General features: G+C 58.2%; 48 protein-coding genes and 1 other RNA gene (1 of these 49 running past the window's edge). 24 read left to right on the top strand and 25 right to left on the bottom strand.

The features are described from left to right. From greA to grpE, 7 genes are all read right to left on the bottom strand, one after another. Positions 1-197, bottom strand: partial view of a transcription elongation factor GreA gene (greA, locus tag M5B97_RS25370; protein ID WP_033898259.1) — the start only. Its footprint begins 280 nt before the window's first position; only the first 197 of its 477 coding nucleotides appear in the window; its start codon is at positions 195-197; its stop codon lies off the left edge, out of view. Continuing rightward, positions 194-3,415: a carbamoyl-phosphate synthase large subunit gene (gene carB, locus M5B97_RS25365; protein ID WP_123715847.1), complete on the bottom strand. Its 3,222-nt coding sequence runs from the start codon at positions 3,413-3,415 to the stop codon at positions 194-196. Before carB ends, greA begins: the two co-directional genes overlap by 4 nt. A 105-nt stretch (positions 3,416-3,520) precedes the next feature. Next, positions 3,521-4,657: a glutamine-hydrolyzing carbamoyl-phosphate synthase small subunit gene (carA, locus tag M5B97_RS25360; RefSeq protein ID WP_123715846.1), complete on the bottom strand. Its 1,137-nt coding sequence runs from the start codon at positions 4,655-4,657 to the stop codon at positions 3,521-3,523. A gap of 259 nt (positions 4,658-4,916) precedes the next feature. Beyond that, positions 4,917-5,723 carry a 4-hydroxy-tetrahydrodipicolinate reductase gene (dapB, locus tag M5B97_RS25355; protein ID WP_090365776.1) on the bottom strand — a complete coding sequence of 269 codons (807 nt, stop codon included), beginning with the start codon at positions 5,721-5,723 and terminating at the stop codon, positions 4,917-4,919. A gap of 10 nt (positions 5,724-5,733) precedes the next feature. Then, positions 5,734-6,858 (bottom strand): molecular chaperone DnaJ, encoded by a 1,125-nt coding sequence (gene dnaJ, locus M5B97_RS25350; RefSeq protein WP_123715844.1) that lies wholly within the window; start codon positions 6,856-6,858, stop codon positions 5,734-5,736. 318 nt (positions 6,859-7,176) lie between these two features. Then, on the bottom strand, positions 7,177-9,093 hold the full coding sequence (gene dnaK / locus M5B97_RS25345; RefSeq protein WP_123715843.1) for a molecular chaperone DnaK: 1,917 nt from the start codon (positions 9,091-9,093) through the stop codon (positions 7,177-7,179). A gap of 102 nt (positions 9,094-9,195) precedes the next feature. Next, positions 9,196-9,756, bottom strand: coding sequence for a nucleotide exchange factor GrpE (gene grpE / locus M5B97_RS25340; protein ID WP_123715842.1), 561 nt, complete (start codon positions 9,754-9,756; stop codon positions 9,196-9,198). Between the two features lie 254 nt (positions 9,757-10,010). Between grpE and recN the strand changes: the two genes are divergently transcribed. Then, the gene (gene recN / locus M5B97_RS25335; RefSeq protein WP_123715841.1) at positions 10,011-11,684 is read left to right on the top strand and encodes a DNA repair protein RecN; all 1,674 of its coding nucleotides are present in this window, start codon (positions 10,011-10,013) and stop codon (positions 11,682-11,684) included. An 81-nt stretch (positions 11,685-11,765) separates the two neighbouring features. Here the strand turns inward: recN and fur are convergent, their stop codons facing one another. Beyond that, positions 11,766-12,170 (bottom strand): ferric iron uptake transcriptional regulator, encoded by a 405-nt coding sequence (gene fur / locus M5B97_RS25330; RefSeq protein ID WP_123715840.1) that lies wholly within the window; start codon positions 12,168-12,170, stop codon positions 11,766-11,768. Between the two features lie 99 nt (positions 12,171-12,269). Here fur and M5B97_RS25325 point away from each other — a divergent pair, with 99 nt between their 5' ends. Next, positions 12,270-12,797 (top strand): outer membrane protein assembly factor BamE, encoded by a 528-nt coding sequence (locus M5B97_RS25325; protein ID WP_123715839.1) that lies wholly within the window; start codon positions 12,270-12,272, stop codon positions 12,795-12,797. 55 nt (positions 12,798-12,852) lie between these two features. On the opposite strand, the gene M5B97_RS25320 is transcribed toward M5B97_RS25325, so the two are convergent. Together M5B97_RS25320 and M5B97_RS25315 are read right to left on the bottom strand one after the other, a co-directional pair. After that, a complete protein-coding gene (locus M5B97_RS25320; protein ID WP_248733024.1) occupies positions 12,853-13,155 on the bottom strand; it encodes an RnfH family protein in 303 nt (100 codons plus the stop codon). Beyond that, positions 13,148-13,582: a type II toxin-antitoxin system RatA family toxin gene (locus M5B97_RS25315; protein WP_123715837.1), complete on the bottom strand. Its 435-nt coding sequence runs from the start codon at positions 13,580-13,582 to the stop codon at positions 13,148-13,150. The genes M5B97_RS25320 and M5B97_RS25315 overlap by 8 nt, the downstream gene beginning before the upstream one ends. Positions 13,583-13,749: 167 nt before the next feature. Here M5B97_RS25315 and smpB point away from each other — a divergent pair, with 167 nt between their 5' ends. Further along, the gene (smpB, locus tag M5B97_RS25310; protein ID WP_060752280.1) at positions 13,750-14,232 is read left to right on the top strand and encodes an SsrA-binding protein SmpB; all 483 of its coding nucleotides are present in this window, start codon (positions 13,750-13,752) and stop codon (positions 14,230-14,232) included. Between the two features lie 37 nt (positions 14,233-14,269). On the opposite strand, the gene M5B97_RS25305 is transcribed toward smpB, so the two are convergent. Beyond that, positions 14,270-15,037, bottom strand: coding sequence for a GntR family transcriptional regulator (locus M5B97_RS25305; protein ID WP_123715836.1), 768 nt, complete (start codon positions 15,035-15,037; stop codon positions 14,270-14,272). Between the two features lie 262 nt (positions 15,038-15,299). Here M5B97_RS25305 and M5B97_RS25300 point away from each other — a divergent pair, with 262 nt between their 5' ends. From M5B97_RS25300 to ssrA, 4 genes are all read left to right on the top strand, one after another. Then, positions 15,300-16,994 carry a lactate permease LctP family transporter gene (locus M5B97_RS25300; protein WP_123715835.1) on the top strand — a complete coding sequence of 565 codons (1,695 nt, stop codon included), beginning with the start codon at positions 15,300-15,302 and terminating at the stop codon, positions 16,992-16,994. Positions 16,995-17,065: 71 nt separating this feature from the next. Further along, complete coding sequence (locus tag M5B97_RS25295; RefSeq protein ID WP_248733023.1) at positions 17,066-19,876, top strand: FAD-binding and (Fe-S)-binding domain-containing protein; 2,811 nt, start codon at positions 17,066-17,068, stop codon at positions 19,874-19,876. A 136-nt stretch (positions 19,877-20,012) separates the two neighbouring features. Further along, entirely contained in the window at positions 20,013-20,294 is a 282-nt protein-coding gene (locus M5B97_RS25290; RefSeq protein WP_060752284.1) for a hypothetical protein, read from the top strand. 103 nt (positions 20,295-20,397) lie between these two features. Further along, positions 20,398-20,787: a transfer-messenger RNA gene (gene ssrA, locus M5B97_RS25285) on the top strand. A 180-nt stretch (positions 20,788-20,967) separates the two neighbouring features. Here ssrA and M5B97_RS25280 read toward each other — a convergent pair. From M5B97_RS25280 to M5B97_RS25255, 6 genes are all read right to left on the bottom strand, one after another. Further along, the gene (locus M5B97_RS25280) at positions 20,968-24,066 is read right to left on the bottom strand and encodes a type I restriction endonuclease subunit R (RefSeq protein WP_248733022.1); all 3,099 of its coding nucleotides are present in this window, start codon (positions 24,064-24,066) and stop codon (positions 20,968-20,970) included. A gap of 403 nt (positions 24,067-24,469) precedes the next feature. Next, positions 24,470-25,618: an anticodon nuclease gene (locus tag M5B97_RS25275; protein ID WP_248733021.1), complete on the bottom strand. Its 1,149-nt coding sequence runs from the start codon at positions 25,616-25,618 to the stop codon at positions 24,470-24,472. Position 25,619: 1 nt separating this feature from the next. Continuing rightward, positions 25,620-26,849, bottom strand: coding sequence for a restriction endonuclease subunit S (locus M5B97_RS25270; RefSeq protein ID WP_248733020.1), 1,230 nt, complete (start codon positions 26,847-26,849; stop codon positions 25,620-25,622). Beyond that, positions 26,846-28,219, bottom strand: a complete 1,374-nt coding sequence (locus tag M5B97_RS25265; RefSeq protein WP_248733019.1) for a type I restriction-modification system subunit M — start codon at positions 28,217-28,219, stop codon at positions 26,846-26,848. The genes M5B97_RS25270 and M5B97_RS25265 overlap by 4 nt, the downstream gene beginning before the upstream one ends. 36 nt (positions 28,220-28,255) lie before the next feature. Continuing rightward, positions 28,256-28,405: a type I restriction-modification system subunit M N-terminal domain-containing protein gene (locus M5B97_RS25260; protein WP_248733018.1), complete on the bottom strand. Its 150-nt coding sequence runs from the start codon at positions 28,403-28,405 to the stop codon at positions 28,256-28,258. A gap of 976 nt (positions 28,406-29,381) precedes the next feature. Continuing rightward, a complete protein-coding gene (locus M5B97_RS25255) occupies positions 29,382-30,299 on the bottom strand; it encodes a LysR substrate-binding domain-containing protein (RefSeq protein WP_248733047.1) in 918 nt (305 codons plus the stop codon). Between the two features lie 186 nt (positions 30,300-30,485). Between M5B97_RS25255 and M5B97_RS25250 the strand changes: the two genes are divergently transcribed. The 7 genes from M5B97_RS25250 (at position 30,486) to M5B97_RS25220 (ending at position 38,547) form a co-directional block, all read left to right on the top strand. Further along, positions 30,486-32,006 (top strand): ABC transporter substrate-binding protein, encoded by a 1,521-nt coding sequence (locus tag M5B97_RS25250; RefSeq protein ID WP_123715828.1) that lies wholly within the window; start codon positions 30,486-30,488, stop codon positions 32,004-32,006. A 105-nt stretch (positions 32,007-32,111) separates the two neighbouring features. Beyond that, positions 32,112-33,029 carry an ABC transporter permease gene (locus M5B97_RS25245; RefSeq protein ID WP_248733017.1) on the top strand — a complete coding sequence of 306 codons (918 nt, stop codon included), beginning with the start codon at positions 32,112-32,114 and terminating at the stop codon, positions 33,027-33,029. Positions 33,030-33,038: 9 nt separating this feature from the next. Continuing rightward, entirely contained in the window at positions 33,039-33,941 is a 903-nt protein-coding gene (locus tag M5B97_RS25240) for an ABC transporter permease (protein ID WP_248733016.1), read from the top strand. Between the two features lie 31 nt (positions 33,942-33,972). Next, complete coding sequence (locus M5B97_RS25235) at positions 33,973-34,989, top strand: ABC transporter ATP-binding protein (RefSeq protein ID WP_248733015.1); 1,017 nt, start codon at positions 33,973-33,975, stop codon at positions 34,987-34,989. Beyond that, positions 34,986-35,975, top strand: a complete 990-nt coding sequence (locus tag M5B97_RS25230; RefSeq protein WP_123715824.1) for an oligopeptide/dipeptide ABC transporter ATP-binding protein — start codon at positions 34,986-34,988, stop codon at positions 35,973-35,975. The genes M5B97_RS25235 and M5B97_RS25230 overlap by 4 nt, the downstream gene beginning before the upstream one ends. Further along, positions 35,972-37,396, top strand: coding sequence for a M20 family metallopeptidase (locus M5B97_RS25225; RefSeq protein WP_248733014.1), 1,425 nt, complete (start codon positions 35,972-35,974; stop codon positions 37,394-37,396). The genes M5B97_RS25230 and M5B97_RS25225 overlap by 4 nt, the downstream gene beginning before the upstream one ends. After that, the gene (locus tag M5B97_RS25220; protein ID WP_248733013.1) at positions 37,393-38,547 is read left to right on the top strand and encodes a M20 family metallopeptidase; all 1,155 of its coding nucleotides are present in this window, start codon (positions 37,393-37,395) and stop codon (positions 38,545-38,547) included. The genes M5B97_RS25225 and M5B97_RS25220 overlap by 4 nt, the downstream gene beginning before the upstream one ends. 28 nt (positions 38,548-38,575) lie before the next feature. Here M5B97_RS25220 and M5B97_RS25215 read toward each other — a convergent pair whose 3' ends face one another. From M5B97_RS25215 to M5B97_RS25205, 3 genes are all read right to left on the bottom strand, one after another. Further along, positions 38,576-38,998, bottom strand: a complete 423-nt coding sequence (locus M5B97_RS25215; RefSeq protein WP_248733012.1) for a hypothetical protein — start codon at positions 38,996-38,998, stop codon at positions 38,576-38,578. A gap of 42 nt (positions 38,999-39,040) precedes the next feature. After that, positions 39,041-39,505, bottom strand: a complete 465-nt coding sequence (locus M5B97_RS25210) for a transketolase (RefSeq protein ID WP_248733011.1) — start codon at positions 39,503-39,505, stop codon at positions 39,041-39,043. A 135-nt stretch (positions 39,506-39,640) separates the two neighbouring features. Then, on the bottom strand, positions 39,641-40,657 hold the full coding sequence (locus M5B97_RS25205; protein WP_123715819.1) for a 1-aminocyclopropane-1-carboxylate deaminase: 1,017 nt from the start codon (positions 40,655-40,657) through the stop codon (positions 39,641-39,643). Positions 40,658-40,858: 201 nt separating this feature from the next. Here M5B97_RS25205 and M5B97_RS25200 point away from each other — a divergent pair, with 201 nt between their 5' ends. The 5 genes from M5B97_RS25200 (at position 40,859) to M5B97_RS25180 (ending at position 46,065) form a co-directional block, all read left to right on the top strand. Continuing rightward, positions 40,859-41,368 (top strand): Lrp/AsnC family transcriptional regulator, encoded by a 510-nt coding sequence (locus M5B97_RS25200; RefSeq protein WP_134660592.1) that lies wholly within the window; start codon positions 40,859-40,861, stop codon positions 41,366-41,368. A 284-nt stretch (positions 41,369-41,652) separates the two neighbouring features. Beyond that, entirely contained in the window at positions 41,653-42,549 is an 897-nt protein-coding gene (locus M5B97_RS25195; RefSeq protein ID WP_123715817.1) for a LysR family transcriptional regulator, read from the top strand. 18 nt (positions 42,550-42,567) lie between these two features. Beyond that, positions 42,568-43,395 (top strand): formate dehydrogenase accessory sulfurtransferase FdhD, encoded by an 828-nt coding sequence (gene fdhD / locus M5B97_RS25190; RefSeq protein ID WP_248733010.1) that lies wholly within the window; start codon positions 42,568-42,570, stop codon positions 43,393-43,395. A 74-nt stretch (positions 43,396-43,469) separates the two neighbouring features. Continuing rightward, a complete protein-coding gene (locus M5B97_RS25185; protein WP_248733009.1) occupies positions 43,470-44,495 on the top strand; it encodes a hypothetical protein in 1,026 nt (341 codons plus the stop codon). A gap of 130 nt (positions 44,496-44,625) precedes the next feature. Beyond that, positions 44,626-46,065, top strand: a complete 1,440-nt coding sequence (locus tag M5B97_RS25180) for a phospholipid carrier-dependent glycosyltransferase (RefSeq protein WP_248733008.1) — start codon at positions 44,626-44,628, stop codon at positions 46,063-46,065. A gap of 15 nt (positions 46,066-46,080) precedes the next feature. Here M5B97_RS25180 and M5B97_RS25175 read toward each other — a convergent pair whose 3' ends face one another. After that, positions 46,081-46,569 (bottom strand): TIGR00645 family protein, encoded by a 489-nt coding sequence (locus M5B97_RS25175; RefSeq protein WP_017253710.1) that lies wholly within the window; start codon positions 46,567-46,569, stop codon positions 46,081-46,083. A gap of 162 nt (positions 46,570-46,731) precedes the next feature. Between M5B97_RS25175 and M5B97_RS25170 the strand changes: the two genes are divergently transcribed. Next, complete coding sequence (locus M5B97_RS25170; protein ID WP_248733007.1) at positions 46,732-48,555, top strand: hypothetical protein; 1,824 nt, start codon at positions 46,732-46,734, stop codon at positions 48,553-48,555. A gap of 5 nt (positions 48,556-48,560) precedes the next feature. Here M5B97_RS25170 and M5B97_RS25165 read toward each other — a convergent pair whose 3' ends face one another. Together M5B97_RS25165 and M5B97_RS25160 are read right to left on the bottom strand one after the other, a co-directional pair. Beyond that, positions 48,561-48,878: a hypothetical protein gene (locus M5B97_RS25165; protein ID WP_123715811.1), complete on the bottom strand. Its 318-nt coding sequence runs from the start codon at positions 48,876-48,878 to the stop codon at positions 48,561-48,563. Positions 48,879-49,155: 277 nt separating this feature from the next. After that, a complete protein-coding gene (locus tag M5B97_RS25160; RefSeq protein ID WP_123715810.1) occupies positions 49,156-51,594 on the bottom strand; it encodes an ATP-binding protein in 2,439 nt (812 codons plus the stop codon). 268 nt (positions 51,595-51,862) lie between these two features. Here M5B97_RS25160 and M5B97_RS25155 point away from each other — a divergent pair, with 268 nt between their 5' ends. Next, positions 51,863-52,351 (top strand): DUF3015 domain-containing protein, encoded by a 489-nt coding sequence (locus M5B97_RS25155; protein WP_060752297.1) that lies wholly within the window; start codon positions 51,863-51,865, stop codon positions 52,349-52,351. A gap of 98 nt (positions 52,352-52,449) precedes the next feature. Next, entirely contained in the window at positions 52,450-54,303 is a 1,854-nt protein-coding gene (locus tag M5B97_RS25150; protein WP_248733006.1) for a DUF4105 domain-containing protein, read from the top strand. A 101-nt stretch (positions 54,304-54,404) separates the two neighbouring features. Here M5B97_RS25150 and M5B97_RS25145 read toward each other — a convergent pair whose 3' ends face one another. Next, positions 54,405-54,695 (bottom strand): DUF3077 domain-containing protein, encoded by a 291-nt coding sequence (locus M5B97_RS25145; protein WP_248733005.1) that lies wholly within the window; start codon positions 54,693-54,695, stop codon positions 54,405-54,407. A 428-nt stretch (positions 54,696-55,123) separates the two neighbouring features. Between M5B97_RS25145 and M5B97_RS25140 the strand changes: the two genes are divergently transcribed. Both M5B97_RS25140 and M5B97_RS25135 read left to right on the top strand, forming a co-directional pair. Then, positions 55,124-55,480 (top strand): hypothetical protein, encoded by a 357-nt coding sequence (locus M5B97_RS25140; RefSeq protein ID WP_123715808.1) that lies wholly within the window; start codon positions 55,124-55,126, stop codon positions 55,478-55,480. Positions 55,481-55,550: 70 nt separating this feature from the next. Beyond that, positions 55,551-56,048 (top strand): GreA/GreB family elongation factor, encoded by a 498-nt coding sequence (locus M5B97_RS25135; protein ID WP_123715807.1) that lies wholly within the window; start codon positions 55,551-55,553, stop codon positions 56,046-56,048. Here M5B97_RS25135 and gdhA read toward each other — a convergent pair. Further along, positions 56,045-57,382 carry an NADP-specific glutamate dehydrogenase gene (gene gdhA / locus M5B97_RS25130; RefSeq protein ID WP_248733004.1) on the bottom strand — a complete coding sequence of 446 codons (1,338 nt, stop codon included), beginning with the start codon at positions 57,380-57,382 and terminating at the stop codon, positions 56,045-56,047. The genes M5B97_RS25135 and gdhA overlap by 4 nt on opposite strands. Positions 57,383-57,671 lie beyond the last annotated feature (289 nt).

The following is a 57,671-nucleotide window of genomic DNA, read 5'->3' as shown; positions in this document are numbered from 1 at the left end:
TCGATGTCGCGAATACGCGCCTCGACCATGCCCTGCTGCTCGCGAGCAGCGTGGTATTCGGCGTTCTCCTTCAAATCACCCAGCTCACGGGCCGTACCGATGTCCTGGCTGAGCTTCGGACGGACGACCTTGGTCAGGTGGGCGTGCTCCTCTTCCAGGGCCTTGAAACCCTGGACAGTCATGGGGTATTTGGTCATGCCTTCAATCCTGCGTGTAGATCCTGCAAGCGACGCACGGTCTTTTCCGGACCGAACTTGAGCGCTTCGCAGATAGCTTCGCCAGCAGCAATAGTGGTGGTGCAGTAGATCTTGTGCTGCAAGGCGTTACGACGAATGGAGTAAGAATCCGCGATCGACTGGCGACCCTCGGTGGTGTTGATGATCAGAGTGACTTCGTCATTCTTGATCATGTCGACCACGTGCGGACGACCTTCCGTCACCTTGTTCACGCGACGCACTTTCAGGCCGGCAGCCTCGATCAGCTTGGCGGTCCCGGCAGTGGCCACGACTTCGAAACCCAAGTTGATCAGATCACGGGCCACGCCTGCAACCAGTGGCTTGTCATCATCACGCACGCTGATAAACGCAGTACCGCCGGTCGGCAGCACTTCGCTGGCGCCCATCTGAGCTTTGGCGAATGCTTCACCGAAGGTGTCGCCCACGCCCATCACTTCACCGGTGGACTTCATCTCTGGGCCCAGGATCGGGTCCACACCAGGGAATTTGGCGAATGGGAACACCGCCTCTTTCACGCTGTAGAAGTTCGGAATGATTTCCTTGGTGAAGCCGATTTCCTTCAGGGTCTTACCGGCCATCACGCGGGCAGCGATCATTGCCAGAGACACACCGATGCACTTGGATACAAACGGTACGGTACGCGAAGCACGCGGGTTGACTTCAATAACGTAGATGTCCTCACCTTGCAGCGCCAACTGTACGTTCATCAGGCCGACCACACCCAATTCCAGGGCCATTTTCTTGACCTGTTCGCGCATCTCGTCCTGGATGTGTGCCGGCAGCGAGTACGGCGGCAGCGAACACGCGGAGTCACCGGAGTGAACGCCCGCCTGCTCGATGTGCTGCATGATCGCGCCAATCACTACGTCGGTACCGTCACACACAGCGTCCACGTCCATTTCGATGGCGCAGTTGAGGAAGTGGTCCAGCAGCACCGGGCTGTCGTTGGACACTTTCACCGCATCACGCAGGTAACGCTTGAGTTCTTCTTCTTCGTAGACGATTTCCATCGCACGACCGCCCAATACGTAGGACGGGCGCACCACCAGCGGGTAACCGATCTTGCTGGCCGCACGGATAGCTTCGTCTTCACTGCGCACGGTCGCGTTTGGTGGCTGACGCAGGTTCAGGCGCTCAACCATTTGCTGGAAGCGCTCACGGTCTTCGGCACGGTCGATGGCGTCAGGGCTGGTACCGATGATCGGCACGCCGGCAGCTTCCAGGGCACGCGCCAGCTTCAGCGGGGTTTGGCCGCCGTACTGAACGATCACGCCTTTTGGCTTCTCGACGCGGACGATTTCCAGCACGTCTTCCAGGGTCACTGGCTCGAAGTACAGGCGATCGGAGGTGTCGTAGTCGGTGGAAACGGTTTCCGGGTTGCAGTTGACCATGATGGTCTCGTACCCGTCTTCGCGCAGCGCGAGGGCGGCGTGCACGCAGCAGTAGTCGAACTCGATACCCTGGCCGATACGGTTCGGGCCACCACCCAGAATCATAATCTTGTCACGGCCCGACGGCGCGGCTTCGCACTCTTCCTCATAGGTGGAGTACAGGTAGGCGGTGTCGGTGGAGAATTCGGCAGCACACGTATCAACGCGCTTGTAGACCGGGAAGATCTCCAGTTTGTGGCGATGGGTACGCAGGTTTTTCTCGGTCACGCCCAGCAGCTTGGCCAGACGCTGGTCGGAGAAGCCTTTACGCTTGAGACGGAACATCATGTCGCGGTCGATGCTGGCCAGACCCAACGTCTTGACCCGCTCTTCTTCCTTGATCAGATCTTCAATCTGGACCAGGAACCAAGGGTCAATCATGTTCATGCCGAAGATGTCTTCAACGGTCATGCCGGCGCGGAAAGCGTCAGCCACGTACCAGATACGCTCGGCGCCCGGCACGGTCAGTTCGCGCTTGAGCACGCTCATGCTTTCGGGGTTGCTCAGGTCGAGCTTCTCATCCAGGCCGCAAACACCCACTTCCAGACCGCGCAGCGCTTTCTGCAGGGATTCCTGGAAAGTACGGCCAATGGCCATAACTTCACCCACCGACTTCATCTGAGTGGTCAGGCGTGCATCGGCCTTGGCAAATTTCTCGAAGGCGAAACGCGGCAGCTTGGTCACGACGTAGTCGATGGACGGCTCGAAGGACGCCGGGGTCTTGCCGCCGGTGATGTCATTCGACAGTTCATCCAGGGTGTAACCCACAGCCAGCTTGGCCGCGACCTTGGCGATCGGGAAGCCGGTAGCTTTCGAAGCCAGGGCCGACGAGCGGGATACGCGCGGGTTCATTTCGATCACGACCATGCGGCCGGTGTTCGGGCAGATGCCGAACTGAACGTTGGAACCGCCGGTTTCAACACCAATCTCGCGCAGTACTGCCAGGGAGGCATTACGCAGGATCTGGTATTCCTTGTCAGTTAGGGTCTGTGCCGGAGCCACGGTGATCGAGTCACCAGTGTGCACGCCCATCGGGTCGAAGTTTTCGATGGAGCAGACGATGATGCAGTTGTCCTTCTTATCGCGGACAACCTCCATCTCATACTCTTTCCAGCCGATCAGGGATTCGTCGATCAGCAGCTCTTTGGTCGGCGACAGGTCCAGGCCACGGGCGCAGATTTCTTCGAACTCTTCACGGTTGTAGGCGATACCGCCACCGGTGCCGCCCATGGTGAAGGACGGACGGATGATGCACGGGAAGCCCAGGGTCTCGAGGACCGCGTTGGCTTCTTCCATGCTGTGAGCGATACCGGAACGCGGACAGGCCAGGCCGATGGACTTCATGGCCTTGTCGAAACGCGAACGGTCTTCAGCCTTGTCGATGGTGTCGGCATTGGCGCCGATCATCTCTACGCCGAATTTTTCCAGGACGCCTTCGCGCTCCAGGTCCAGGGCGCAGTTCAGCGCGGTCTGGCCGCCCATGGTCGGCAGCAGCGCGTCCGGACGCTCTTTCTCGATGATCTTGGCAACGGTCTGCCACTTGATCGGTTCGATGTAGGTAGCGTCGGCCATGGCCGGGTCGGTCATGATGGTGGCCGGGTTGGAGTTCACCAGGATGACGCGGTAGCCCTCTTCGCGCAGTGCCTTACAGGCCTGGGCGCCGGAGTAGTCGAACTCGCAGGCCTGGCCGATCACGATCGGGCCAGCGCCGAGAATCAGGATGCTTTTTATGTCTGTACGTTTTGGCATGGGTTTGTCACTCAAATCCGCAGGTCAGTCGGCAAGCCGTCTTGAACAATCTTTGGAGAGCCTGCGGGGGCCACCAGGGTTTGGGGCCGCCCGCGGGTCGCTCAGTCAGCGTCGCTTGGCCATCTCATTGATGAAACGGTCGAACAGCGGCGCTACGTCGTTCGGGCCCGGGCTCGCTTCAGGGTGGCCCTGGAAGCTGAACGCACTCTTGTCGGTGCGCTCGATACCCTGCAGGGAACCGTCGAACAGCGACTTGTGAATAGCGCGGACGTTGCTCGGCAAGGTTGCTTCATCTACCGCAAAACCGTGGTTCTGGCTGGTAATCATGACAACGCCAGTATCTAGGTCTTGCACAGGGTGGTTGGCGCCGTGATGGCCGTGACCCATTTTCAGAGTCTTGGCGCCAGAGGCCAGGGCCAGCAACTGGTGACCGAGGCAGATACCGAATACCGGAATTTCGGTCTCCAGCACTTCCTTGATCGCCTGGATGGCGTAGTCGCAAGGCTCAGGATCGCCCGGGCCGTTGGACAGGAACACGCCGTCCGGTTGCAGAGCCAGCACATCGCTGGCCGGGGTTTGTGCCGGGACCACGGTCACACGGCAGCCGCGCTCAACCAGCATGCGCAAGATGTTGTACTTGACGCCGTAGTCGTAGGCCACAACGTGATACGGCAGATCAGCAGCTTCGATCGTTTCGTGGCTGTCGGTCTTCAAGTCCCAGACAGTGGAGCGCCACTCGTACTTCTCTTTGACGCTGACGACTTTCGCCAGGTCCATGCCTTTCAGGCCAGGGAAGCCTTGGGCTGCGGCAATCGCCGCCTCTTCGGAAATATTGTCACCGACCATGATGCAGCCGTTCTGCGAGCCTTTTTCACGCAGGATGCGCGTCAGGCGACGCGTATCGATCCCGGCGATCGCCACAACGTTGTTGGCTTTCAGGTAATCGGACAGCGACATCGTGTTACGCCAGTTGCTCGCAACCAGCGGCAGGTCACGAATCACCAGGCCGGCCGACCAGACACGATCCGACTCGACGTCTTGCGGCGTAGTACCCGTGTTGCCGATGTGAGGATAGGTCAGGGTAACGATCTGCTGGGCGTAGGAAGGATCGGTAAGGATTTCCTGATAGCCGGTCATGGCGGTGTTGAACACCACCTCTCCAACGGTCTGACCGTCGGCTCCAATGGCTTCGCCGCGAAAAATGCTGCCATCAGCAAGGGCGAGTATGGCTGGCTTAGTCAAGAAGACCTCCCGTAAATAAAGCCTGAAAGGGCGATCGCAGGTTGTAAAAAAGCGGAGTGACGTATGGACACGTCACCCCGCTTCTTCACTGAATTATTCTGCGCGCTTTTAGTGGACACACTAAAGCTGTAGCTTACAGAAAAAGGCTTTTTTGGTCCACCGCTAATGAGCCTTAAAGGCAGGGGAATGCGACAGGACGTCGCCTAACGGGTAAAAACGGAGCCAAAGCATAAGCGTGAGGCCCCGTTTTAGCTACTGATTAGTGCAGATCCAGCACGTCACGCATGTCGTAAAGGCCAGGCTCGCGACCTTCCAGCCAAAGCGCAGCACGCACTGCACCCTTGGCAAAAGTCATGCGACTGGATGCCTTGTGAGTGATTTCCAGGCGCTCGCCTTCAGCAGCGAACAACACGGTGTGATCCCCCACCACATCACCACCCCGAACGGTGGCAAAGCCAATGGTGTCATGCGCGCGCGCACCGGTATGGCCTTCGCGGCCGTACACAGCGACTTTCGACAGGTCACGCCCCAGGGCATCGGCAATCGCCTCCCCCATACGCAACGCAGTACCGGACGGCGCATCGATCTTGTGGCGATGATGAGTCTCGATAATCTCGATATCAGCCTCATCACCCAGAACGCGAGCCGCCAGATCCAGCAACTTGAGCGACAGGTTCACCCCCACACTGAAGTTGGCAGCAAAAACGATAGGAATATCCTTGCCCGCCTCCACCAACAACTGCTTCTGCTCGGCACTCAAGCCGGTGGTACCGATCACCATGGCCTTGCCGGCCTTGCGGCAGAACGCCAGGTTCTTCAGCATCACGTCCGGCAGCGTGAAATCGATCAATACGTCGAACTCATCAGCCACCTGCTCCAGATTACCGGACAGCGAAACGCCAATTCGCCCCAACGAGGCCAGCTCACCCGCATCCGCACCGATCAGCGTGCTGCCGGGACGGACGATTGCCGCGGTCAACCCGGAAGCCGGCGAGCGTTGCTGCACCGCCTCGACCAGCGTCTTGCCCATGCGCCCTGCAGCGCCCATTACGGCTATACGTCGCATACTCACTTCCTTACAGGTCGCCGAAGAAGCGCTTCACGCCATCGAAAAAGCCAGTGGTCTTCGGAGAATGGGAGTCGTCCCCTTCCAGCGAGCTGCGGAACTCTTCCAGCAATTCACGCTGACGACGATTGAGATTGACCGGCGTTTCCACCGCCACACGGCACATCAGGTCACCAGCACCGCCGCCGCGCACCGGCGCAACGCCTTTGCCACGGATACGGAACTGCTTGCCGGTCTGCGTACCTTCAGGAATCTTGAGCTTCACACGCCCATCAAGCGTAGGAATCTCGAGCTCGCCACCCAAAGCCGCGTCGACAAAACTGATCGGCACCTCGCAGAACAAGTGCTTGCCATCGCGCTGGAAGATCGAGTGCTCGCGCACATTGATCACCACGTACAAGTCACCCGTAGGGCCACCCTGAGTACCCGCCTCGCCTTCGCCCGACAGACGAATACGATCACCGGTATCCACACCCGCCGGTACTTTCACCGAAAGGGTTTTGTACTCTTCGACACGACCTTCGCCGTGGCAGGAGTCGCATGGGTCGGAAATGATCTTGCCCTGGCCATGGCAGCGCGGGCAGGTCTGCTGCACCGAGAAGAAACCTTGCTGCATGCGGACCTGGCCAATACCACCACAGGTCGGGCAAGTGATCGGCGAGGAGCCCTTCTTGGCACCGGAGCCATCGCACGGCTTGCAATTGACCAGCGTCGGCACACGGATATTGACGCTGGTGCCGCGCACGGCTTCTTCCAGGTTCAGTTCCAGGGTGTAGCGCAGGTCGCTGCCGCGCTGGGCGCCACCACGCTGACCACCACGGCCGCCGCCAAAGAAGTCACTGAAGACATCGCCGAAGATATCGGAGAAGTTCTGACCACCAAAACCGCCACCACCACCGCCCATGCTCGGGTCGACACCGGCATGGCCATACTGGTCGTAGGCCGCACGCTTGTTAGGGTCAGATAGACATTCGTAGGCTTCGTTAGCCTCTTTGAACAGTTCTTCGGATTCTTTGCTATCCGGATTACGGTCAGGGTGATGCTTCATCGCCAGACGACGGTAAGCCTTCTTCAGGTCCGCCTCGCTGGAGCCGCGCTCCACACCCAATACTTCGTAATAGTCACGCTTTGCCATAAGTCTTTGCACTCTTAAGGACGTTCAGCCGGACCCTCCTGAGCCTTGCCAAACTCGTTGAGCCCCAATACAGGCCCGGACCCAACTCACGTCAATTCAACGATCCTGGTCATTACTGCTTTTTAGCCGGAGTCCCGGCCAAAAGCGCGGTATTTACTGCTCGGAAAGCAGGAGCATTCCCGATCACACCGCCAGTATCCGAACGCTGTCGCATACTGTAAAAATTCGCATACCCCAGACACACCAACGCGGGAGCAAGCTCCCGCGCGGCGACATCCTACCAGTCACCGCTTGATAGCGGTCAACCGGGCGACCAACTTACTTCTGGTCTTTGACTTCTTCGAACTCGGCATCGACAACATCGTCGTGCTTGGCTTCAGGCTCTGCATGCTGCGCAGCGCCGTCTGCCGGCTGGCCTTGCTCAGCGTACATTTTCTGAGCAACCGGCGCGGAGACTTTCGACAGCTCCTCAACCTTGGCTTCGATGGCAGCCTTGTCGTCGCCTTTGACAGCGGCTTCCAGAGCAACCACGGCAGCTTCGATCGCGGCCTTCTCTTCGGCAGTCACCTTGTCGCCAGCATCAGCGACCATTTTGCGCGTCGAGTGAACCAAGGCATCACCTTGGTTACGGGCACCGGCCAATTCGGCAAACTTGGCATCCGCGTCAGCGTTGGCTTCGGCATCACGAATCATCTGTTGAATTTCTTCATCAGACAGGCCGGAGTTGGCCTTGATGGTGATCTTCTGCTCTTTGCCGGTCGCCTTGTCTTTCGCGCCTACGTGCAGGATGCCGTTGGCGTCGATGTCGAAGGTCACTTCGATTTGCGGCACGCCACGTGGTGCTGGTGGAATCTCGGACAGGTCGAACTTGCCCAGGGATTTGTTCTGCGCAGCCTGCTTACGTTCACCTTGCAGCACGTGAATAGTCACGGCGCCCTGGTTGTCGTCGGCAGTCGAGAACACCTGCGATTTCTTGGTAGGAATCGTGGTGTTTTTCTCGATCAGCGCAGTCATCACGCCGCCCATGGTTTCAATACCCAGGGTCAGCGGGCTGACGTCCAGCAACAGTACGTCTTTCACGTCACCGGCCAGGACCGCGCCCTGGATGGCAGCACCCATGGCAACCGCTTCGTCCGGGTTCACGTCTTTACGTGCTTCCTTGCCGAAGAACTCGGTTACTTTCTGCTGAACTAGTGGCATACGGGTCTGACCGCCAACCAGGATCACGTCGTTGATGGAACCAACGTCGATACCTGCGTCTTTCAGTGCGATGCGGCAAGGCTCGATGGTGCGTTGAACCAGGTCTTCAACCAGCGCTTCCAATTTGGCGCGCGAGATTTTCACGTTCAAGTGCTTAGGACCGGTGGCATCTGCAGTGATGTACGGCAGGTTCACGTCGGTCGACATGCTCGAGGACAGCTCGATCTTGGCCTTTTCAGCAGCTTCTTTCAGGCGCTGCATGGCCAGCGGGTCGCCCTTGAGGTTCATGCCGCTTTCTTTCTTGAATTCGTCAACGAGGTAGTCGATCAGACGAATGTCAAAGTCTTCACCACCCAGGAAGGTGTCACCGTTGGTGGCCAACACTTCGAACTGGTGCTCGCCGTCAACTTCAGCGATCTCGATCACGGAAACGTCGAAGGTACCGCCACCCAGGTCATAAACGATCACAGTGTGGTCGCCCTTGGCCTTGTCCATACCGTAAGCCAGAGCGGCTGCAGTTGGTTCGTTGATGATACGTTTTACGTCCAGGCCCGCGATGCGGCCTGCGTCTTTGGTTGCCTGGCGCTGGCTGTCGTTGAAGTAGGCCGGAACGGTGATCACCGCTTCGGTGACGGTTTCGCCCAGGTAGTCTTCGGCGGTTTTCTTCATCTTTTTCAAGACTTCAGCCGAAATCTGCGGTGCAGACATCTTGTTGCCATTTACTTCAACCCAGGCGTCACCGTTGTCGGCCTTGGCGATTTTGTAAGGCACCATCTTGATGTCTTTCTGCACGACTTCTTCGTCGAACTTACGACCGATCAGACGCTTTACCGCATACAGCGTGTTATGCGGGTTAGTTACAGCCTGACGCTTGGCCGACTGACCAACAAGGATTTCACCGTCGTTGGCGTAAGCAATGATCGACGGCGTGGTACGCGCGCCTTCGGCGTTTTCAATAACTTTTGCAACGCCGTTTTCCAGCACGGAGACGCAGGAGTTGGTGGTCCCCAGGTCGATACCGATAATTTTGCCCATGATTTACTCTCCAGAAACTTGAATTTGGATGCCGCAGCAGTGGTGGCTAACTGCGGTAGCACTTAAACGCTTGACTTATAGATGGGGCCGTTACGACTGATTTCAAGCCTGCTCATCAATAGAAGGTGAAACCGGTGCGGGAGCCTTGCTCACCACCACCATTGCCGGGCGAAGCAAGCGACCGTTGAGCAGGTAACCCTTCTGGAATACTTTCAACACACTGTTAGGCTCAAGGTCATGGCTCTCCTGCATGGCCATGGCCTGGTGATGCTCAGCGTTGAACGGCTCGCCGCCCTGCGGATCCACAGCTTCCAACTGATAACGCTTCAGGGTGTCCTGGAACATTTTCAGGGTCAGCTCGATCCCTTCGCGCATCGGACGGATGTTTTCGTCGTCAGGGTTGGACAACTCGAGACCACGCTCCAGGCTGTCGATAATCGGCAGCAAGTCACTCGCGAATTTTTCCAGTGCGAATTTGTGGGCCTTTTCTACATCCTGCTCGGCACGGCGGCGGACGTTCTGCAGATCGGCGGCAACACGCAAAGACTGATCCTGCGCAGCGGCCAATTGCTCTTCAAGCACTTGTACACGAGTTGCCAGCTCATCGCCGACAGCCGAATTGGCGTCTGGAGTTTGCGTATCCTGCGTCTGTTCGTCAGCCATAGATTTCTCCTTTCAAAATCATGCGCGAACTCAACTCGCGCTTCTGTTCCGGTATATGGGGCCACAATTTTCAGGTTCAAGGGCGCAGGCGTTACCAAAAGTCTTTCAAAAGACTCGGATCATTTCCGTCACCCTCATTCCGCATTGCGCTAAAAAACAACAATTCCCAAGCAAATCGAGCTAAGCGCCAGGATTGTCAGGCCCGAACAAAACACTGTATAAATAACCAGACCTAAAGCTTGGGAGCGGCCGTCATGCTGGTGCACCTGTCCGTACATAACTACGCCATTGTTGAACACCTTGATCTTGAACTGGATCGCGGGATGAGCGTAATCACAGGCGAAACCGGCGCCGGCAAGTCCATCATGCTCGACGCCCTGGGCCTGACCCTGGGCGACCGTGCCGACAGTGGCGTAGTCCGTCCCGGTGCGGAAAAGGCCGATATCCTGGCCACCTTTGATCTGGCGGACATCCCCGAAGCCGAAGCCTGGCTGACTGAGCGCGACCTCAATAATGAAGGCCCGTGCATCCTGCGCCGAGTCATCACTGCCGAAGGGCGCTCACGCGGCTATATCAATGGCACACCCTGCCCCCTTGGTGACTTGAAAGCCCTGGGCGAACTGCTGATCGATATCCACAGCCAGCACGAACATCAATCCCTGCTGAAAACCGACACCCACCGTCGCTTGCTGGATGAATACGCCGGCGCTACCGACCTGGCCCGCCAAGTGCAACTGGCCGCCCAACGTTGGCGCCAGACCCGCCAGGAGCTGGAGAGCCTGTCCAACTCAGGCGACGAACAGCGTGCTCGCCACCAGTTGCTCAGCTATCAACTTGAAGAACTGGAAAGCCTGGGCCTGGGCGAGACAGAGCTGGAACAACTGGAACAGGAACACAAGAACCTCACCAATGCAGAAACCCTGCTGGGTATCTGCCGCCAGGTAGTGGAGCAATGCAGCGAGAGTGATTCCGGCAATGTGCTCAATGCACTCACGGCCAGCCTCAATCGCCTGTCCAGCGTAAACAGCGCATCCGGCTCATTGAGCGAAGCCACCACGCTACTGACCAGCGCACAAATCCAGGTCGAGGAAGCTGTGGGTGAACTGAACCGCTTCCTGGATCACTTTGATGCCGACCCTGCTCGTCTCCAGGAAATAGAAGAACGCCTGGACACCATTTATACGCTGGCACGCAAACACCGAATCCAACCCACTGAAGTCGCGGCAATGCAGCAGAAATTGCTGGATGAGATCGAAACCCTGAACGCAAACGACGAGTCCATCGAACGCCTCGGTGAAGAACTCGCTTCATTTGCCCGTCATTACCATGAGAAAGCGCGAGAACTGAGTGACCTGCGCCATCAAGCTGCCACTGGGCTGGCCAGCGCGGTAGAGCAGGAAATCCAGCGCCTGGGCATGCCTGGCGGCCGCTTTACCATCGAATTGCACACGAACACCAGCCATGAACTGCAACCCCATGGCCTGGAGCAGGTGGAGCTGCTGGTCAGCGCCAACCCGGGACAACCGCTCAAGGCCCTGGCCAAGGTCGCTTCCGGCGGCGAGCTGTCGCGTATCAGCCTTGCCATACAGGTGATAACGGCCCAGACCTCACGCGTACCCACCTTGGTGTTCGACGAAGTGGATGTGGGGATCGGCGGGCCGACTGCAGAGATTGTTGGCCAATTATTGCGACGTTTGGGAGATCGCGGCCAGGTGCTTACGGTGACGCACTTGCCGCAAGTGGCCGCTCAAGGGCACCAGCACCTATTCGTGCACAAAGTGCGCGGCAGTGATGCAACGCATACGGCGGTGTCCAAGCTGAACAAATCGGAACGCGTGGAGGAAGTGGCACGCATGCTGGGGGGCATAGATTTGACCAAAGAGTCTTTGGCCCACGCAAAGAAAATGGTGGTAGCCGCAAAGGCTTAACCAAGTCTTTCTCTTTATAAAACGCGAAGGCGACCCTGAGGTCGCCTTCGGTCGTTACGCAGAGTGAATCTGCGTCGCTTTTTACTTTTTCTTGCGGATGTACAAAACCAGATTGTGGTCAACCAAATCGAATCCATGCTCTTCAGCGACCTTATGCTGCAAAGCTTCGATCTCGGGGCTGGTGAACTCGATAACCTCATTGGTATCCAGGTCAACCATGTGGTCATGATGGCCACCGTCGGCCAATTCAAACACCGCATGACCGCCGTCGAAATTATGACGAACCACCAGCCCCGCGGCTTCAAACTGGGTCAGCACACGATAAACCGTGGCCAGGCCAACGTCCTCGTTGGACTCCATCAGCGCCTTGTAGACATCTTCGGCACTCATGTGACGCTGCTCAGCAGAATCGAGCATTTGTAGAATTTTGACTCGTGGCAGAGTCACTTTGAGACCGACTTTGCGTAGTTCGCTATTTTCAACCATGGTTAGCTTTCTCGCGGATGCTGCTTCGCAGCTTCTCTTAATACGGGTATGATCGGCGTTTAACGTTGTCCCAGCCAAGATAGTGGAAGTCGCCCACCGATGCAAAACACCAAGCTCTTGCTAACCAGTTTCACCTTTGTGGGACTGCTCGCACTCGCCGGTTGTTCATTCCCCGGGGTTTACAAAATCGACATCCAACAGGGCAATGTCGTCACGCAGGACATGATAGACCAGTTACGCCCGGGAATGACCCGACGGCAAGTACGGTTTATCATGGGCAATCCCCTGCTGACTGACACTTTCCATGCCGATCGCTGGGATTATCTCTACAGCATCCAGCCCGGTGGCGGTGAACGCCAGCAGGAGCGCGTCAGCGTCATTTTTAATGGCAACGACCAGCTTGTCAGCCTGTCGGGTGACTTCAAGCCCGGCGTAAGCCGTGATGATGCCCTGCTCGGCAAGGACAACGGTACGAATGTAACCGCACCTGCACAAGAAGCCGAGAAGCCGAAATCCGAGGTGCCGGCCAAGCCAGGCTCCTTGCTGGACCAGATCCAGAAGGACGTCGACGGCGTGAAGACCGTCCCGGTCCCGACCCCAGAACCACTGGACGCCAGCCCGCAGTAACTTTACGCCACACAACAAAAAGCCCGGCATGCCGGGCTTTTTGTTGTGTGTAAATTTATGAGCCCTGCTGCCTGGCCATCGCAGCCTTGGCCGCGCGCAGTCTACGCACCTCTTTAGGGTCTGCCAGCAAAGGTCGGTAGATCTCGATGCGATCCCCCGCACTCACGGTGCGTTCATCCGGCTTTTCGACCACCTTGCCGAAAATCCCCAGAGGACGCTCAGCCAACTCCACCTCCGGAAATTGCGCCGTAATTCCCGATGCCTGCACCGCAGCCCTTAAGCTCGTGCCCTCCGGCACTGTAACCGCCAATAAAACCTGGCGATCCATGGCGGCATACACCACTTCAATCTCAACCATGCAGTTGTTTGGCTCGCTGGCAAAATGCATCCACTAATGTATTGGCGGCCTGATTGAATAGAGGGCCCAAGGTCGCCCGCACAACCGGGCCTGCGTAATCAAAGGACAGGTCCAGGCTGATTTTGCAGGCTTTGTCGGTCAGTGCCTTGAATACCCACACCCCGTGCAATTGCGTGAACGGGCCTTCCTGCAGGTTCATTTCGATGGACTTCCCGGGTACCAGCACATTGCGCGTCACAAAGTGCTGGCTGAGCCCCCCCTTGGCCACGCCAACACTGGCAACCATATGCTCGTCAGTGCTCTCCAGCACCTCAGCAGTAGAACACCACGGCAGGAATTCCGGGTAACGCGCCACGTCGTTGACCAGGTCATAGAGCGCCTGCGCCGGATAGGGCAGCAGGGCCGAACGTTGAATATGCGTCGTCATGTGAGCGTTATTTCCACTGCTGAGGCAAACATCGCGAAAAGAACAGCCCGATCCGCGAGAGAAAAAAATCAAAGAACTGCCCGTATTGTCCGGGATTCGTCGAACACGCTCAAGCACGCAGGTTGACCGTAGCCGACAGCCTCGCAACTCCCTATAATGCCGCCCCTATGGCTAAACAAAAGAAACACCCCACAGGGACCATCGCGCAAAATAAAAAGGCGCGACACGATTACTTCATCGAACATCGGTTCGAGGCTGGTCTGGTCCTGGCCGGCTGGGAAGTAAAAAGTCTGCGAGCCAGCAAGCTGCAACTGGTCGACAGCTACGTATTGCTCAAGGATGGCGAGGCATGGCTGCTCGGCAGTCATATCACCCCGCTGACCACCGCGAGCACCCACGTGATTGCCGACCCGGTACGCACGCGCAAGCTGCTGCTCAATGCCCGCGAGATCGATAAACTTGCAGCCGCCGTACAGCAGAAAGGCTACGCCTGTGTCTGCTTGTCCTGGTATTGGAGCAAGCACCTGGTCAAGTGCGAGATCGCGCTGGGCAAGGGCAAGAAGGAATACGACAAGCGTGATACCGAGCGCGAACGCGACTCCAACCGTGAGTTGCATCGCGCCGTACGCAACAAGGGCAAGGAAGAGTAACCCTTGCGACGATGTAGCCTGGGTGACTCACCCCAGGCTACATGCCTTTACGCCGCTCCGCCCGCGCTACGCGCTGAACCTCCTGACGCACTTCCTCCAACACTTCCTGCACATACAGCAGGTGACGTGTTGAGACTTCGCGCGCCTGCTCGGCCCGCCCCTCGATAATTGCCAGATACAAGTCCCGATGCTGGCTGATCAGCATGTCGCGCGTTTCCGTGCGTTGCTGGTACATGCCACCAATGTTGGTCACCACGTTGCGCTTGAGCAGGTCGAACAGCCCACGAATGGTGTGCAACAACACAGCATTATGGCTGGCCTCGGCAATCGCCAAATGAAACCGCGCATCGGCCGCCCCCTCCTCCAACCGGCTCACCTCGTCCGCCCGGGTATAGCAATCCTGCAAAGCGTCAAATGCCGCCGTCAGCCGCTCACGGTCGACCTCGGTGGCGCGCAGCGCCGCGTAATAGGCGCAGGACGCTTCGAGCGTCTGGCGAAACTCCAGCAGATCACGCTGCGCCTCAGGGTTGTTTTCCAGCAGATGCAGCAAAGGATCACTGAAGGTCGACCCCAGAGACTCCGCCACATAGTTACCCCCGCCCTGGCGACTGACCAATAACCCCTTGGCCGCCAGCTTCTGGATCGCCTCACGCAACGATGGGCGCGACACACCGAACTGTTCCGCCAGAGCGCGCTCGGCCGGCAAGCGCTCGCCTGACTTCAGCGTGCCCTCAAGGATCATGCCCTCGAGCTGCTCGACAATATCGTCGGACAAACGGCGCTGACGCACCTGATCAAACCCCATAACTCACTCCCCACAATCCCGACCACTCGCCGGGGCCTCTATTCTGGCCTATCGCCGCGCTTGCAGCACCTATCAGAAGCCCCTTGATTGACCCAACCAGAACCCCTCGCCTAGCGCGCTACGACCAAAGTTTCGCGAGCGGCAAATTGACACACCCATATCCAGGCTTTTACTCTAGCCAACAGCGCTTGTAAATTGGTCTTACCAATTATCCAAGCTGCTCGAATAGTGCCTGACCAACAACAATTAGGGGCCACCCCATATGCAAACCTGGCAACAGCTCTACAGCCCTCTCGGCAGCCTCGGCCTTTCCGCATTGGCGGCCGTTATCCCCATCGTATTCTTCTTCCTGGCCCTGGCCGTTTTTCGCCTCAAAGGTCACGTCGCCGGGAGCATTACTCTGGCACTGTCGATACTGGTCGCAATCTTCGCGTTTCAGATGCCGGTAGACATGGCGTTCGCCGCCGCAGGTTACGGTTTCGCCTATGGCCTGTGGCCTATCGCGTGGATCATCGTTGCCGCCGTGTTCCTCTACAAACTGACGGTCAAAAGCGGCCAATTCGAAATTATCCGCAGCTCGGTCCTGTCGATTACCGACGACCAGCGCCTGCAGGTATTGCTGATCGGTTTCTGCTTCGGCGCCTTCCTGGAAGGGGCTGCCGGTTTCGGTGCGCCTGTAGCGATCACCGCCGCGCTGCTGGTCGGCCTGGGCTTCAACCCGCTGTACGCTGCCGGCCTGTGCCTGATCGCCAACACCGCGCCTGTCGCATTCGGTGCACTGGGCATTCCGATCATCGTCGCTGGCCAGGTAACCGGTATCGATGCGTTCAAGATCGGCGCCATGACCGGCCGCCAACTGCCCCTGTTATCGCTGTTCGTGCCGTTCTGGCTGGTGTTCATGATGGACGGCCTGCGCGGCGTTCGCGAAACCTGGCCGGCGGCGTTGGTGGCGGGCGCAAGCTTTGCCGTCACCCAGTATTTCACCTCCAACTTCATTGGCCCGGAGCTGCCGGACATCACCTCGGCCCTGGCCAGCCTGATCGCCCTGACCCTGTTCCTGAAGGTCTGGCAACCCAAACGCACCGCCGGCGCACAGATTGCCGGTGTCACGTCCAACACAGCGATCACCGCCAGCGCCGGTGGTTTCGGCCAGCCACGCAGCACAGTCGCCTCGCCTTATAGCCTGGGACAGATTTTCAAAGCGTGGTCGCCGTTTCTGATCCTGACCGTATTGGTCACCATCTGGACCCTCAAGCCCTTCAAGGCAATGTTCGCCGCAGGCGGCTCGATGTACAGCTGGGTCTTCAACTTCGCGATTCCCCATCTGGATCAAATGGTGATCAAAGTCGCTCCGATCGTCACCAACCCGACCGCGATTCCAGCCGTATTCAAACTGGACCCTATCTCAGCCACCGGCACCGCGATTTTCTTCTCTGCCCTGATCTCGATGCTGGTGCTGAAAATCGACATCAAAACTGGTCTGACCACTTTAAAAGAAACCTTTTATGAACTGCGCTGGCCGATTCTATCCATCGGCATGGTGCTGGCATTCGCCTTCGTCACCAACTACTCCGGTATGTCGTCGACCATGGCGCTGGTATTGGCGGCAACGGGCGCTGCTTTCCCGTTTTTCTCACCTTTCCTCGGCTGGCTGGGCGTTTTCCTGACGGGCTCCGACACGTCGTCCAATGCCCTGTTCAGCTCGCTGCAAGCCACCACCGCCCACCAGATCGGCGTCAACGACACCCTGCTGGTGGCAGCCAACACCAGTGGCGGCGTGACCGGCAAGATGATTTCGCCGCAATCAATCGCCGTGGCCTGCGCTGCTACAGGCCTGGTGGGCAAGGAATCCGACCTGTTCCGCTTCACCCTCAAGCACAGCCTGTTTTTCGCCACGATCGTCGGGTTGATCACCCTGGCGCAGGCTTACTGGTTCACCGGTATGCTGGTGCACTAGAGACCTGCACGTAATAGGGTAAGCATCGACGCCGGACCACGGTTGCGGCGTCAACTATTTCTGGAGGACCGATGAGCCTGCCTGCTGCTTTTCTGCGCGACGTCGCACAGCTGATTCCGAAAGATCGACGCTTCGACGACCCGCTTTCCACCCTGGCCTTCGGCACCGACGCCAGCTTTTACCGACTGATCCCACAACTGGTGATCCGTGTAGAGTCGGAAGACGAAGTGGTGGCACTGCTCCAACTGGCCCAACGCGACCACGTGCACGTGACCTTCCGCGCAGCAGGCACCAGTTTGTCCGGCCAAGCCATCACTGACTCTGTGCTGATTGTGCTGGGCGACAATTGGAACGGCCGCGAGATTCGCGGGCAAGGCACGCAGATCCGCCTGCAACCTGGGGTGATCGGCGCCCAGGCCAACGCTTGGCTCGCGCCGTTCGGGCGCAAGATCGGTCCCGACCCGGCGTCGATCAACGCCTGCAAAATCGGCGGCATCGTTGCCAACAACGCCAGCGGCATGTGCTGCGGTACGGCACAAAACACTTATCACACCTTGGCGGGCATCCGCCTGGTGCTGGCTGACGGCAGCCGCCTGGACACCGAGGACGCCGCCAGCGTCACCGCCTTTCGGCAACAGCATGGCGCGCTGCTTGAGCGCTTGGCGACATTGGGCCGCGAGACGCGCGCAAACACCCAACTGGCAGCAAAGATCCGCCACAAATACCGTCTGAAAAATACCACCGGCCTGTCACTCAATGCCCTGGTAGATTTTGACGAGCCCCTGGATATTCTCAGCCACCTGCTGGTGGGTTCCGAGGGCACGTTGGGCTTTATCAGCGCGGTGACGTACGACACGGTGATTGATCACCCGAACAAGGCGTCGGCGCTGATCGTCTTCCCGGACGTCGAAACTTGCTGCAACGCAGTGACGGTACTGAAAACCCAACCGGTTTCGGCGGTCGAGTTGCTCGACCGGCGCAGCCTGCGCTCGGTACAGAACAAACCGGGCATGCCGGCCTTCGTACAGCACCTGTCTGAAAACGCCTGCGCGCTGCTGATTGAATCCCGCGCGGCGTCGCCGTCACTGCTGCACGAACAGCTCACGCTGATCATGGCCTCCCTGGCGCCTTACCTTGTGGAAAAACAGGTCGATTTCACCGAAGACCCAGTGGAAAACGCCCGTTTATGGGCCATCCGCAAAGACACCTTCCCTGCCGTTGGCGCCGTGCGTAAAACCGGCACCACGGTGATCATTGAAGACGTGACCTTCCCGGTCGAACAACTGGCCATCGGCGTCAACCGCCTGATCGAACTGTTCGACAAACATCACTACGACGAAGCGATCCTTTTCGGACACGCCCTGGAAGGCAATCTGCACTTTGTGTTCACCCAAGGCTTCAACAGCAGCGAAGAAGTCACACGCTACCAAGCGTTCATGGACGACGTAGCGCAACTGGTGGCGGTGGAATTCGGCGGCTCGCTGAAAGCCGAACACGGCACCGGCCGCAATATGGCGCCCTTCGTCGAGCTGGAATGGGGCAGCGACGCCTATCAACTGATGTGGCAGCTTAAACGCCTGCTCGACCCTAACGGCATTCTCAACCCGGACGTGGTGCTCAGCGAAGATCCGCAAGTCCACCTCAAACACCTCAAGCCCTTGCCCGCAGCCGATGAGCTTGTGGATAAGTGCATCGAGTGCGGTTTCTGCGAGCCGGTCTGCCCCTCGAAGGGACTGACCCTGAGCCCGCGCCAACGTATCGTGATCTGGCGCGACATCCAGGCCAAACGGCGCGCGGGCATCGACACCACTGAACTGGAAGCCGCGTACCACTATCAAGGCATCGATACCTGCGCCGCTACCGGGTTATGCGCCCAACGCTGCCCTGTCGGCATCAATACCGGTGACTTGGTGAAAAAGCTGCGTGCTCGCGACGCCGACCGTACGAAAACGGCCGAGTGGTTGGCCAGCCATTTCGCTACAGCCCTGCAAGGTGCGCGCTTCACACTGCACGTCGCCAATGGCGCGCGCATGCTGCTGGGCGCACCGCGCCTTGCAAAACTCTCGGCGAACATCACCCGGCTGTCCAAAGGGCAGATCCCGCAATGGACCAACGCCATGCCGCAGCCGGAAAAAGCCATACGCTTCAGCCCGCCCGTCACTGACGAGCGACCGCGCGTGGTTTACCTGGCGGCTTGCGTCTCACGCGCCATGGGCCCCGCAGCCGGTGATAAAGAGCAGATGTCGCTGTACGACAAGACCCGCGGCCTGCTGGAAAAAGCCGGCTATCAAGTCGTATTCCCCGACAACCAGGACAACCTGTGCTGCGGCCAGCCGTTCGCTTCCAAGGGCTACGCCGAACAGGCCGAACACAAACGCCAGGAGATGATCGGCGCCCTGCTCCACGCCAGTCGTGGCGGCCTCGACCCGATCTACTGCGACACCAGCCCGTGCACACTGCGACTGATGCAGGACCTCGGGGAAACACGCCTGGATCTCTACGACCCGGTGCGCTTCATCCGCACCCATCTGATGGACCGACTCGACTTCACCCCACAGGAAGCGCCCATCGCCGTGCACGTCACGTGCAGTACCCAACACCTGGGCGAAAGCCAGGCGTTGATCGATCTGGCACGACGCTGCTCCAAAACCGTGGTGATCCCGGAAGGCATCCACTGCTGCGGCTTCGCCGGCGACAAAGGCTTCACCACGCCGGAGCTCAACGCCCACTCACTGCGAACGCTCAAGGATGCGGTGCAACATTGCAGCGAAGGGATTTCCACCAGCCGCACCTGCGAAATCGGCCTGAGCCAGCATGGCGGTATCGATTACCACGGGCTGGTGTACCTCGTGGACCGTGTCACCCAGGCCCGCGCAGATTAAATCTGCAAAAAAACAGAACCCCGGCGCGCCGGCGCAGTCATCTGCATAGGTCTTCGCGATGGAGGCCATCAACGACTTCGCTGGCTGCCCCGACCTCGGAGCAGCATCGAGCCTTATGTGTACAAGGAGATTACCGATGAAGCGCACTGCTCTTGCTGGCCTGTTCATCACTGCGGCGATGCTGGCCTCCCCTGTTTTCGCGGCCGGTGAACCTGACCTGTGCAAAATCAACCTCGACAAAATCAACAACGGTAAAGCCCTGCTGGCCACCGACACCTCCGGTAAAAGCGGCGAAATCGACACCGCCGTCTCCCAGGCCAAGGCAGCCCATGCAGCCGGTGATGACAAGAAGTGCATCGAGATCACCTCCAAAGCCCTGCAAGACCTGCAGAACAGCGACAAAGGTGGCAACCAATAAGCACGCTGCCGCTCAAGGTCAACCTTCGGGTTGGCCTTCTGTGACCGTTTGGCGTACACTGCACGAGCTTGTCACTCACTATGAAACAACGAGTTACAAGCACGGGGCCGTTTAGGATTCGACGCCGGTTGCGAAACTTTAGGTGCATGCCGAGTTGGTAACAGAACTCGTAAATCCACTGTTGCAACTTCTTATAGTTGCCAATGACGACCAATACGGTGCTGCTCTCGCTGCTTAATTGCAGCTGACATGCACTCCTGATGCCTTCGGGCTCAGCAATCATCAGGGGATGTCTGTAAACCCAAAATGATTGTCATATAGAACAGAATCGCCGTGCAGTACGTTGTGGACGAAGCGGCTAAAACTTACACAACTCGCCCAAAGCACCCTGCCCGTCGGGTCGCTGAGGGTTAACTTAATAGACACGGCTACGCATGTAGTACCGACAGCGGAGTACTGGCGGACGGGGGTTCAAATCCCCCCGGCTCCACCAAATGATCAAAAAAAGACGTCCACGGACGTCTTTTTTTGTGCCTAAAACCCAGAAAATACGCGGCTTCCAGCGCTTTTGCGATCTTTTGAGAGTTTTTGAGTTCCAGCCATTCGGGTATTCCAGACGGTATTCCACAAACCCGCGTCCAAGGATTATGTCCTCACGCTTATAGGCCGCCCTTTAAATTTGCCCTCCAACACCCTTGAACTTATCTACAAACATAGCAACTTTGTGAAAGACACTTTGTTTTTTTGCCAAATAAGCCGGATTAAGTGGACTCATCTTAGGCAAAACGTAACTGAGCTCAGTTCCATTATCGCTAGCAAACTCCCGTTTTAGTGAAGTGGCGATGTAGCGTTTAGCCGCCACTTCATTCAGTTCCTCATCGCTGATCAGCTCTTGGGCCTCGCGCCGCTGTTCTGATTGGGCGAAAGTGAAAAAAGCATCAATCACGCTAGCCTTGTTATCAATCCGATCCAGATCGGTCTGGTTGATGAAGTCCACCACCAGGCTTTCTTTGGCGCGATTGCCCAGGCTGGCGCGAATCACCCGGCGCATCTCCTCGACCAGTGCCGCCTTGTCCTTGACCTTCTTGTGCTTCTCGAAGATCAGCTCGAGGATGTAATCCAGGTTGATTTCCTGGGACTTGAGCAGGTCCACCTCGAACACCACATCGTCCCAGTCGATAGTGGACTCGCTTACTTCGTTACCCGCTTTCTCACGCCTCAGCCAATCGCGGATGTCATTGTAGGTGGAGCGATAGTCCTGGACCTTGCGCTCGGCAAGCACGCGGATGGACTGCAGCTCGGCTAGCTTCTCGTCATCCAGGTGGTGTTCTAGCTTGAATGCTTCCACGGCCGGCGGGTCGCTGATATCGACCGTTTGCAGCTCCTTCAACGCGGTAAACTCGTCGTAGTTCTGCAGCACATTTTCCACACGTAGGTACTCGCCGAACAACTTGGCGAAGTCTTTCTTCTCCGATTCCTTGATGATGTTGGCCGGGTCGGGAAAACGTTGCTCCAGCTCACTAACCACATCTATGAAGCCACGCCGCGCCTCACCGGTCAGCGTGTCGGTGAAGCCCTCCATATACTCCTTGTAACTTTTTTCCAGGACCACGTTGCGCGTGTTCTTGTCGCCGAACAGTGTGATGGCGTCGACCGTAGCCTGCTCCAGATCGCGAAAGGTGACGATATTGCCGAAAGTCTTAGTGGCATCGAAAATGCGGTTGGTGCGTGAATAGGCCTGGATCAGGCCGTGATAGCGCAGGTTTTTGTCGATGAACAGCGTGTTCAACGTAGGCGCATCGAAGCCGGTCAGGAACATGCCGACCACAATCAGCAGGTCGATGTCCTGATCCTTCACGCGCTTGGCCAGGTCGCGGTAGTAGTTCTGGAAGCCCTTGTTGTCCACGCCGAAATTGCTTTTGAACAGCGCGTTGTAATCAGCAATCGACGCGCTCAGGAACTCTTTAGCGGTGCTATCCATCGCCGACACTTCGAAGCTCTCATCGACGATGTCGCCAATGGCGTCCTGTTCTTCATTGGGGGCGAAGGAGAAGATGGTAGCGATGCGCAGAGGCTTGTCGCTGACTTCCTGCAGCTTCTGCAGCGTCTCGTAGTAAGACTTGGCGGCATCGACGCTGCTCACCGCGAACATGGCATTGAAGCCCTTGTTTGCTCCCTTTAAACGATGGGTCTTCTGGCGAAAATGCGTGAGCAGGTACTGCGAAATTTCTCGGATGCGCGTTGGGTGGAGCAAAGCCTGGCGGTTCTCCGCGGCGCTGAGCTTCTTCTCGTCCTGTTCGGTTTCCAGAGCCTTGAACTGTGGACGGACATCGTTGTAGTCCACCTTGAACTTGAGCACTTTCTCGTCACGGATGGCATCGGTGATTACATAGGAATGCAGCTCGCGGCCGAACACGCTGGCGGTTGTATCGGCGCCCAGCGCATTTTTTGGGAAGATCGGCGTGCCGGTGAAACCGAACTGATAGAAGCGCTTGAACTTCTTCTTCAGATTCTTCTGCGCCTCGCCAAACTGGCTGCGATGGCACTCGTCGAAGATGAACACCACCTGCTGGTGGAACACCGGCAGGTCGCCTTCGGTCTTCATCAGATTGTTGAGCTTCTGGATGGTGGTGACGATAATCTTGTTGTCGTCCTTATCCAGATTGCGCTTGAGGCCAGCGGTGCTCTCCGAGCCGTTGACGCTGTCGGGTGAAAAACGCTGGTACTCCTTCATGGTCTGGTAATCCAGATCCTTGCGATCCACCACGAAGAACACTTTATCGATAAACTCCAGCTCGGTGACCAGGCGCGCAGCCTTGAAGCTGGTCAGCGTCTTGCCCGAGCCGGTAGTGTGCCAAATATAACCGCCACCCTCGGTGCTGTTCCAACGCTTGGCCTGCCAGGCACTGCGGATCTTCCATAGGATGCGCTCGGTGGCGGCAATCTGGTAGGGGCGCATCACCAGAAGGGTGTTGCTGACGTCGAACACCGAATAGGTGAGCAGTACATCGAGCAGGGTGCGCTTCTGGAAGAAGGTCGCGGTGAAGTCTTTCAGATCCTTGATCGGACTGTTGTCGGCCTGCGCCCAATTCATGGTGAAGTCGAAACTATGCTTGTTGCGCTGCGTGGTGTTGGCGAAGTAGCGCGTATCGGTGCCATTGGATATCACGAACAGCTGCAGATACCTGAACAGCGAATGCTCGGTGTTGAAGCTCTCCTTGCTGTAGCGGTGCACCTGATTGAAAGCTTCGCGGATCGCCACGCCACGCTTCTTCAGCTCTACCTGCACCAGTGGCAGGCCGTTAACCAGAATCGTCACGTCGTAGCGGTTGGCATGACTGCCCGCCTGCTCGAACTGCTTGATGACCTGCACCTTATTGCGGGCCAGGTTCTGCTTGTCCATCAAATAGATATTCTGGATGCGCCCGTCATCGAACACGAAGTCGTGCACATGATCGTCGTGAACCTTACGGGTCTTGTCGACGATGCTGTCGCTAGGCTTGTCCAGCCAGCTTTCCACGAAGCGCACCCACTCACCGTCGGAAAAATCGACGCTGTTCAACGCCTGCAACTGCGTGCGCACATTGGCCAGCAGCGCCGGCATCGTCTTCAGCCCGGTGGGGTGCTCATAGCCCTGATTGACCAGATCCTGGACGAACTCGCGTTCCAGATCGCCTTCACTCTGGTAGCTTTCGGCAACTTTCCACTCGGTGGCGTACCTGTCGAGCACGATAAAGGTGCTGGACTCGGCGATGGTCTTGTAGTCATTCATTGCTTGGGGGCTCCCCATTTCCCTGTGCGAGTTCGCGTCCAATTTCCTCCACCGTCGGCAATTGCGACTGCACGGCCAGTGGAATGTCCTTGGTGATAAATGAGCTGACGCCCATGGGTTTGTGGATATGACGCAACACGTACTTCACATCCAGTTTGTCCTAGTCTTTGCACAGGATCAGGCCAATGGTCGGCTGGTCGTCTGCGGCACGCAACTGGTCGCCTGCCGCGGACAGGTAGAAATTGAGCTTGCCAATGTACTTCGGCTTGAACCCACCAGCCTACTGCGAGCGTTGAATGTGCTGCTTGATTGTAGCCAGAGCCTGTCGGTAATCGCTGGTGCGGGTGATTTCGCTCATGCACTGTTCCTCTCCAACGTCACGACAACAGATCTCTGCATGCGATCAGGCGCCCGGCGCCTCTTCCTGTTGCCAATACCCGTATTTGGCCACCAGATGGTCCAGCAGCAACTTGACCGTCTGCTTCTCCTGCGGTGTTGGCTCAGTGACGCTCTCATTGGACAGCGTGCTGTGGCTGGTGAATTGCATAATGCGGTTCAGGTAAGCCTGCTTGTCGTCAGGCAAAAGCGCCGACCATTGCGGATAACCCAGAAAACTGGCGGTTTTTTCGTAGAGGTTGCGCAGCAGGGTGAAGTGATAGCGCTGTACCTGGCCAGCGGTAATCGCCTGCTCAAGGGTCTGCCGCAAGTGGAGATGGTAAGAAAAACTCTTGTTGGAGTCGCCGTACTTGACGCACAGATCAAAGCTGCCGTCATCGAGACGGCCCAATAAATAGCAACCCTCTTTCTTGCCACCCTTGTTGAGGCCAAGCTCATTATGTAGCACGTTGTAGAAAAGCGGGCTGTGGGTGGTGATGACGAACTTTAGGTCGGCAGGACTGGCCTTGATCAGCCCTGCCAAATTGACCGCCAATTCAATGAGATGGTTCTCATCCAGCGAGCTCACCGGGTCATCAATGAATACATACTCCAACTGATCAAACTCCCGCGTTTCGCGGTCTTCCGGCTCTGGCACATTGCGTGTGCTAATGACCTGATCAAGTAGCGTGTAAAAGATGCTCCAGATGAAATTGCTCTCTTCGCCCTTGGATATCTTGAGGTTTCCGGAGCTTTCGTCATCCCCCCGTTCAAGCGAAAAAGTGACCTCCGAATAGTCCTCGCTGAAATGCGGGGTCAGCTTGTCACTAGTGTAGTGCTGGAAATATCGGACGATATTGCCGTCCTGTCCTAGGTCCCGGAGTATCGCGAGCAGCCAGTCCGTGAAAGAGTTGGGCTGGATCCGCAGTCTGGGCTGCGCATCCAGCGCCAAGTCGTTATCCCAATAGAACAAGTCTTCGGTAAAGGCGTTGAAGTATAGGATTTTGCTGCGCGACAACGCTGGTGGATCAGCCGCCTCCTCGCCCTTGGGTGTGACCAACTGCTTGAACTCGCGCGACAGACGCGTCTTGCCCGTGCCGTTGAAGGCGTAGATCAGTTGCACCTTTTTGTTGGCGTTCTTCAACAGCTCAGCGATCTCGGTCAGCGTCTTGCTCATTTCAGGCCACCGCCCCTTCCGGCTTGGGGAAGCTCAGCAGTCGGTCTCGGTAGTGCTCGTATTGCTTCTGACGCAGCGCGATCTCGCGAGGCAGACCTTCGCTGATGGAGTTGGTGAGGACGTCGAATTTGTCGAGTATAGCGACGATGCGGGCCTGTTCTGCCTGTGACCTTTCGGGGTCTCCGGGGAATGGCACCGGGATTTCGATCTTTGAAAATCCATTGATCAGCAGAGTATTGACCTTGGTTCTGGCCACATGCTTTGCTTTTTTGGCTATGAAAGACTGCGTCTGCATATAGTAAGAAACAAACTTTGGATTCATTGAATGCCGAAAAGCATAACAGTGATCGTGAATCGCAACTCTCTCATCCCCAAGCCATGCGACTGCTTTGCCAACCTCTTCAACAGTTTCACCAACATCGGTTAGCACCACATCACCCGGCTCGGCATAACGCAACGAACCTGCCATCTCGGCACGTACTTTTGAAAACGCATGATCCGCCCATACCCCATAGCGGGTATAGATTTCGCCGTAATGGATAACGCTGACGCCTTCTTCAACGTAGTCGGCTTTGGTGAAGCGCTTGCCGCGAATGAACTCGCCAATATCTCCCAGCGCCTTCCATTCCACCTCCCCGCCTTCAAAACTCAACAATTGGTCGCGGTAGTAGTTGTATTGTTTTTTGCGGGCTTTAAGCTCAGCGGTAAGCTCGGCGGTAAGTTCGGCGAAAGTGTCCAGCATGCGAACGATTTCCGCCTGGATTTCCAGCGATTTTTGGGGGTTGTCTGGGCAGGGGATGGGGACTTTTTTGTTTGTATAGGTCCCGATCCAATGACGTTTATGGTCGCCATCAACCAGTTCGCTTGGCAATGTTTTTAACCAATAGTAAATGTACTTAAGTAGCACCTTACCTTCGTCACTTGATGTGACCATCTTCATGGCCGAAGATTTAGCTTTGAAATCAAAACTCACCCATTTACTAGCTGTCGTGAAATCATCAAAAATGACTACGGGAGTCTCTGATGCTTTGTAGATGCCTTCAGCCTCGTCTGTGTAGCCTAGAACAAACGTCTTTCCAGCTGTGAGTACGGGAGTTTTGAATTTGTCGCTGTAGCTTGTTGCCGTCACCAAGTATTTGGTTGGCTGTTCATAGTTCGTAAGCTGCCCGAGCGGCAACCACGCAATTGCAACCCCGTCTAACAGTCTTTCCAAAAAGCCAATCAGTCTCATACCCCCAACTCCTCGCCTTCGATCTCCGCAACAATGGCATCGATCTCAGTCCGCAGCTGGGCAACTCGGGAAACAGTGGTTTTCAACTCGGCATTGAGCTGGGCGATGTTCACGACCTCGCGGGTGTCCCTGGCCTCGACGTAACTGCTGACCGACAGGTTGTAGTCGTTGCTGACCACCTTATCCAGCGGCACCGATTGCGCGAAGTGCTCGACGTTCGCCTTGCTGTCAAACACCTGCATGATCTGCTCGATATGCACGTCTTCCAGCAGGTTGTTATTGGCGCCCTTCCTGAACAGTGCGCTGGCGTCGATGAACTGGGTGGTCGTGTCCAGCTTGTGCTTGGACAGCACCAGAATGTTCACGGCGATGGAGGTGCCGAAGAACAGGTTGGGCGCCAACGAGATCACCGTTTCCACATAGTTGTTGTCCACCAGGTATTGGCGAATCTTCTGCTCAGCGCCACCACGGTAGAAGATGCCAGGAAAGCAGACGATGGCTGCGCGGCCCTTGGCCGAGAGGTAGCTCAGCGCATGCAGCACGAAGGCGAAGTCCGCCTTGGACTTCGGCGCTAGCACGCCGGCCGGGGCAAAGCGGTCGTCATTGATCAGCGTCGGGTCGTCGCTGCCGATCCACTTCACCGAGTACGGCGGGTTGGATACGATGGCATCGAAGGGCTTGTCGTCACCAAAGTGCGGGGCACGCAGCGTGTCGCCGAGCTGGATGTTGAATTTGTCATAGTTGATGTTGTGCAGAAACATGTTCATCCGCGCCAGGTTATAGGTGGTGTGGTTCACCTCCTGGCCGAAGAACCCATCCTCGATGACATGGGCGTCGAAATGTTTTTTCGCCTGCAGCAGCAGCGAGCCGGAGCCGCACGCCGGGTCGTAGATCTTGTTGACGCTGGTCTGCTTGTGCATCGCCAACTGGGCGATCAACTTGGACACACGCTGCGGGGTAAAGAATTCGCCACCGGATTTGCCGGCATTGGCCGCGTAGTTGGAGATGAGGAACTCGTAGGCGTCGCCGAACAGGTCGATATGACTGGCATCGAAGCTGCCAAACTCCAGCTTACTTACTCCCTTGAGCACGTCCGCCAAGCGCTTGTTCTTGTCGGCGACGGTATGACCCAGGCGGTTGCTAGTGGTGTCGAAGTCAGCGAACAGGCCTTTGATGTCCTGCTCGGAGGCGTAACCATTGGCGGAACTCTCGATGGCGGCAAAGATACGTGCCAAATCGGTGTTCAGACTATCGTTGGTGCTGGCCTTGGCGGCGACGTTACTAAACAACTGGCTGGGCGCGATGAAATAGCCCTTGGTCTTGATTGCGTCGTCCTTGGCGGCGGCAATCAACGGGTTGTCATCCTCCATGGCAGCATAATCGACCGAGCCATCACCACCGGTGATTTAGTCAACGAAGTTCTCGCTGATAAAGCGGTAGAACAGGGTGCCAAGCACGTACTGCTTGAAGTCCCAGCCATCGACGGCGCCACGCACGTCATTGGCGATGGCCCAGATCTGACGTTGCAGGGCGGAACGTTGTTGGGCACTGGTCATACTGCTTATCCTGTTTCAATGCGGTTTACATGGTCATTCCGTAGCATCCGGACCTGACCTGAATCGTGTTATGTGCGTGTCGAGTCGACGTTGGCACAAGGATGCTCATTCTATGTGCTCCCTTCAATTAGATATACTGTCGTGGGCTTTCTTTGCACCCTACAATCAATAACATACCCACAAAAGCACGTTGACTTTTGCGGCTTGATGACACAGTGAAACCGCCTGCCGTGTGGATGAATGCCGATACCGCGTCTCTTGCTCTTTCCCCTGCCAGCGTAAGGATCTGCCCTCTGAGGGTGGGCGGAGGGTAGCTCGAGATTTCGTACGCAGCCCCACGTTTGTGCACGTCGTAAACCTGGGCGAGTTTATCCAGATGAGACGGTCTCAACAGATCATTTTCGGTGCCGATCTTCGTTTTGACGATATCTCCTGAGACATCACCGACACCACACAGCTGAAGGCACTTGGGAATAAGCGGCTCCCCGTCTGTGTTGCCGCTGACCGAAAGCTGACCCGGTAAAAGTGCCTGCTGGTCGAGCGTGGGGGCTGATCGCAAAGGTGGACGTACGTATCGCAACAATGAATGTACCTGCGAGTGGAGACATCGTACGCGCAGGGGCAAAAATCAACAGCGCGACCATTTGCTTGATAGATTCGATCCCGATTCGTTTTTGGGGGCGGAGCTCAAAACGCACCGTCCATCGGAATCCAGACCGCGCAGCGTTCCAACTGGTATTCCAAGCAAGTTGACCAATAAATTATTTACCATTAAAAACAAATAGATACCGACTTGTTTCAAATTACCCCGGCCCAAATGATCAACTAAAGACGTCCACGGACGTCTTTTTTTGTGCCTGAATCCAGCGAGATCAACAACTACCCAAAGCCAATCTTGAAACTACCCAACAGTATCACGGAGTACTCCTAGCGTTTGTTTAGCCCCTAGAGCGCCCTCCCAAACAACCTCCCCTTCTCAACCAGCCCCCTCATTCTCCAACTCAGCAATCAAAAAATCCCTAAACGCAGAAACCGCAGCCGGTAAATTGCGTCCGGCCATGCTTTGCAGTTCGATTCGCCGTGCCTGCATGCCTTCATCCAGGATCGGCAAGCATTGAAGTACCTTGTCTGCCACTTGCTTGTGCAAGGTCATTTCGCTGGCCAGGCTGATTACGCCCTCTTCGCGGACGAAGCTATAAAGCGCGGCAACGTAGTTAGTCGTCAACACCGGGTCGAACAACAACCCCTGGACGCCGCAGCAGATGTCGAAGAGCTGGCGTATCGTCGTGTCGGCTTTCGGTAATGCGATGGGCCAGGGTTGCAACTCGGCGAGGCTGACCGCTTCACGCCCGGCCAAGGGGTGAGAGTTGGCGACCACGGCAAAAATCGCCCCGCTGAGGACGTGTTCGACCTTGATTTCCTTTTGCGGCATCAGGCTGAAGGTCATCGCCAGATCGGCTTCGCCGGAGCGAACCTTCTCAGTCGCTTGCGCGGGCGCACAGACCTCCAGTGTGAAATGAATGCCCTGATACTCACGCCTGAACGCGCTGATGCACCTGGGCATGTATTCCAGTGCAAATCCTTCCGAGCAGGCAACGTGTACATGACCCCGTTGCAAGCCATGCAGCTCGGTGATTTCCAGCACCACCTGCTCGGCTTCAAGCTGCGACTTACGCGCGTAAGCCGCCAGTCGTGCCCCCGCCTCGCTCAGCACCATGCCCCGGGCACGGCGCTCAAACAAGCTGGCCCCCAGGGCCAACTCAAGCTTGGAAATTTGTCGGCTCACTGCTGACGCCGCGACATTCAAGCGCACCGAGGCTTCGCTGACCGATCCGCATCGCGCTACTTCCAGAAAATAGCGCAGTGCCGTGGACTGCACACCATACAACTGCATCGGCGCCCCCATGGATTGCCTTTTAGGCAACGTAAGCATCGAAATATTATTCTTGTGGCATTGATAGCCTTTCCTTACATTCGTGTCCAGATCAAAAAAACACCTGCCTGACCTTCTTATCCTCCTTTACGCATTTGCGATTCGCTGCCCTTTGATTCAACCACTCTCGCCAACGGAGACGACGGCATGGGCATCAAAGGTTTCGCCTGCTGTATTGCGCTGATGGGCTTCATCAGCAGTTTTCCGGCTTACGCCGGTAAAGCCAACGACACCCTGGTTTACGCTTCCGACAGCGAGCCTGAAAACATCAGCCCCTATCACAACGATTTGCGCGAAGGCGTGATTCTCGGCCGGCTGATCTGGGACAACCTGATCTACCGCGATCCCAACAGCGGCGAATACAAACCCATGCTGGCCACCAGTTGGAAACAGGTCGACGACACCACAATCGATTTTGAGCTGCGCAAGGGCGTCAAATTTCACAACGGCGACGCCTTCACGGCCGACGACGTAGTGTTCACCCTCAACTACGTGGTATCGCCCGAGGCGAAAGTCGTTACCGTGCAAAACGTAGACTGGATCAAGAGCGCCGAAAAAACCGGTGACTACAGTGTCCGCCTGTATTTGAAGAAGCCTTTTCCTCCGGCATTGGAATACCTGTCCAACGCCGTTCCTATGTTCCCCAAGCAGTACTTCGAGAAGGTCGGCCTGGCCGAATTCAGTCGCAAGCCAATGGGTACCGGGCCGTATAAAGCCGTGTCGGTGGTGGCTGGCGAAGGCGTGACCATGGAGATCAACAAGGACTACTTTCCGGACAGCCCACAAGGCAAGCCACATATCGGCCACCTTACGTTCCGGGTGATCCCGGATGCAGAAACCCGCCTGGCCGAGTTGATGACCGATGGTGTCGATTGGACCTGGCGTGTGACCTCGGATCAGGCAGTAGACCTCAAGGGCATGCCGAACCTGACCGTGACCAGCAGCGAAACCATGCGCATCGGTTTCCTGATTCTTGATGCTCGGGGCACCTCAACGGAAAACTCGCCGATGAAGAACCTCAAGGTGCGTCAGGCCATCAACCATGCGATCAACCGCAATGCGCTGGCCACGCAATTGGTGGGTGGCGAAGCCAAACCCTTGCAGGTTGCCTGTTATCCAGGCCAGTTCGGTTGCGATACCACCGCGGCCACGGTCTACAACTATGACCCCGCCAAGGCCAAGGCGCTGCTCGCCGAAGCCGGTTACCCAAATGGCTTCGAGACAGAAATCTTCGCTTATCGCGACCGTGATTACGTCGAAGCCATCATCGGCAACCTGCGCGCGGTGGGCATCAACGCCAAGCTGCGCTACTTGAAGTACGCCGCCCTGCGCGATCAGCAACGTGGCGGCAAGGTACCCATGTCGTTTCAGGCCTGGGGCTCGTTCTCGATCCTCGACACCTCCGCGTCAGCCGGCACCTGGTTCAAGGGCAATCCGGACGACAACATCAAGGACCCACAAGTCCAAGGCTGGTTGCAGACCGCCGACAATGCCCTCGACCCGCAAGTGCGCAAGGACAACTACCGCAAGGCCTTGCAGCGCATCAGCGAACAGGCCTACTGGGCGCCGCTGTTCAACTACTCGATGAACTACGCCTACTCCTCCGAACTCGCGTTCACGCCGTACCCGGATGAGCTGCCGCGTTTCGTTCAGTCCAGTTGGAAGTAATCCGCAACCGCACGGATTGATCGAGAGGTGCCGTGGCTTGCGGACTACCACTCCCCACGCACACGTCCTCACACCTGCCCTCTATTGGATACGAGGAAACTTGCCATGCTTGGATTCCTTCTGCGCCGTCTGGCCATCGCTATGTGCGTTGCCATTACCGTGTCGGTGATCAGCTTTTCTCTTTTGCATTTGTCCGGCGACCTGGCCACGGCCATTGGCGGGCCGGAAGCCACCAGCGAACAGATCGAACAGATCCGCGTGCAATACGGTTTGAACAAACCGCTACCGACCCAGTACTTCAACTGGCTGGGCGATTTGCTGCGGCTGGACCTGGGCAACTCTTTTTTCTTTCAGGAGTCGGTCTACAACCTCGTCGCCAGCCGCTTGCCGATTACTCTCGGGTTAGGTGCCATGGCGCTGGGTATCGCATTGCTGGTGGCGATTCCACTGGGCGTGCTGGCGGCGGTCAAACGCGACACCTGGGTTGACCGACTGGCCTTGAGCATTGCGGTGCTGGGTCAGGCGATGCCGAGTTTCTGGTTTGCGCTGATGTTGATCGTGGTGTTCGCGGTGACGCTCAAGTGGCTGCCGGTGTCCGGCAACTCGACCCTGCTGCACTTCGTCATGCCGGCCATTGCCTTGGGCTACTACGCGACGCCGGCAATCATGCGTCTGACCCGCGCCGGCATGCTTGATGTACTCAGTTCCGATTACATCCGCACCGCCCGTGCCAAGGGCCTGCGCCCTGCGCGTGTGCTGTTCAAGCATGCACTGCGCAACGCCTTGATTCCGGTAGTCGCACTGGCGGCGGTGGAGTTCGGCTTCATGCTCGGCGGTTCGGTGGTGATTGAAACCGTGTTCTCCCTGCAAGGCATCGGACAACTCGCCTGGGACGCCATCGCCCGTGATGACTTTCCGGTGGTACAGGCCGTGGTCCTTCTGATTGCGGTGATCTACATCATCCTCACCTTGCTGGCCGATGTGCTCAACGCACTGCTCGACCCGCGCATTCGCGTGCGCTAGGAGGCTTACATGAGCACCCCCACGACCCTTGTAATCAATGACTACCTGCCACCACCGAGCAGCCTGAGCCGGGTACTTGGCAAGAGCTTCCGTCACCGTGGTTTCGCCATCGGCGCAGTGTTGTTGCTGATCATCTTGGCCGGTGCGCTGTTCGCGCCGTGGCTGGCACCTTACGACCCTTATGCGCAAGACGTGATGCTGCGCATGAAACCGCCGGTATGGATGGCCAACGGCACCTGGGAGTTCGTTCTCGGCACCGACAAGCTGGGCCGTGACTACCTGTCGCGGCTGCTCTACGGCGCACGTATCTCGCTGTTCATCGGCATCGCGGCGGCGCTGATTTCCGGCTTTATCGGCACGGTCATGGGGCTGTTGGCGGGCTACTACGGCGGCAAGGTCGATGCGTTTATCAGCTACCTGATCACCACCCGGCTGGCGATGCCGGTCGTGATGGTCGCGCTGGCCTCGGCCTCGCTGATGGGCGGTTCACTGAAAGTGGTCATCGTGCTGCTCGGATGCCTGTTATGGGATCGCTTCGCGGTGGTGGTCAGGGCCTCGGTGCAACAGATTCGCGATGCTGAATATGTGGCGTCGGCACAGGCTCTTGGCTGCTCGACCCTGCGCATTCTGGTCAGTGAGATTCTGCCGAATCTGGTCGGTGCGCTGATCGTTGTCGCGACTCTGGAAATGGCCCACGCGATCCTGCTGGAGTCGGCCCTGTCGTTCCTCGGGGTTGGCGTGCAGCCGCCGACGCCGTCCTGGGGTTTGATGATCGCTGAAGGCAAACCCTACATGTTCTTTTCCCCATGGGTCATCGCCATTCCCGGCGTCGCCCTGATGATTCTGGTGCTGGGCATCAACCTGGTCGGCGATGGCCTGCGCGATCTGATCCTGCCCGACGGCCGCAACTGACAGACGGCCATAACTGACAGAGGTACCGAACATGGCACTACTCCATGTGGAAAACCTGCGCGTGGACATCCCCATGGGCAACAGCCCGACGCCGGATGACATGCTGCATGCCGTGCGCGGTCTGGATTTTGAAGTCGAGCGCGGTGAAATGCTGTGCATCGTCGGCGAATCCGGATGCGGTAAATCCCTGACCTCACTGGCGCTGATGGACCTGTTGCCACGCAAGGCCAAACGCACCGCGTCCCGGCTGACGCTGGACGGTATCGACATGCTCGGCCAGAGCGAACGGCGCATGTGCGACCTGCGCGGCAACCGTCTGGCGATGATCTTCCAGGAACCGATGACCTCGCTGAACCCGGCCTACAGCATTGGCGATCAGCTCAGCGAAGTGCTGACTCAGCATCGCAAAGTGTCACGCAAGGAGGCCCTGGCTCGCGCCGCGCAGATGCTGGAGAAAGTCGGTATCAGCAATGCCACCGAACGCTTGCGTCAGTACCCGCATCAACTTTCCGGCGGTTTGCGCCAGCGGGTGATCATCGCCATGGCATTGATGTGTGAGCCCGACCTGATCATCGCTGACGAGCCAACCACGGCACTGGACGTGACCATCCAGGCGCAGATCCTGCGCTTGATCCGCGACATTCAGAAAGAACTCGGCCTGGCGGTGATCTTCATCACCCACGACCTTGGGCTGGTGGCACGAATCGCCGATCGGGTCGCCGTGATGTATGCCGGGGAAATTGTTGAAACCGCCCCTGCCCTGCAACTGTTCGAAAATCCGCAGCATCCGTACACCCGTGGTCTGTTGGCCAGTATTCCAATCCCCGGACGGACCAAACCGGGTGAACCGCTGGGTTCAATTCCAGGCCTGGTGCCCAGTCTGGTGGGCGAACAGCACGGTTGTGCGTTCCGTAATCGTTGCGCTCAGGCGATACCGGCCTGTGCGCAAAACATCCCCGAAGTCGAACAGGACGGACACATGGCGCGCTGCCTGTTCGCCGCTCCGGCCCCGGCACCGATTTGCCTTCAGGAGAGGGCACGGTCATGAAAAAAGACATTACGCTGGAGCTGTGCGACATCCGTCGCGAGTTTCGAATCAACAAAGGCTTTTTCAAACCTGCCGCCACCCTGAAGGCCGTTGATGGCGTTTCCCTGCGCCTGATGCGTGGCGAGACCCTCGGCCTGGTAGGCGAGTCCGGTTGCGGCAAAAGTACCCTGGCCAAGATGCTGCTCGGCCTGCTGCCCCCTACCAGCGGCGACGTGCTGGTCAACGGCAAACATCTGGCGGCGACTGATCGCAAGGAAATGTCCCGGCACATTCAGCCGATATTCCAGGACCCGTATTCCTCGCTGAACCCACGCAAGACGTTGCGCGAAATCGTGACTCTGCCGCTGATCGTGCATGGCATCGGCAGCACCGCCGAGCGGCGCAAGAAAACCGAAGAAATGCTCGATGTGGTCGGCCTGCCCAAACGGGTCATCGACAGCTATCCGAGCCAACTGTCGGGCGGCCAGCGGCAACGGGTGGCCATCGCCCGGGCGTTGATCATGCGCCCTGACGTGTTGATCTGCGACGAACCCACCTCGGCGCTGGACGTGTCGGTGCAGGCGCAGATTCTCAACCTGCTGCAAGACCTCAAGCGCGAATTCGGCCTGACCTATCTATTGATCAGCCATAACCTGGCGGTCATCGAACACCTCGCCGACCGCGTCGCGGTGATGTATCTGGGGCGTATCGTCGAAGAACGCACGCGCGAATCGTTGTTCGCCAAACCCGGCCACCCTTATACCCGCGCCTTGCTGGATTCGGTGCTCACGCCCGATCCGCGCCTGGGCATCCCCGAAATCGGCCTGCACGGTACCTTCCCCAACCCCATGTCGCCACCGTCCGGCTGCGCCTTCCATCCGCGCTGCCCGAGCTGCTTCGCCCCTTGCAAAACGGCCTATCCGGCCAATGGCCCGCTTATCGGCGGCAACGTGCGTTGCCACCTTCACGATAACTCTGCCCAAACACTGGAGCTTGTCCACTCATGAGTCGTTCACTGGCTATCAGCAACACCACAGAGCAGTTCGATAACGGCGCATTTTTCAATCTGCTCCAACGTAGCGTCGCCTTGCACACCGAAAGCCAGGCAGCGGACAGCCGACCCGAACTGTATCGCTACCTCAATGACTTCATCACCCCACATGTCGAGGCGATGGGCTTCAGCGTCAAGATCTATGACAACCCGGTGGCAGAGCGCGGCCCCTTCATGATCGCCACGCGCATTGAACATCCAGAACTGCCGACCGTGCTCAGCTACGGCCACGGTGATGTGGTGCGCGGCTATGAAGCGCAATGGCGTGAAGGCCTGTCGCCGTGGCAGGTCACTGTCGAAGGCGATCGCTGGTACGGCCGTGGCACGGCGGATAACAAAGGCCAGCACTTGATCAACCTGACCGCGCTCGAGCAAACGCTCAAGGCTCGCGACGGCAAGCTGGGCTTCAACGTCAAACTGCTGCTGGAAATGGGCGAAGAAGAAGGCTCGCCGGGCCTGAATGCGTTCTGTGCAGCGCACACTGAAGAGCTGGCGGCGGATATTCTCATCGCCTCGGACGGCCCGCGCCTGGCGGCGTCACGACCGACGATTTTTCTCGGTTCACGCGGGGTGTTCAACTTCGAACTGGTGGTCGATTTGCGCGAAGGCGCTCATCACTCCGGCAACTGGGGCGGGTTGTTGGCCAACCCCGGCATCATTCTGGCCAATGCCATCGCGAGCATGGTCGATGAACGCGGTCGGGTGAAGGTAGCGGGGCTGATGCCCGAGACACTGCCGGAGCCGGTTCGGCAGGCACTGGCCGATATTGACGTCGGTGGCGGGCCGGGCGATCCGGACATCGACGCCAACTGGGGTAACCCGGCGCTCTCGCTGAGCGAAAAGGTATTCGGCTGGAACACCCTCGACGTCATCGCCTTCAAGACCGGCAACCCGGACGCCCCCGTGCATGCGATCCCCGGCAAGGCCAACGCCCACTGCCATATCCGCTTCGTGGTGAACAGCGACTACAGGACCTTTATCCCGGCGGTGCGTACTCACCTGGATGCGCATGGTTTCAGCAATGTCGAGGTCAGGCAAAGCCGCATTGATGTGATGCATGCCACGCGCCTGGACCCGCAAAGCCCATGGGTCAATTGGGCGCTCAGCTCCTTGGCACAGACCACCGGCAAAAAACCCGCGCTGCTGCCAAACCTCGGTGGCTCGCTGCCCAACGACGTGTTCGCGGACGTGCTCGGCCTGCCAACGCTGTGGGTGCCGCACTCATACCCGGCATGCTCACAGCATGCGCCGAACGAGCACTTGCTGGCACCGGTGGTCAAGGAAAGCCTGCAAATCATGGCCGGGCTCTTCTGGGACCTGGGTAACGACGCGACACGCCTGACTCAGGAGCATCAATTAAGGGAGCAGGTGCAATGAACGCCACGCCGCAACAGGCGCTGGACTGGCTGGCTGACCAACGCCACGCCATGGAAATGCTGCTGCAGCGTATCGTCGACACCGACTCCAACAGCTATGACAAGGCGGGCGTCGACGCGGTGGGCGCGCTGCTCGCGGCTGAACTGAAAGCCGACGGTATCCCGCTCAAGCGCATACCGGTCGATGGTTTTGGCGACGTGATGCTTGCCGAAGTGCCAGGCGAATCTGGAAAGCCAGTGCTGTTGCTGGGCCATCGCGACACGGTGTTTCCCAAAGGCACTACCACGACTCGCGGCTACAGCCGCGACGCCAATATTGCCTACGGCCCCGGCGTCGCCGACATGAAAGGCGGCCTGGTGCTAAATTGCTTCGCCCTCATGGCACTCAAGCGCGCCGGTCAATTGCCCTACCCGGTGCAGGTTCTGTACACCGGTGACGAAGAAATCGGCTCCGGCAGCGCCAGAGCCCACATCGAAAATGCAGCCCGAGCCGCACGCGCCGTGCTCAATACCGAGCCCGGACGGGCCAGCGGTAACGTGGTCAGCGCACGCAAAGGCGGTGCCACGCTGATCATCGAAGTCCGCGGCCGCGCGGCGCATGCCGGGGTCAACCATGCCGACGGAGCCAGCGCCATCGAGGCCCTCGCCCGCAAGATCGTCAAGCTCCACGCCTTGACCGACTACCCGGCAGGCATCACCACCAACGTAGGCCTGATATCCGGAGGCACCTCCAGCAACACCGTTGCGCCTATCGCCTCTGCCCGGCTGGACGTGCGCTTCATCGAACTCAAGCACTGGGACCGGATCTTTAGTGCAATCCAGGCCATCGTCGCAGAAGAAGAACTGATCGGCACCAGCGCCATCCTCAAGGAAGCGACGACCTTTCTACCGATGGAAGCCCGCCACAGCGAACGGCTGCTGCACATCTACCAACAAAAAGCGCTGGCGCTGGGTTTCAGCGTCGAAGGCGAATTCACCGGCGGTTGTGCCGACTCCGGATTCACCGCCAGCCTGGGCATTCCAACCCTGTGTGGCCTCGGGCCGGTTGGCGGCAAGGTCCACACCGATCATGAATACCTGGAACTGGACACACTGGTGCCTCGCGCTCAGGCCTTGGTGGCGACCATTCTGGCTATCGGCGAAAGCAATTGAGGTAATGGGTCTCTAGCAATCGCTGGGCTTATGAGCAACGGCTGCAGGTGTCGGGTAACACTTCAAGGTGGTGCGAACGGTTCACTCGAGCGAGGCTTTTCACCTGTTCTACCGCCGCAATGACCGAGCGTTCGGCCGCCCCGTCTGAAGCAATCGGGTAGATACAGGTACGGCCAATGGAAAGGTCGTGCAATAAACGCTCGTCCAGTTCACCGAGCACTACAAAACAGTAGTCACTCTTGGCCACTCGCACTTCAACGAGCTGGCCAGCCATCGTGTTCACAGCATCGACATGGATCAGTGCAACATTGTCAAAACAGCTGAAACCCTGATGAACCAAGTCAATATGATCGCTATCAAGCCCGCACGCGATGACCACGATACGTGTGCACTTTGAAGGCTCGCGCATCCATTTCAGGGCATTGGTACGACAGTCGGCAGCTTGGCTCATAGGCGTCGCCCTGGTTGTTTGGGGGAATTGGCGCGCCACTGGCTAAATCACGCCGCGCGCCTGCAGCACGCTTTTCGCCAGACTGCGGGTCGCCGAAAGCACTTGTTCTACCTGTCGATCCATCGCTGCGGTGGATAACGCGATCGTTCCCAGTTCGACCACGCGCAACGGATGACCGTGTACGGACCCCAGCCAGGCCAAGCCGGGAACCGTGCCGACTTCGACATCCAGTAAAAAACTACCGTGGGGAACAGAGCGCAACAGTTGGCTGGCATAACACGCGTAGCCCCCAGCGGATTGCTCCGGGCTGGACCCGACCCGCAACCAGTCGGCCATCAACACCTCGGATTGCTTGATGGCCAGATAAGCCACCTGGTCCCAGTCATCTATCGCCACGTGCAGCGTGTCGATCATGTATTTCGGCAACTCGGCGCTGGTAACGATGACCACTCCGACATCCGCCGAAGGTTCCTTGATCCAGACCGCGGATTGCGATATCGCATGCATGGCGGTACTCCCGGCAGTTGGGTAGGAGCCGCTTGCTCTGTGCGGCGATCCAACGATGTGGCCTGACATTCAACATTGATGCCGACTTGACCCACCGCTTCGAGCAAGCTCACTCCTGCAGGTTATTGGCGTTAATCAACCGTTGCGGAACAGGAAGCTGTAGGCGTTCAGCGCAGGTGCCCCGCCCAGGTGTGCGTAAAGCACTTTCGAGCCTTCGGGGAACTCGCCACGGCGGACCATTTCGATCATCCCGTGCATGGATTTGCCTTCATACACGGGGTCGGTCAACACACCTTCAAGGCTGCCGCACAAACGAATGGCTTCCAACGTACCTTCATTGGGCAAGCCATATTCCGGGTAGGCGTAGCGTGTATCGAGCACCACGTCGTCTTCGGTGATCTCACGCCCCAGTTCCACCAGCTCAGCGGTGTGCCGGGCAATACGCAGGATCTGTGCCTTGGTTTGCTCCGGCTTGGCCGAGGCATCAATGCCGATCACGTTCTTCGAACGGCCGTCGGCGGCGAAACCGACGACCATGCCGGCCTGGGTACTCCCGGTCACGGAGCACACCACGATGTAATCGAACTTGAATCCCAGTTGTTTTTCCTGCTCCCGCACTTCCTCGGCAAAGCCGACGAACCCGAGCCCGCCGTAGGGATGTTCGGAACAACCCGCCGGTATCGGGAACGGCTTGCCGCCCCGCTCCACTACGTCGTTCATGGCCTTCTCCCAGCTTGGCCGGATGCCGATGTCGAACCCCGCTGCGTCCAGTCGCACATCCGCCCCCATGATGCGGGACATCTCGATATTGCCGACCCGGTCATACACGGCGTCGGAGTAGTTCACCCAATTTTCCTGGACCAGCACGCACTTCATACCAAGGTGGGCAGCGACGGCGGCGACCTGCCGGGTCTGGTTCGACTGGATCCCGCCAATAGACACGAGGGTGTCGCAGCCCTGTTCGAGTGCCTCGGGAATCAGATATTCGAGCTTGCGTGTCTTGTTGCCGCCGAAGGCCAGGCCACTGTTGCAGTCTTCACGTTTGGCATACAACTCGACCTTGCCGCCCAGGTGTTCGCTGAGGCGTTTCAAGGGCGTGATGGGCGAAGGACCGAAGGTCAGCGGATAACGTTTAAAACGATTCAGGTTCATGACTCTGCTCCTTGTTCAGTGGATATCCAAGCGCCAGACCGAAAGGCAAAAAAGGCTGCGTTCCAGGTGCTTTCAGGGGGGCTTCGATGAGTTCAATATTAAGAACAAAGCCAAAAATATGTGTTGCAAGTTTCAATCCATTAAAGAAATATAAGTTACCAAGTAGCAGATAAAATCTATTTTTATTGTGTGCAAACAACTATGAGCGCAACAAATAACCACGACAAACCCGGCAGCCCAGGTGCTGAGCCGCACCCGCTGGACCGGACCGACCGCGCCATTCTCAAGACCCTGCAGCGAGACGCTTCCATCTCCAATGTGGCGCTCGCTGAGAAGGTAAAACTGAGCGCACCGGCCTGCCTGCGACGCGTCGAACGCCTCAAGCAGGCGGGCCTGATCAAAGGCATTGTCGCGTTACTGGACAATCAAGCGCTTGATGCAGGGATGGTGGTGTTGATCGGCGTGGTGCTGGACCGCTCCACGCCGGAATCCTTCGCCGCCTTCGAGGCCGCGGCGCAAAAGGTGTCCGGCTGCATGGAATGCCATGTGGTGACGGGGGAATTCGACTACTTCATGTTGATCCGAACCAAGGACAGCAACAGTTTCAACCGGCTCCACGCGGAGCAATTGCTTTACCTGCCCGGGGTTCGCCAGATTCGTTCGTTCATGGGGTTGCGCCAGGTTTTGTCGACAACCCACATCCCTCTTTGACTCAAATCAGCCGGATGTCAGGTTGTATCGACCCGCTGCCCGGGGCGACTCAAGGACTGGATGAATCCCCTCGGGGAAGCGTCGGAGAAGTCGCCCGCAACGTAACGCCGCCGGCATCCGCCGGCTGACGGCGTTATCGAGCGAATCAATCACGCCTTCAATAGAGGTGATTGGACACACAAGCCTTACAATGAGAGGGTCCGCTCTCTCATTCGCTGCGACTTGCGGGCTTCAGACACAGGCACTCATAACGACCTCTTATTTACTCCCGGGCAGGTGCCTTAATGGACATCAAGCAACTTAAATTCCTGATTGCGCTGGAGCAGACTCGCCACTTCGGCCAGGCGGCCGCGCGTTGTCATATCACCCAGCCGACACTGTCGATGCGGTTGCGCAATCTGGAGGATGAGCTGGGCCTGGAACTGGTCACCCGTGGTCAGCGCTTCGAAGGTTTCACCCAGGCCGGCGAGCGCGTACTGGCCTGGGCCAGAACCTTGCTTGCCGCCCATGACGGGTTGTTCGCTGAAGCGGCGGCGTGTCGCGGTCAGTTGGTCGGTAACTTGCGCCTGGGCCTGGTGCCGCTCAGTGGTTTCAACCCGATCAGCTATATTCAGGGCCTGTCCCATTCGTTTCCCGAACTCAAGTTCAGCCTGTCGTCCATGAGCTCGGACAAGATCATCGAAGCATTGGGCACCAACCAACTGGACCTGGGCGTGTGTTACCTGGAGCACGTCAATGCCAGTTACCTGGACTTTTTCGAGTTGGGTGAGACCCGTGTCGGCCTGTTGTACGACACCCGGCACTTCCATTTCGAAGGCACCGAAATGAGTTGGGAAGATGCCGCCAAGTTGCCCCTGGGGATGATCAGCAATGGTATGCACTATCGAAAATCCATCGATCTGAGCTTCCGCAGTCGCGGCCTCGACCCCCAGCCCATTCTCGAAAGCGATTCGACCTATCAACTGCTCCAGGCGATCCACCAAGGTTTCTGCTGCGCGATTATGCCGTTGGACAGCGGCATGGAGAGCCCCATCGAGCACCTGGCCTTTATCAACCTGCCGGATGCCAGTGTGCTCGCGCCCCTGGGCATGGTCATGCGCAAGACCGAGCCCCGCTCGGCCATCGCCGAAAAATGTTTTACTGAAGCCAGGAAACTGTTCACCGCCAAGAGTGCGAGCTAGCGTACCGGAGGTTTACCCATGATTTGCCGAGTCGAACACCCCGTTGAAGCGGCCGCTGCCAATGCCCCCGCACCGCAGCCGCGTAGCGTCGTCTATCGAGAATATGACGAAGGCGGCCAGGTCGCCGAAGCGGCGCTGGCGGCGGAAATCGCCCTGGCCATCAGCTATAACGGCTTGAGCCAAGCCGTGATGATGGTTTCACCTGGCGACATCGAAGACTTCATCCGCGGCTTCAGCGTGAGCAATGGGATCATCGACAACCTGAGTGAAATCTACGACATCCAACTCACGCATTTTGATCAGGCCTGCCAGGCAGACGTACACGTCTCGAATCGAGCGTTCTGGGCGCTGAAAGACCACCGGCGACAGATGGCGGGCACCAGCGGCTGCGGATTGTGCGGGGTGGAAGCGCTGGAGCAGGCACTGCCCCAACTGGACATCCTGCAACCGGCGCCCCTGCCGCCCGCACACCACCTCAAGGGTTTGCGTGAGCGCATCGAAGCCGCTCAAGTCATGGGAAAAAGTACCGGCGCCCTGCATGCAGCGCTGCACTTCGATGCTGACGGCTCAGCATTGCTGTGCCGTGAAGACATTGGCCGGCATAACGCGTTGGATAAACTGATCGGGGCCATGCAGCAGGCAGAGGTCGATGCACGCAGCGGCTTCACGGTCGTCACCAGTCGTTGCAGCCTTGAGCTTATTCACAAAGCAGTCAGGGCCAGGCTGGGTACCTTGGTCAGTTTGTCGGCACCCACCGTCCTGACGGTGCAATGGGCACGCAAACACCACCTCAACCTGATTCACGTGCCTCATCGAAGCGCACCGCGGATCTACAGCCCGGTCTGAATCGCCTACTGGAATCGCGTCACACGACCTATTACCCTGACGGCCCTTATCAGACAACCGGAAGTCAGATACCCGTGCTCAAGCCCCTTGCTGTCATTGCCCTCGCCTGCACACCTTTGTTTGCCGGCGCTGCCGACCTCGCCGGGGTGTGGAAAGGCACCCTGGGCAAATCCGCCATCGTGGCCTGCTTCAACGGTGCCGATGGCGAGCACGGCAGTTATTACTATCAGCGCATCCTCGCCCCCATCCAACTGACCCAAGCCAACGACAACGCGCCGTGGGTCGAAACGGACAACACCGGTTTCTGGACGCTGCAACCACCGCACGGCGATACGCTTTCAGGTGCCTGGAGCAAAACCCAGGGCGGCACCACGCTGCCACTCAACTTGCAACGCATCGGCACGCAAGGCTGTGGCAGCGATGCCTACAACGCGCCCATGGAAGCGGCTCCTCTACCGATCAAGACCGAGAATAAAACCTTCGGCGAGCACCGCTATCAGCTCAAGACCCAAGGCGCCCGGGCCACGCTCAAGCTCGAGGGCGATGGCCCGGCGATTCAGAAGATCAATCAGCAACTCGCGGCCCTGGCCGTCAGCGATGATGACCAGATGGAATACTTGCAGGAACGGCGCGAATACCTGGGCCGCAACGGCTCGGCCAACACCAGCGAAATTGAAGTGGAACCCACGTACTGGTCGTCGCAGTTCATCACCGTCAGGTTCTACCGTTGGGCCGCCGGCACGGGAGCCAATGGGATCAGTTGGGGCCTGCACTCCTGGAACCTGCAGACCGGTGAAAGCGTCGATCCCTGGGCCTGGTTCGGCGGGCACCAGGAGTGGTATGACGCCTACTCCGGCCACGTGAAGCTGCCGCCCAAATTCAGTACCTGGCTGGCCCGGCAGACCACCACTGACGAAGGCTGCCCAGCGATCACCAGCTACTCCACCTTCGACCTGAGCTTCAACACCCAAGGCGTGCAGCTCTCGACGCGGGCCACGGGCGACGGCTGCGACAACGAGCTGAGTTTCACCTGGGAGCAATTGGCGCCGGTCCTGACCGAGCAAGGCAAGGCAGCGTTACCCAGCTTGAAACGGCCTTGAATGGGGGGGGCCGGCCAGCCTTACAAAAACCCCACATTGATTCACCAAATGTTAAGAATCACCTTCGTATACTGCTTGATCGTCCACGACCGATCCCCCGATCGGTCCATTTTCCCGGTAGCCAGAATCCATGACGCGCCCCGCCTCTCTGCTGCTTCTTCTCGCTGGTCTGTTATTTTTCTTCGCCCTTGGCGGCCATGAGCTGCAAGGCTCAACCGAAGCCCGCGTGGCCGGGATCGCCATGGCCATGCACCTGGACAACGACTGGGTGATCCCGCGCCTGTTTCGCGAACCTTTCCTGGAAAAACCGCCCCTGAGCCTCTGGTTGGACGCCGGCGCCATTCGCCTGTTTGGCGCTTCGACCTGGGCTGTGCGCCTGGCGTCGGCATTCGCCGGGTTGTTCAGCGTGATGCTGTTCTACGGGATGCTGCGCAAGTTTGGCCGTCCGAAGCCTCTGGCGTTCTGCGCCGCATTGATCCTCGCGACCATGGCCAGCTACTGGGGCAACGTGCGCGGTGTCGGTGAAGACTCATTGCTCAGCCTCGGCGTGACCACCGCCTTGCTGGCGTTCTACCAGGCGATGCGCCCCGAAGCCGAGCGCCAGGGCTCCAATGCCTGGGCCTGGGCACTGTTTACCCTGGGGATGGTCATCGCCACCCTGAGCAAGGGTGTGTTGGGCTTGGCCATGCCAGGCATTGTGATCTTCGTGTACCTGGCCGTGACCAGCCTGATGGATAAGCGCCTGCGCATTGGCGACTGGCTCAAGCCGGCGTTGTTCACGCTGCTGGCGCTGGTGCCGCTACTGATCTGGCTGGGGTTTCTGTACCAGCGTGGCGGGATGCAGGCGGTCGGCGAGGTGCTATGGACCAATAGTGTCGGCCGCTTCAGCGGCTCATTCGTGGAAGCCGGGCATTACGAGCCGTTCTACTACTACATCGCGAAGTTGCCGGAAGCGTTCTTGCCTTGGAACATCCTGGTGTATTTGGGCCTGTGGCACTTTCGCAAAAGCCTGGTGCGCAATCGCTACCGTCTGTTTTTCAGCGTGTGGCTGGTAGCGCAGTTCACCCTGCTGACCCTGGCCTCCAGCAAGCGCACCGTGTACCTGATGTCACTCACACCCGCCGCCGCCGTACTCGCAGCCGAATATGGGCAGGTGCTGCTGCAATGGCTGAAAGAGCGCAAACCGCACGCGTATAGCTACCACCGCCAGGTGATCGGCGGCGTGTTCGGCGTACTCATTGCCTGCTATATGAGCGCTGCCTTCTGGTTCGCCCCCAAGGCGGACGCCGTCGAGTCATTCGTACCGGTAATCAGCCAGCTGCAGGCACTGCAGGCGCAAGGCCGGGAAGTGGCGATGTTCCAGCCTAATGAGCGGATCGCCGGCGCCGGGGTGTTCTACATGCAAGCGTACGTGCCCATCCTGCAAACCGAAGCCGAGTTGCGCGCGTTCCTCACGGCAAAACCGGGCAACGTTGCGCTGATGGATCACACCGACCGACTGAATGAAAAGGTGACGGTGATCAAACAGATGGCAATCGGCCGCCAGCCTTACTACTTCGCGGAGCAGTAAGGCCGGCGCGGGTCATCAGTGCTTGGTGACCTTGTCCAGGTAACCCATGGCGAACGCCGAGATCACGAAGGTCATGTGAATGATCACGTACCACATCAGGTGTTGTGGATCGACGTTCTTGGCGTCCATGAAGATGCGCAACAAGTGGATCGACGAAATCGCCACGATGGACGCCGCCACTTTCATCTTCAGCGAGGAGGAGTCCATGGTGCCCAGCCAGTTGAGCTTTTCCTTGTTCTCATCGATATCCAGCTGCGAGACGAAGTTCTCGTAGCCGGAAATCATCACCATCACCAGCAAGCCGCCGACCAGGGCCATGTCGATCAACGACAGCAGCACCAGGATAAGCTCGGACTCGGCCATCGAGAACACGCTCGGCAGCAGGTGAATCACTTCCTGGAAGAATTTCAGCGCCAGCGCCAGCAACCCCAGGGACAAGCCGAAATAAATGGGCGCCAGCAGCCAGCGCGAGGCGTACATAGCATTTTCGATAAAACGTTCCATTGGATCTCACACAGCATGACTGAAAATGGCGGCGAGTATACCAGCCGCTACCCGCTACCTGTCACCGCGAGAAAACTGACCCAGGTGGCATCTGTAAGAGCGTTTTTCTGCTAGTGTCGAGACCATTCACTCGGCTCGATGATGTCGGACAGGAAGACTCAGATGATGGATGTGCGATCCCCTTTGGCCAGCATCGGCCTGTGTGCGGCGTTGCTGATAGCCAGCGGCTGCTCCCCCAAAGAAGAGCAGAAGCAGGCGACCCTCGAAGAGAAAACCGCAAAATTCGAACAGTCACTGGACAGCATCCAAGACCCCAAACTGCGGGATGCGATCGCCGACCTGGGCGGTTCGCTGCTACTGCTGGAACGGGCGCGCACCAAGCTCGCCAATAAGCCGATCGAAGCCGAATACGGCGAAGACACTTTGGCCTTGCTCAAGCATTACCCCACGCCCCAAGCCTTGGTGGACACCTACATCAACGGCCTGTTCGTGCTGCGCAAAACCTCCCACTCCGACTACCTCACGGATCTACAGCCGGTTTTCCCGTTCAACTTCAACAGCCCTGACCAGTTCCCCTTCCCCCACGGCCTGGAATGGCAGTCGGTGACGTTGAGCAACAACAAGGTCATCCCTTTCCAACCGGAATGGTCGGAAACCGATCCTGGCATTCAACTGAGCCCCAGCAGCTCCAACCTGACCAACCCCGACGACCTGACGGTGACCTATCCCTTCATAGAAGGTGTCGAGACGGACAATAAGAGCCAGCCTCAACCTGTCAGCCTCAAAGGCACGGTTGAAGTAGTGGCACCGGGCAAGGTGCTGACCTTCGACCTGTCAAAAAAGGACGTGGGCCACAAACGCACCGAGGGCAATATCACCCTCAACCTGGTGTTGCTTGAGAAAAACTACGCCGAGATCGAGCTGACCAACAGCGAGCCCTTGGCCGCGGAAGTCGGCGACGAGTCGCCTAACCCTTTGCTGGTGCAGGCAAGGGACAGCACCGGGCAGTTTCTGACGCGTTCGGGCTCGATCAACGAAAGTGCGGCGCAAGTGGCGTTCTATGAGAAGCAACTGGCCGAAATGCAGAAACAGAAGGCATGGTCCGATGCTTTCGAGAAGCAGCTTACCGACGAGCAAAAAGCCTTCGAACACAAGCAAAGCAGCCATTACGCCAAGGTGTATTTCAATGGCTTGATCGACAATCTGCAGGTCAACGTCCTGGACTTTTCCAAAGCGACACTGACCCACAAGGACCTCGATCTGCCGGTGATGCGCTTCGACAGGAACAGCCTGCAAAAGACGGTGCAAGCTTTGCCCATGCCCGTCACGGTGTATGACGACAGCGCCGCCAACTGGCTCAAAGACGCGAGCATGACCGAAGACCAGCTGAAAAAAAGCATCACCGTCAGCCAATCGACCGACGATGCCAGCGCCGCCAAGATCGTGTTCGACCACCCCTTCACCTTCAATGACGACCTGGTGGGCAGCGAACGTAACAGCAGCGACGAACCCATTACCTTCTTCACGGCGGATGACAAGGGCGAACGCGGCGAGCCCATCGAGCTGCCCAGCGAAGCCTTTGAGCTGGACGCGGCGCGTGGCACGCTCACCTACGACCTCAACCTGTTCCCGGAAACCCCGGAATATGTAGTCGGCTCGATTCCCTTGTTCCTGGCGAATATCGAGAAAGCCACGATTGACGTCGCCAAACTGCCCAAGGGGCTGACGCTCAAAGACAACGCCCTGATCGTCGATCAGAAGGCGTTCCCTTCCGACAGCTGGCGCTTCTACGCCAAGGACGCCAGCGGCAACTACCTCAAGGAAATCCTCGCGGTCAGCCACCGCGCGGAGGAATACGGCACGGCAATGTTCGACGTGCACTATTTCTATGGCCAGCCGACTGCTCTGGAAAGCTACCAGCGCACCGACCTGAACACCGTGCAATACGGCTTCGAGGTCAAGTTGGACAAGCCTGAGACCAAGTAGCCGGATTACAGGGCCAGACGTTCCTGCCCACCATTGAGCTGCCGCAGATGTGCCTGCATATGCAGGCACCAGATTTGCGGTTCATCAGCCTGCTCGTAACCGTGCAGGGTCAGGCTGTCGACTATCGACTGAAGAATGGTTTCTGCCACGAAAGGCCCATGAAACGGGCCTTGGGACTTGATGGTGGAGGGCTGTTCACCGGTCATTCCGGCGGCAAACAACAAGGTCCACATCCCATTATCCCCAGCAAGAGGACGAATGGAGCATTCAATACGGGTGACCAGGCCCAGGCATTGGCGGGTAAGGCTAAGGTTGCGCGACATGGCGGCGCCCCTCGGTAGATCGGTGTTCAACCTCAAGCACATGGCGAGGCTGTTTCTATCCTGCGACTCCTGTGGATATCCCTTGAGATGAGAATAGAAGAAAACCACGACAAACCAAGATTGTAGAGACCAACGGGCATCAGCCCGTGGTGTTCGTCAATTATTTGGCGAAGTTACCACCGGTAGTGAGCCGGCTTGCCCGCAGCGGCCAAAGGGCCGCCGCGGTGTGTCCGACGAGTGTGAAACGCCTGGTTTGGGCTTCGCCACCCACCCTGGATCAGGTGGGTTTGGCTTCGGCCAGCGCTTGCAGCGCCGCTTCCTTCTCAGCTTCCTTCAGGTCTTCCTCGCTGATCATCTCCGCAATCACCCGCAGACGCTCAACCACCCGCGCATTCACGCTGCCTTCCGGAAATTGCCCTTCTGCATCGGGCTCGCCGGCAGGTTCGCCCACCAGCAGGCTCAACGCCTCATCCGCCTGACGCACGGCATAGATATGGAATTGGCCGTTGCGCACCGCCTGCAATACCTTCTCGTCGAGCATCAGCGTAGCGACGTTGGCCTGGGGAATGATCGCCCCTTGCTCGCCGGTCAAACCGCGGGCTTCGCAGAGACGGAAGAAGCCTTCGATTTTCTCGTTGACCCCGCCCACCGCCTGCACCTCACCAAACTGGTTGATCGAACCGGTGATGGCAAAACACTGCTTGAGCGGCGTTTTCGACAGCGCCGAGATCAACGTGCAGGCCTCGCCCAGCGAGGCGCTGTCGCCGTCCACGTAACCGTAGGACTGCTCCAGCGCGATACTCGCCGAGATCGCCAACGGGAATTCCTGGGCATACCGACTGCCCAGGTAGCCGGTGAGGATCATCACGCCCTTGGAGTGGATCGGCTGACCGAGGTTGACCTCACGCTCGATATCGACAATCCCGCTGCCGCCGGGGTACACCGTGGCGGAAATCCGCGCCGGCACGCCGAACGCCGAATCGCCCACTTCCAGCACCGTCAACCCGTTGCACTTGCCGACGGCTGCACCGGCGGTATCGATCAGGATCACCCCGGCGAGCATGTCATCGAGAATCCGCGCCGACACACGCCCGGTGCGCGTGGCCTTGGCCTTGAGCGCGCGCTCGATATGGCCGGCGTCGGTCATCTCGTCACCTGCCAAATGGCGAATGAAGTCGGCCTCGCTGACCAGTTGGAACAAGTCGCCAATCCGCGCCGACAAGCGCCCCTGATGCTCCGCCAGCCGCGCACTGTAGGTAGCCAGGCGCGCCACTGCGTCGGAGGTCAGCGGTGCCATGCCTTCTTCTGAAGTCCGGGTCTTGAGCAACTGGGCGAACTGCTCCAGGCTTTCGTCGACCATCGGGATGTCTTCGTCGAAGTCCACCAGTACGCGGAACATCTCCTGGAAGTCCGGATCGGCGTCCTGCAACGCGTAGTAGAGCTGACGCGAACCAATGATGATCACCTTGACCTGCAACGGAATCATCTGTGGGTTGAGGGTCACGGTGGCCAGGCGGCCCAGCTCGCCCAGAGGCGACTCCATCTTCAACTTGCGCGACTGCAGGGAACGCTTGAGCGCGTCCCATACAAACGGCTCGCCAAGCATTTTTTCGGCTTCAAGGATCAGGAAACCGCCATTGGCACGGTGCAAGGCACCTGGACGCAGTTGGCGGTAGGTGGTGTAGAGCGCACCTTGGTCGGTGCTGTATTCGATACGACCGAACAGGTTGTCGTAGGTCGGGTGCGGCTCGAATACGACCGGCGCACCGCCGTTGATCGCGTGGCCCACCACCAGGCTCGGGCAGTATTGCTCTTCGAGCAGCTTGCGCGCCTGGGCGTCGGTCTTGGCGTCGTCCACCAGTTGCTCCACCACGGTCTTGAGCAGGTACACCTGCATGGCTTGCAGGTAACCGCAGACGGCGGCGTTTTCCGCGTACTTTTCCGACAGCGGGGCAAGCAATGGCTGCAGGGCCAGGGTGATGGTTTCTTCGTTGAATTGGCGCAGTTGGTTGTTGGACTCACGCTTCCACTGCGGCAGGCTGGCCAGTTCTTCGTTGAGACGCTCTTCCAGCTCGGAAATATCGTTGTGGAAGCGCTCGCGTTCGGCCTCCGGCAATTGCGAAAACTCGGCTTCGTCCAGCGCCTTGCCGTCGAGCATCGGCGTGAAGGCGATGTTGGAACTGTCGCGGTACAACGCCACATCTTTTTCCAGGGCCAGGCGTTCGATAACGTCCAAAGCCTTGTCGTAACGCTGGTTGAAGGCGCGGTCAATGGCGCTTTTGCGCTGTTGATAAGTCGGGTGTTCAAAGACCGCCGGGAAAGTGGCCACCAGGTTGTCGACCAGGCCGTTGATATCGGCAATGAACGCTGCGGCAGTACCGCCTGGCAGCTCCAGTGCCCGCGGTTCGCGCGGCTCATCGAAATTATTCACATAGACCCAGTCCGCCGGGGTCTGCAGGCGTTTGCCTTCGGCCTTCAGGTAGCGTTTGACGAACGAAAAGCGGCCAGTACCGGGCTCGCCCATGACAAACACGTTATAACCGGGACGTGGCATGGCCACGCCGAATTGCAAGGCTTCGACCGCACGTTCCTGGCCAAGCACACCGCGAAAAGGCTCCAAATCATTGGTGGTCGAGAAGCTGAACTGTTCAGCGGAGAAAGGGCGAGTCAGCGCTTCGGGCGCTAGACGCAGGCTGGCAGCAACAGGATCAGGCATCGGGCTTCCTTACATCAGGCGGGGCAGATGACGGCATTCTGGCTCTCGCTTACGCGCTATGGCAAGGCGCGCTGTTGGGAAAGCTGCGCTGCGGTAGGCGCCCTACAAAAAAATTGCGATAAGGCCGATTGTTTTATAAAAAGTAACGGAACCCTAGGTTCATGCCTAAACTCCAAACTGCGCGGGTTGGACTAATAACTGGCCCCTAGGGCGCCGCAACGCGCCTGAACCCCTTGTCCATTGGTTTGCACACAAAGAGAACAAAGCTATGAAACGGATCCTTCTTGGTACTCTCTTCACCGTTGTCTCCCTCAATGCTATGGCAGAAGCACCAGGCGGCCCGAACTGCGGTTGGGGCAACATGCTGTTCGAAGGCCAGCGCGGTACGCCGGCGCACTTCCTCGCGTCTACCACCAACGGCACCTCCGGTAACGCCACCTTCGGCATGACCTCGGGCACCAACGGCTGTAACACCAACAGCAAGCTGACCTACGGCGGCAAGTCCTGGATTGCCATGAATGGCATGATGAACGAGCTGTCCGAAGACATGGCCAAAGGCAATGGCGAAGCACTGACCACCTACGCGGTGGTACTGGGCGTAGCCCCTGAGGACCGCGAGCACTTTGCGGCAGTGACCCACGAGCACTTCCAGCAGATCTTCAGCAAAGCTGACGTGACCGCCGACGACGTGCACACCAATACCCTCGCTGTACTGAAAGGCGATGCCCGCTTGGCGAAGTACGCTACCCAAGCTTAAGCTCGACCCGCCCGCGTCTTGTTGCGAGACGCGGGCCTTATTTTTTGGACCCGCCCCCCTCCTTTTGGGTCTCACTTATTCCGACTTAAGTTGCCCCTATGCTCAAACGCTTTGCCTGGTTGGCACTCTTCGCTTGCGCCCCGCTGTATGCGGCCGCGCCTATTGATGATCAACGTTTGCAGCAATTGGCCAACGATCCGTTCTGGCTGTCCCTGGGCCACTACGAAGCCGGCAAAATCAGCGGCTGGCGCAGTTATGTCAGCGACAAGAAATTCTTCATTGCGGCCGATGGCGCCCACCATCCGGATGCCGAACTCAAGGCCACCGTTGAAGCGTTGTATGCTCCGGCAAGCCTGGGTGAAAAACACGCCCAATGCGTGTACCCCGCACGAACCCGCTGGCTTAAGGATCAACTGCACCTGACCGACCTGCCCGCCGTGGACTGCGCGGAATTCAAACAGTGGTTCAAGGACGTCGCGCCCCACAGCGCGGTGATGATTTTCCCGGCGGCCTACCTCAACAGCCCCTCGTCGATGTTCGGTCACACGTTGCTGCGCATCGACCAGGCTGACGTGCAGAGCAACAACACCGCCCTGCTCAGCTATGCGATCAACTTCGGTGCCTATATCGAAGGCTCCGACAACAGCATTCTTTACGCCTGGAAGGGCCTGATGGGGGGTTACCCCGGCCTGTTCGCGCTGGTGCCCTATCAAGAAAAACTCTCGGAATACCGCAGCCTGGAAAACCGCGACCTGTGGGAATACCGCCTGAACCTGACCCAGGTCGAAACTGAACGCATGGTCGAACATGTATGGGAGCTCAAGCAGATCCAGTTCGACTACTTCTTCTTCGACGAAAACTGCTCTTACCGCCTGCTGGAACTGCTGCAAGTGGCCCGCCCCGGATTGCGCCTGACGGAGCAATTCCCGTTGACCGCCATTCCCACCGACACCGTCAAAGCGGTGAAGGATGCCGGGCTGGTAGAGAAGATCGACTACCGCCCTTCCCGCGAACGCGAATTGCTGGAGCGCGCCAAGCCACTGGATAGCGATGAACAGCAATGGGTATTGAAAGTCAGCGATGACCAGCAGCAATTGCAGGCACCGGCCTTCAAAGCCTTGCCCCGTGAGCGACAGGCGCTGATCATCGACGCGGCCTATCGCCTCGGTCGCTACCGCGCCAATGGCCTGGAGCGCGACACGGAACGCTCCCAGCGCAGCTTCGAACTGCTGCGCGCCATCAACCAGAACCCCGCGCCCGACCTCAAAATCGAACGCCCCGGCCTCCCCGAAAACGGCCATGAGTCACGCACCTGGCAGGCCGGTATCGGCACACGCGGCAGCAAGACCTTCGGCGAGTACGGCCTGCGCATGGCCTACCACGACCTCAACGACAACGCCGAAGGCTTCCCGCTCGGTGCGCAGATCGAGATCCTGCAAGCGAAACTGCGCCAGTACGAAGGCAATCACTGGCAACTGCAGCAACTGGACCTGGCCACCATCCGCTCCCTGACCCCGCGCAATGCCCTTTTGCAACCTTGGTCGTGGCAAGTTACCGGCGGCCTGGAGCGCGTGCCGGGCAAGCACGACGACCAGCCCCTGGTCGCCCACGTCAACGGTGGTGCCGGCAGCACCTGGCAACTGAGCGACGACATGCTCGGTTTCGCCCTCGGCACCGTACGTGTGGAGCACAACAACGACTTCAGCGAAGCCATCTCCCCTGCTGCCGGGTTCAATACCGGCGTGCTGTGGAAAAATCCGCTGGGGAATTTGAGCCTGGAAGCCAAGGGGGACTTCTTCACCAATGGTGAAGTACGGCGCAGTATCAGCCTGAACCAGCAGTGGGAACTGTCGCGTAACCTCGGCCTGCGCCTGAGTGCACAGCGCGAGTACAGCCACTTGTCGACGCCGATGAATGAAGTGATGCTTGAAGTGAAGTGGTACCACTACTGACTCAAGCCTGCTCAGCAGTCCCATTCTTTGTAAACAAAGAGCGGGGCCGCTTCGCGCCCCAGCGGGAGCAAGCTCCCTCGCCACACAGGCAGTGCAGGTCTTTAAGTTTGGGGGGTCATCGCTTGGGTCAGGTCGTCCACGACGGCCTTGCCCATCTCACACAGATAATGCGCAGCCCAGGCATATTGTTCGCCACGTACATCCATCGCAGCTTCCATGGCGAGTTTCTTGGAGTAGAAGAGCAAAGTGGAGGCGTGTTCCAGCGCTTCATCAATCGGCATGCCGGAATTGACGCGAAACAGTGGCTTTTCGTTTTCACCGTAGTCGCCGAAGGTAACTACGCCGAGCGTGGTGATTGAAGATAGGGGCGGGTCTGGGACGACTTTAGACATGGTGTTTCTCTTAGGTTAAGAAGTAGAAACTGCCAAAGCATGTCGCTAAACATGGAGAGGTGGCAGCTGTACGCGGGTTAGCGAACCGGTAACCTAGAAACCCGGTAGACCCGAAGGTCTCCCGCGCACAGCCGCCATAACACGATAAGGCAGGCAAAAAATGCCAGCCAAAGTTGTTGAGGAGGTCGTATCTACGTTTCTCGGGTCGCTAAACCCAACCGCTGTTTTGCAGCGACCCGAGGAGGCTAGACACTCAAATCTTATGGCGCAATAGGGCCGAGATTGTCTAGGAATCGTCCTGCAATTTAAAGGGAATCATCGTTGATGGCCCTTTAACCCAACACTGTTCTCACAGCCCTTTCACAACGCCCCGACAAATCCCCTTCTAGACTTTCCCTATCAGCCGTGAAACGGCCAGGGAGCAAGTCATGTGGCGGTATGCGGTCATGCTGTGTGCGGTAGTGGGGTTGTCGGGTTGCCAGTCGACCCATCAAGAGTTGCTGGCCAAGGGTTATCCACCGGCCTTTGCCGATGGCTTCGATGATGGCTGCAGCAGCGGTCGCCAAGCCGCTGGGGTGATCAGCGGGGAGTTTCGCAAGAACGTACCGCGCTATCTGAAAGACCGCGAATACGCCGAAGGTTGGGAAGATGGCTTTCGCCAGTGCAAGGCGATCCGTGAGAACGAAGAACTGCGTGACTACAAAGACAACCACTGGGACGAGCGTGAGCGCGCCTGGCAGCAGGAAAAGGACCGCGACGCCGCCAGGGCCTATCGCTCGCAATAGGTCGCTTTCAGACATCCGTCGAAACTAAAGCGCGGCGAATACGGCCCAAGCTCCATAGAAGGAGAACGTCATGAGCCGAGCTTTTGTAAATGAGGACAACGCCGCCGCCCAGGCCGATCAGCCGGTGGAGCGTCAAGTCAGTGGGCAACCCAACCGCCTGACCGCCCAAGGGCTGGCGCAGTTGCAGGCCAGGGTTGCGCAATTGCAGCACGAGCACAGTGCTGAATCCGCCAAGGGCGAGCAAGCCGATAAGCAGCGCCAGGCTGACCTTGAGCGGGATTTGCGCTACTTCAACCAGCGCGTGCAGAGCGCCCAGGTCGTGGCACCCGCCTTGTCTACCGACAAGGTGCAGATCGGCAGTTGGGTGACCTTTGCCAATGAGCAAGACGAACAGCAGCGCATTCAACTGGTCGGGGAAGACCAAGCCGATGCCCACGCCCACTTGATCAACTGGGGTTCGCCTCTGGGTCGCGCATTGCTGGGCGCCCAGGTGGGTGACGAGGTGCTGTGGAAACGCCCCGTCGGCGATCAGTTGATCGAAGTCATGCGTATCGAGCCCGAGGCTTAGACGATGCCTTGGGCCAGCATCGCGTCGGCGACTTTCACAAAGCCTGCGATGTTCGCCCCCTTCACATAGTTGACCCGGCCGTTTTCTGCGCCGTAGTACACGCAGGCATGATGAATCGATTGCATGATGTTGTGCAGCTTGCTGTCCACCTCACCCGCGGTCCACAGCAGGCGCATGGCGTTCTGCGACATTTCCAGGCCACTCACGGCCACACCGCCGGCGTTGGAAGCCTTGCCGGGCGCGAACAGGATGCCCGCTTCAATGAAGATATCCACGGCTTCCAGCGTGGTCGGCATATTGGCACCTTCGGCCACGCAGATGCAGCCGTTGCGCAGCAGGAGGCGGGCGGCTTCGGCGTCCAGTTCGTTCTGGGTGGCGCATGGCAGGGCGATATCGCAGGCCAGTTCCCATGGGGTTTTGCCTTTGCGGAATTCCAGGCCGAAACGTTCGGCCAGCTCGCTGATACGGCCGCGCTGCACGTTTTTCAACGCCAGCAGGGCCGACCATTGCTCCTCAGTCAAACCGCTTTCGGCGTATAGGGTGCCTTCGGAGTCGGACAGGGAAACCACCTTGCCGCCCAGGTCCATCACCTTACGCGCCGCGTATTGCGCGACGTTGCCGGAACCCGATACGGCCACACGCTTGCCTTCAACGTGCTGGCCCTCGCGCTTGAGCATTTCTTCGGCGAAGTACACACAACCGAAACCTGTGGCCTCAGGGCGGATCAGGCTGCCGCCGTAAGTCATGCCCTTGCCGGTCAGCACCGAGGTGAACTGATTGCTCAAACGCTTGTACTGGCCGAACAGGAAGCCGATTTCACGGGCACCCACGCCGATATCGCCGGCGGGTACATCCACGTCGGCGCCGATATGGCGGTACAACTCGCTCATGAAGGCCTGGCAGAAACGCATGACTTCGGCATCGCTCTTACCTTTCGGGTCGAAGTCCGAGCCGCCTTTGCCGCCGCCCATGGGCAACGAGGTCAGGGAGTTCTTGAAGGTCTGTTCGAAGGCGAGGAACTTCAGTACGCCGAGGTTCACCGAGGGGTGAAAACGCAGCCCGCCTTTGTACGGGCCGATGGCACTGTTCATCTGGATGCGGAACCCGCGGTTGACCTGAACCTTGCCGTGATCATCCACCCAAGACACCCGGAAGGTAATTGCGCGTTCCGGCTCGCAGATGCGCTCCAGGATGCCCGACGCCAGATAGTGGGGATTGGCTTCGAGAAAAGGCCAGAGGCTACGCAGGACTTCTTCTACGGCCTGGTGGAATTCTGGCTGGTCGGGGTCGCGTTTCTTGAGGCGGGCGAGGAAGGACTCGACGGATTCGGTCATGAACAGTCTCGGCAAATTTATTGTCATTAGGGTCGATTTGACCCGGACCTTAACAATTCATGCCGCACCTGAAAAGCGCAAAATGTCGCCTTTGTGAATTTAAATGGTGCATTAGATATAAATAAATTCAGAAATCAGGCTTTTTTTGCACCTAAAAAGGGATTGATAAGAAAGCGATGCACCAATTGGAATACCACTGACCGAAGCAACTCCCTCCCACCTTGGATCGGTGTATGCAGCAAAAAAAAACGGAGCCCCGAGGGGCTAATGCCGATCAGTCAAGAAGGAA

This window comes from Pseudomonas sp. MWU13-2517, from assembly GCF_023242545.1.
In the GTDB taxonomy this organism is placed as follows: Bacteria; Pseudomonadota; Gammaproteobacteria; order Pseudomonadales; family Pseudomonadaceae; genus Aquipseudomonas.
This window is presented reverse-complemented; position numbering and strand designations above follow the sequence as displayed.

Coding starts and splice junctions, on each gene's coding strand:
- M5B97_RS25240 (WP_248733016.1), top strand. CDS start 33,039: ATGAGCACCCCCACGACCCTTGTAATCAATGACTACCTGCCACCACCG.
- M5B97_RS25280 (WP_248733022.1), bottom strand. CDS start 24,066: ATGAATGACTACAAGACCATCGCCGAGTCCAGCACCTTTATCGTGCTC.
- M5B97_RS25225 (WP_248733014.1), top strand. CDS start 35,972: ATGAGTCGTTCACTGGCTATCAGCAACACCACAGAGCAGTTCGATAAC.
- M5B97_RS25205 (WP_123715819.1), bottom strand. CDS start 40,657: ATGAACCTGAATCGTTTTAAACGTTATCCGCTGACCTTCGGTCCTTCG.
- carB (WP_123715847.1), bottom strand. CDS start 3,415: ATGCCAAAACGTACAGACATAAAAAGCATCCTGATTCTCGGCGCTGGC.
- M5B97_RS25165 (WP_123715811.1), bottom strand. CDS start 48,878: ATGTCGCGCAACCTTAGCCTTACCCGCCAATGCCTGGGCCTGGTCACC.
- M5B97_RS25290 (WP_060752284.1), top strand. CDS start 20,013: ATGAAGCGCACTGCTCTTGCTGGCCTGTTCATCACTGCGGCGATGCTG.
- M5B97_RS25180 (WP_248733008.1), top strand. CDS start 44,626: ATGACGCGCCCCGCCTCTCTGCTGCTTCTTCTCGCTGGTCTGTTATTT.
- M5B97_RS25140 (WP_123715808.1), top strand. CDS start 55,124: ATGTGGCGGTATGCGGTCATGCTGTGTGCGGTAGTGGGGTTGTCGGGT.
- M5B97_RS25295 (WP_248733023.1), top strand. CDS start 17,066: ATGAGCCTGCCTGCTGCTTTTCTGCGCGACGTCGCACAGCTGATTCCG.
- M5B97_RS25145 (WP_248733005.1), bottom strand. CDS start 54,695: ATGTCTAAAGTCGTCCCAGACCCGCCCCTATCTTCAATCACCACGCTC.
- M5B97_RS25265 (WP_248733019.1), bottom strand. CDS start 28,219: ATGGAGGATGACAACCCGTTGATTGCCGCCGCCAAGGACGACGCAATC.
- fdhD (WP_248733010.1), top strand. CDS start 42,568: ATGATTTGCCGAGTCGAACACCCCGTTGAAGCGGCCGCTGCCAATGCC.
- M5B97_RS25250 (WP_123715828.1), top strand. CDS start 30,486: ATGGGCATCAAAGGTTTCGCCTGCTGTATTGCGCTGATGGGCTTCATC.
- gdhA (WP_248733004.1), bottom strand. CDS start 57,382: ATGACCGAATCCGTCGAGTCCTTCCTCGCCCGCCTCAAGAAACGCGAC.
- M5B97_RS25155 (WP_060752297.1), top strand. CDS start 51,863: ATGAAACGGATCCTTCTTGGTACTCTCTTCACCGTTGTCTCCCTCAAT.
- M5B97_RS25305 (WP_123715836.1), bottom strand. CDS start 15,037: ATGGGGTTTGATCAGGTGCGTCAGCGCCGTTTGTCCGACGATATTGTC.
- M5B97_RS25160 (WP_123715810.1), bottom strand. CDS start 51,594: ATGCCTGATCCTGTTGCTGCCAGCCTGCGTCTAGCGCCCGAAGCGCTG.
- recN (WP_123715841.1), top strand. CDS start 10,011: ATGCTGGTGCACCTGTCCGTACATAACTACGCCATTGTTGAACACCTT.
- M5B97_RS25200 (WP_134660592.1), top strand. CDS start 40,859: ATGAGCGCAACAAATAACCACGACAAACCCGGCAGCCCAGGTGCTGAG.
- M5B97_RS25255 (WP_248733047.1), bottom strand. CDS start 30,299: ATGCAGTTGTATGGTGTGCAGTCCACGGCACTGCGCTATTTTCTGGAA.
- M5B97_RS25215 (WP_248733012.1), bottom strand. CDS start 38,998: ATGAGCCAAGCTGCCGACTGTCGTACCAATGCCCTGAAATGGATGCGC.
- M5B97_RS25315 (WP_123715837.1), bottom strand. CDS start 13,582: ATGACGACGCATATTCAACGTTCGGCCCTGCTGCCCTATCCGGCGCAG.
- M5B97_RS25210 (WP_248733011.1), bottom strand. CDS start 39,505: ATGCATGCGATATCGCAATCCGCGGTCTGGATCAAGGAACCTTCGGCG.
- M5B97_RS25275 (WP_248733021.1), bottom strand. CDS start 25,618: ATGAGCAAGACGCTGACCGAGATCGCTGAGCTGTTGAAGAACGCCAAC.
- smpB (WP_060752280.1), top strand. CDS start 13,750: ATGGCTAAACAAAAGAAACACCCCACAGGGACCATCGCGCAAAATAAA.
- M5B97_RS25245 (WP_248733017.1), top strand. CDS start 32,112: ATGCTTGGATTCCTTCTGCGCCGTCTGGCCATCGCTATGTGCGTTGCC.
- M5B97_RS25220 (WP_248733013.1), top strand. CDS start 37,393: ATGAACGCCACGCCGCAACAGGCGCTGGACTGGCTGGCTGACCAACGC.
- M5B97_RS25175 (WP_017253710.1), bottom strand. CDS start 46,569: ATGGAACGTTTTATCGAAAATGCTATGTACGCCTCGCGCTGGCTGCTG.
- dnaJ (WP_123715844.1), bottom strand. CDS start 6,858: ATGGCAAAGCGTGACTATTACGAAGTATTGGGTGTGGAGCGCGGCTCC.
- fur (WP_123715840.1), bottom strand. CDS start 12,170: ATGGTTGAAAATAGCGAACTACGCAAAGTCGGTCTCAAAGTGACTCTG.
- M5B97_RS25135 (WP_123715807.1), top strand. CDS start 55,551: ATGAGCCGAGCTTTTGTAAATGAGGACAACGCCGCCGCCCAGGCCGAT.
- M5B97_RS25230 (WP_123715824.1), top strand. CDS start 34,986: ATGAAAAAAGACATTACGCTGGAGCTGTGCGACATCCGTCGCGAGTTT.
- M5B97_RS25235 (WP_248733015.1), top strand. CDS start 33,973: ATGGCACTACTCCATGTGGAAAACCTGCGCGTGGACATCCCCATGGGC.
- M5B97_RS25325 (WP_123715839.1), top strand. CDS start 12,270: ATGCAAAACACCAAGCTCTTGCTAACCAGTTTCACCTTTGTGGGACTG.
- dnaK (WP_123715843.1), bottom strand. CDS start 9,093: ATGGGCAAAATTATCGGTATCGACCTGGGGACCACCAACTCCTGCGTC.
- M5B97_RS25270 (WP_248733020.1), bottom strand. CDS start 26,849: ATGAGACTGATTGGCTTTTTGGAAAGACTGTTAGACGGGGTTGCAATT.
- M5B97_RS25195 (WP_123715817.1), top strand. CDS start 41,653: ATGGACATCAAGCAACTTAAATTCCTGATTGCGCTGGAGCAGACTCGC.
- M5B97_RS25260 (WP_248733018.1), bottom strand. CDS start 28,405: ATGACCAGTGCCCAACAACGTTCCGCCCTGCAACGTCAGATCTGGGCC.
- M5B97_RS25150 (WP_248733006.1), top strand. CDS start 52,450: ATGCTCAAACGCTTTGCCTGGTTGGCACTCTTCGCTTGCGCCCCGCTG.
- M5B97_RS25320 (WP_248733024.1), bottom strand. CDS start 13,155: ATGGTTGAGATTGAAGTGGTGTATGCCGCCATGGATCGCCAGGTTTTA.
- grpE (WP_123715842.1), bottom strand. CDS start 9,756: ATGGCTGACGAACAGACGCAGGATACGCAAACTCCAGACGCCAATTCG.
- dapB (WP_090365776.1), bottom strand. CDS start 5,723: ATGCGACGTATAGCCGTAATGGGCGCTGCAGGGCGCATGGGCAAGACG.
- M5B97_RS25300 (WP_123715835.1), top strand. CDS start 15,300: ATGCAAACCTGGCAACAGCTCTACAGCCCTCTCGGCAGCCTCGGCCTT.
- M5B97_RS25170 (WP_248733007.1), top strand. CDS start 46,732: ATGATGGATGTGCGATCCCCTTTGGCCAGCATCGGCCTGTGTGCGGCG.